This is a genomic window from Paenibacillus sp. FSL E2-0177 (assembly GCF_037992975.1).
Taxonomy (GTDB): Bacteria; Bacillota; Bacilli; order Paenibacillales; family Paenibacillaceae; genus Paenibacillus_AQ; species Paenibacillus_AQ odorifer.
In genome coordinates this window covers 1,441,789-1,499,459 of sequence record NZ_CP150307.1, presented here as the reverse complement: position 1 = coordinate 1,499,459, position 57,671 = coordinate 1,441,789, and the positions used below count along the sequence as shown (strand labels likewise).

At 45.1% G+C, this 57,671-nt stretch carries 59 protein-coding genes, 1 riboswitch and 1 other annotated feature (2 of these 61 only partly in view); of the genes, 21 read left to right on the top strand and 38 right to left on the bottom strand.

Features of this window, described 5'->3' with window-relative positions; all coding sequences use genetic code 11:
- Positions 1–825: the 5' portion of an ABC transporter ATP-binding protein gene (locus MHI25_RS06735; protein ID WP_076192998.1), read on the bottom strand. Its footprint begins 714 nt before the window's first position; the window shows 825 of its 1,539 coding nt (coding positions 1–825); the start codon lies at positions 823–825; its stop codon lies beyond the left edge, outside the window.
- A 179-nt stretch (positions 826–1,004) separates the two neighbouring features.
- Positions 1,005–2,054, bottom strand: a complete 1,050-nt coding sequence (locus tag MHI25_RS06730) for a BMP family ABC transporter substrate-binding protein (RefSeq protein ID WP_076107271.1) — start codon at positions 2,052–2,054, stop codon at positions 1,005–1,007.
- A gap of 309 nt (positions 2,055–2,363) precedes the next feature.
- Between MHI25_RS06730 and MHI25_RS06725 the strand changes: the two genes are divergently transcribed.
- Positions 2,364–2,906: an acyl-CoA thioesterase gene (locus MHI25_RS06725; RefSeq protein WP_051491073.1), complete on the top strand. Its 543-nt coding sequence runs from the start codon at positions 2,364–2,366 to the stop codon at positions 2,904–2,906.
- 129 nt (positions 2,907–3,035) lie between these two features.
- Here MHI25_RS06725 and rplT read toward each other — a convergent pair whose 3' ends face one another.
- The 4 genes from rplT to MHI25_RS06705 all read right to left on the bottom strand — a co-directional run bounded on the left by rplT (position 3,036) and on the right by MHI25_RS06705 (position 5,704).
- On the bottom strand, positions 3,036–3,395 hold the full coding sequence (gene rplT / locus MHI25_RS06720; RefSeq protein WP_036679505.1) for a 50S ribosomal protein L20: 360 nt from the start codon (positions 3,393–3,395) through the stop codon (positions 3,036–3,038).
- Between the two features lie 31 nt (positions 3,396–3,426).
- Positions 3,427–3,627, bottom strand: a complete 201-nt coding sequence (gene rpmI, locus MHI25_RS06715) for a 50S ribosomal protein L35 (protein ID WP_036679507.1) — start codon at positions 3,625–3,627, stop codon at positions 3,427–3,429.
- A 60-nt stretch (positions 3,628–3,687) separates the two neighbouring features.
- Entirely contained in the window at positions 3,688–4,185 is a 498-nt protein-coding gene (gene infC, locus MHI25_RS06710; protein WP_036679510.1) for a translation initiation factor IF-3, read from the bottom strand.
- 57 nt (positions 4,186–4,242) lie between these two features.
- Positions 4,243–4,387: a sequence feature (ribosomal protein L20 leader region), on the bottom strand.
- A 78-nt stretch (positions 4,388–4,465) separates the two neighbouring features.
- On the bottom strand, positions 4,466–5,704 hold the full coding sequence (locus MHI25_RS06705; RefSeq protein WP_036679513.1) for a glycosyltransferase family 2 protein: 1,239 nt from the start codon (positions 5,702–5,704) through the stop codon (positions 4,466–4,468).
- A 404-nt stretch (positions 5,705–6,108) separates the two neighbouring features.
- Here MHI25_RS06705 and MHI25_RS06700 point away from each other — a divergent pair, with 404 nt between their 5' ends.
- Together MHI25_RS06700 and MHI25_RS06695 are read left to right on the top strand one after the other, a co-directional pair.
- Positions 6,109–6,636 carry a phosphatase PAP2 family protein gene (locus MHI25_RS06700; protein ID WP_076128062.1) on the top strand — a complete coding sequence of 176 codons (528 nt, stop codon included), beginning with the start codon at positions 6,109–6,111 and terminating at the stop codon, positions 6,634–6,636.
- A 51-nt stretch (positions 6,637–6,687) separates the two neighbouring features.
- Positions 6,688–7,803: a glycosyltransferase gene (locus MHI25_RS06695; protein WP_076128064.1), complete on the top strand. Its 1,116-nt coding sequence runs from the start codon at positions 6,688–6,690 to the stop codon at positions 7,801–7,803.
- Between the two features lie 92 nt (positions 7,804–7,895).
- Here MHI25_RS06695 and trmB read toward each other — a convergent pair whose 3' ends face one another.
- Complete coding sequence (trmB, locus tag MHI25_RS06690; protein WP_036679523.1) at positions 7,896–8,612, bottom strand: tRNA (guanosine(46)-N7)-methyltransferase TrmB; 717 nt, start codon at positions 8,610–8,612, stop codon at positions 7,896–7,898.
- Positions 8,613–8,808: 196 nt separating this feature from the next.
- Positions 8,809–8,988 carry a hypothetical protein gene (locus MHI25_RS06685; RefSeq protein WP_036679526.1) on the bottom strand — a complete coding sequence of 60 codons (180 nt, stop codon included), beginning with the start codon at positions 8,986–8,988 and terminating at the stop codon, positions 8,809–8,811.
- Between the two features lie 320 nt (positions 8,989–9,308).
- Between MHI25_RS06685 and MHI25_RS06680 the strand changes: the two genes are divergently transcribed.
- Genes MHI25_RS06680 through MHI25_RS06665 form a run of 4 tightly spaced genes read left to right on the top strand, consistent with a single transcriptional unit; the run spans position 9,309 to position 12,862 of the window.
- A complete protein-coding gene (locus MHI25_RS06680) occupies positions 9,309–10,265 on the top strand; it encodes a TIGR01212 family radical SAM protein (protein ID WP_076107276.1) in 957 nt (318 codons plus the stop codon).
- Positions 10,265–10,867, top strand: coding sequence for a class I SAM-dependent methyltransferase (locus tag MHI25_RS06675; protein ID WP_076219068.1), 603 nt, complete (start codon positions 10,265–10,267; stop codon positions 10,865–10,867). The genes MHI25_RS06680 and MHI25_RS06675 overlap by 1 nt, the downstream gene beginning before the upstream one ends.
- A 48-nt stretch (positions 10,868–10,915) precedes the next feature.
- Positions 10,916–11,884, top strand: coding sequence for a type I phosphomannose isomerase catalytic subunit (locus MHI25_RS06670; RefSeq protein WP_340395146.1), 969 nt, complete (start codon positions 10,916–10,918; stop codon positions 11,882–11,884).
- 27 nt (positions 11,885–11,911) lie between these two features.
- Entirely contained in the window at positions 11,912–12,862 is a 951-nt protein-coding gene (locus MHI25_RS06665) for an alpha/beta hydrolase (RefSeq protein WP_076128072.1), read from the top strand.
- A gap of 1,172 nt (positions 12,863–14,034) precedes the next feature.
- On the opposite strand, the gene MHI25_RS06660 is transcribed toward MHI25_RS06665, so the two are convergent.
- Both MHI25_RS06660 and recQ read right to left on the bottom strand, forming a co-directional pair.
- The gene (locus MHI25_RS06660; RefSeq protein WP_340395145.1) at positions 14,035–15,942 is read right to left on the bottom strand and encodes a B12-binding domain-containing radical SAM protein; all 1,908 of its coding nucleotides are present in this window, start codon (positions 15,940–15,942) and stop codon (positions 14,035–14,037) included.
- A gap of 15 nt (positions 15,943–15,957) precedes the next feature.
- Positions 15,958–17,793 carry a DNA helicase RecQ gene (gene recQ / locus MHI25_RS06655; protein ID WP_076137470.1) on the bottom strand — a complete coding sequence of 612 codons (1,836 nt, stop codon included), beginning with the start codon at positions 17,791–17,793 and terminating at the stop codon, positions 15,958–15,960.
- A 170-nt stretch (positions 17,794–17,963) separates the two neighbouring features.
- Between recQ and MHI25_RS06650 the strand changes: the two genes are divergently transcribed.
- The 9 genes from MHI25_RS06650 (at position 17,964) to MHI25_RS06610 (ending at position 26,630) form a co-directional block, all read left to right on the top strand.
- Complete coding sequence (locus MHI25_RS06650) at positions 17,964–19,577, top strand: spore germination protein (RefSeq protein WP_340395144.1); 1,614 nt, start codon at positions 17,964–17,966, stop codon at positions 19,575–19,577.
- Positions 19,570–20,673: an endospore germination permease gene (locus MHI25_RS06645; RefSeq protein WP_340395143.1), complete on the top strand. Its 1,104-nt coding sequence runs from the start codon at positions 19,570–19,572 to the stop codon at positions 20,671–20,673. Before MHI25_RS06650 ends, MHI25_RS06645 begins: the two co-directional genes overlap by 8 nt.
- A complete protein-coding gene (locus MHI25_RS06640) occupies positions 20,666–21,889 on the top strand; it encodes a Ger(x)C family spore germination protein (protein WP_340395142.1) in 1,224 nt (407 codons plus the stop codon). The genes MHI25_RS06645 and MHI25_RS06640 overlap by 8 nt, the downstream gene beginning before the upstream one ends.
- Positions 21,890–21,913: 24 nt before the next feature.
- On the top strand, positions 21,914–22,102 hold the full coding sequence (locus MHI25_RS06635) for a CLC_0170 family protein (protein ID WP_076219379.1): 189 nt from the start codon (positions 21,914–21,916) through the stop codon (positions 22,100–22,102).
- Positions 22,103–22,203: 101 nt separating this feature from the next.
- Positions 22,204–23,184: an RluA family pseudouridine synthase gene (locus tag MHI25_RS06630; protein WP_076128083.1), complete on the top strand. Its 981-nt coding sequence runs from the start codon at positions 22,204–22,206 to the stop codon at positions 23,182–23,184.
- Positions 23,185–23,337: 153 nt separating this feature from the next.
- Positions 23,338–23,859 (top strand): hypothetical protein, encoded by a 522-nt coding sequence (locus MHI25_RS06625; protein WP_076128085.1) that lies wholly within the window; start codon positions 23,338–23,340, stop codon positions 23,857–23,859.
- A 47-nt stretch (positions 23,860–23,906) separates the two neighbouring features.
- Entirely contained in the window at positions 23,907–24,302 is a 396-nt protein-coding gene (locus MHI25_RS06620; protein ID WP_076128086.1) for a hypothetical protein, read from the top strand.
- Complete coding sequence (locus MHI25_RS06615; RefSeq protein ID WP_232061171.1) at positions 24,299–24,892, top strand: TetR/AcrR family transcriptional regulator; 594 nt, start codon at positions 24,299–24,301, stop codon at positions 24,890–24,892. Before MHI25_RS06620 ends, MHI25_RS06615 begins: the two co-directional genes overlap by 4 nt.
- Before the next feature lie 157 nt (positions 24,893–25,049).
- Complete coding sequence (locus MHI25_RS06610; RefSeq protein WP_076128088.1) at positions 25,050–26,630, top strand: oleate hydratase; 1,581 nt, start codon at positions 25,050–25,052, stop codon at positions 26,628–26,630.
- A gap of 139 nt (positions 26,631–26,769) precedes the next feature.
- Here MHI25_RS06610 and MHI25_RS06605 read toward each other — a convergent pair whose 3' ends face one another.
- On the bottom strand, positions 26,770–27,492 hold the full coding sequence (locus MHI25_RS06605) for a DsbA family oxidoreductase (protein WP_076142179.1): 723 nt from the start codon (positions 27,490–27,492) through the stop codon (positions 26,770–26,772).
- Positions 27,493–27,728: 236 nt separating this feature from the next.
- Between MHI25_RS06605 and MHI25_RS06600 the strand changes: the two genes are divergently transcribed.
- Both MHI25_RS06600 and MHI25_RS06595 read left to right on the top strand, forming a co-directional pair.
- Positions 27,729–28,661 carry a glycosyltransferase family 2 protein gene (locus tag MHI25_RS06600; RefSeq protein ID WP_340395141.1) on the top strand — a complete coding sequence of 311 codons (933 nt, stop codon included), beginning with the start codon at positions 27,729–27,731 and terminating at the stop codon, positions 28,659–28,661.
- Positions 28,662–28,834: 173 nt separating this feature from the next.
- Complete coding sequence (locus MHI25_RS06595; protein ID WP_339172054.1) at positions 28,835–29,941, top strand: FAD:protein FMN transferase; 1,107 nt, start codon at positions 28,835–28,837, stop codon at positions 29,939–29,941.
- A gap of 260 nt (positions 29,942–30,201) precedes the next feature.
- Here MHI25_RS06595 and MHI25_RS06590 read toward each other — a convergent pair whose 3' ends face one another.
- The 10 genes from MHI25_RS06590 to MHI25_RS06545 form a co-directional block, all read right to left on the bottom strand.
- Complete coding sequence (locus tag MHI25_RS06590) at positions 30,202–30,924, bottom strand: HAD family hydrolase (protein ID WP_340395140.1); 723 nt, start codon at positions 30,922–30,924, stop codon at positions 30,202–30,204.
- A 33-nt stretch (positions 30,925–30,957) separates the two neighbouring features.
- The gene (locus MHI25_RS06585; protein WP_076185717.1) at positions 30,958–31,419 is read right to left on the bottom strand and encodes a GNAT family N-acetyltransferase; all 462 of its coding nucleotides are present in this window, start codon (positions 31,417–31,419) and stop codon (positions 30,958–30,960) included.
- 102 nt (positions 31,420–31,521) lie between these two features.
- Entirely contained in the window at positions 31,522–32,028 is a 507-nt protein-coding gene (locus MHI25_RS06580) for a metallophosphoesterase (protein WP_036681852.1), read from the bottom strand.
- A 202-nt stretch (positions 32,029–32,230) separates the two neighbouring features.
- Positions 32,231–33,424: an anti-sigma factor gene (locus MHI25_RS06575; protein WP_076128099.1), complete on the bottom strand. Its 1,194-nt coding sequence runs from the start codon at positions 33,422–33,424 to the stop codon at positions 32,231–32,233.
- Complete coding sequence (locus MHI25_RS06570; protein WP_036681849.1) at positions 33,417–33,920, bottom strand: sigma-70 family RNA polymerase sigma factor; 504 nt, start codon at positions 33,918–33,920, stop codon at positions 33,417–33,419. Before MHI25_RS06570 ends, MHI25_RS06575 begins: the two co-directional genes overlap by 8 nt.
- A 166-nt stretch (positions 33,921–34,086) precedes the next feature.
- Positions 34,087–35,091: a siderophore ABC transporter substrate-binding protein gene (locus MHI25_RS06565; protein ID WP_340395139.1), complete on the bottom strand. Its 1,005-nt coding sequence runs from the start codon at positions 35,089–35,091 to the stop codon at positions 34,087–34,089.
- A 122-nt stretch (positions 35,092–35,213) separates the two neighbouring features.
- Positions 35,214–35,969, bottom strand: coding sequence for an ABC transporter ATP-binding protein (locus tag MHI25_RS06560; RefSeq protein WP_036681845.1), 756 nt, complete (start codon positions 35,967–35,969; stop codon positions 35,214–35,216).
- The gene (locus MHI25_RS06555) at positions 35,963–36,907 is read right to left on the bottom strand and encodes an iron chelate uptake ABC transporter family permease subunit (RefSeq protein ID WP_036681842.1); all 945 of its coding nucleotides are present in this window, start codon (positions 36,905–36,907) and stop codon (positions 35,963–35,965) included. The genes MHI25_RS06560 and MHI25_RS06555 overlap by 7 nt, the downstream gene beginning before the upstream one ends.
- Before the next feature lie 2 nt (positions 36,908–36,909).
- Complete coding sequence (locus tag MHI25_RS06550) at positions 36,910–37,857, bottom strand: ABC transporter permease (RefSeq protein WP_036681839.1); 948 nt, start codon at positions 37,855–37,857, stop codon at positions 36,910–36,912.
- A gap of 228 nt (positions 37,858–38,085) precedes the next feature.
- Positions 38,086–38,346: a YqkE family protein gene (locus MHI25_RS06545; protein WP_036681837.1), complete on the bottom strand. Its 261-nt coding sequence runs from the start codon at positions 38,344–38,346 to the stop codon at positions 38,086–38,088.
- A gap of 91 nt (positions 38,347–38,437) precedes the next feature.
- Here MHI25_RS06545 and MHI25_RS06540 point away from each other — a divergent pair, with 91 nt between their 5' ends.
- Positions 38,438–38,782: a helix-turn-helix domain-containing protein gene (locus MHI25_RS06540; RefSeq protein ID WP_076128100.1), complete on the top strand. Its 345-nt coding sequence runs from the start codon at positions 38,438–38,440 to the stop codon at positions 38,780–38,782.
- Between the two features lie 17 nt (positions 38,783–38,799).
- Here MHI25_RS06540 and MHI25_RS06535 read toward each other — a convergent pair whose 3' ends face one another.
- Positions 38,800–39,303, bottom strand: a complete 504-nt coding sequence (locus MHI25_RS06535) for a GNAT family N-acetyltransferase (protein ID WP_076128102.1) — start codon at positions 39,301–39,303, stop codon at positions 38,800–38,802.
- A gap of 25 nt (positions 39,304–39,328) precedes the next feature.
- Positions 39,329–40,171: an SDR family oxidoreductase gene (locus tag MHI25_RS06530; protein WP_340395138.1), complete on the bottom strand. Its 843-nt coding sequence runs from the start codon at positions 40,169–40,171 to the stop codon at positions 39,329–39,331.
- 225 nt (positions 40,172–40,396) lie between these two features.
- On the opposite strand from MHI25_RS06530, the gene MHI25_RS06525 reads away from it, so the two are divergent.
- The gene (locus MHI25_RS06525; protein ID WP_076128106.1) at positions 40,397–41,491 is read left to right on the top strand and encodes a Xaa-Pro peptidase family protein; all 1,095 of its coding nucleotides are present in this window, start codon (positions 40,397–40,399) and stop codon (positions 41,489–41,491) included.
- Between the two features lie 84 nt (positions 41,492–41,575).
- Here the strand turns inward: MHI25_RS06525 and MHI25_RS06520 are convergent, their stop codons facing one another.
- The 10 genes from MHI25_RS06520 to MHI25_RS06475 all read right to left on the bottom strand — a co-directional run bounded on the left by MHI25_RS06520 (position 41,576) and on the right by MHI25_RS06475 (position 50,139).
- Positions 41,576–42,541, bottom strand: coding sequence for a nitronate monooxygenase family protein (locus MHI25_RS06520; RefSeq protein WP_340395137.1), 966 nt, complete (start codon positions 42,539–42,541; stop codon positions 41,576–41,578).
- A gap of 6 nt (positions 42,542–42,547) precedes the next feature.
- A complete protein-coding gene (locus MHI25_RS06515; RefSeq protein WP_076282000.1) occupies positions 42,548–43,351 on the bottom strand; it encodes an energy-coupling factor transporter transmembrane component T in 804 nt (267 codons plus the stop codon).
- Positions 43,344–44,201, bottom strand: coding sequence for an ATP-binding cassette domain-containing protein (locus tag MHI25_RS06510; protein WP_076142166.1), 858 nt, complete (start codon positions 44,199–44,201; stop codon positions 43,344–43,346). The genes MHI25_RS06515 and MHI25_RS06510 overlap by 8 nt, the downstream gene beginning before the upstream one ends.
- On the bottom strand, positions 44,186–44,986 hold the full coding sequence (locus tag MHI25_RS06505; RefSeq protein ID WP_339247050.1) for an energy-coupling factor transporter ATPase: 801 nt from the start codon (positions 44,984–44,986) through the stop codon (positions 44,186–44,188). Before MHI25_RS06505 ends, MHI25_RS06510 begins: the two co-directional genes overlap by 16 nt.
- Positions 44,987–45,808, bottom strand: coding sequence for an SDR family NAD(P)-dependent oxidoreductase (locus MHI25_RS06500; RefSeq protein ID WP_081388245.1), 822 nt, complete (start codon positions 45,806–45,808; stop codon positions 44,987–44,989).
- Between the two features lie 2 nt (positions 45,809–45,810).
- Positions 45,811–46,152: a MaoC family dehydratase gene (locus tag MHI25_RS06495; RefSeq protein ID WP_076308066.1), complete on the bottom strand. Its 342-nt coding sequence runs from the start codon at positions 46,150–46,152 to the stop codon at positions 45,811–45,813.
- Entirely contained in the window at positions 46,127–46,528 is a 402-nt protein-coding gene (locus tag MHI25_RS06490) for a MaoC family dehydratase N-terminal domain-containing protein (RefSeq protein ID WP_076278027.1), read from the bottom strand. Before MHI25_RS06490 ends, MHI25_RS06495 begins: the two co-directional genes overlap by 26 nt.
- A complete protein-coding gene (locus MHI25_RS06485) occupies positions 46,525–47,676 on the bottom strand; it encodes a thiolase family protein (protein ID WP_340395136.1) in 1,152 nt (383 codons plus the stop codon). The genes MHI25_RS06490 and MHI25_RS06485 overlap by 4 nt, the downstream gene beginning before the upstream one ends.
- Complete coding sequence (locus MHI25_RS06480) at positions 47,673–49,154, bottom strand: AMP-binding protein (protein WP_340395135.1); 1,482 nt, start codon at positions 49,152–49,154, stop codon at positions 47,673–47,675. The genes MHI25_RS06485 and MHI25_RS06480 overlap by 4 nt, the downstream gene beginning before the upstream one ends.
- A gap of 271 nt (positions 49,155–49,425) precedes the next feature.
- The gene (locus MHI25_RS06475) at positions 49,426–50,139 is read right to left on the bottom strand and encodes a queuosine precursor transporter (RefSeq protein WP_076128125.1); all 714 of its coding nucleotides are present in this window, start codon (positions 50,137–50,139) and stop codon (positions 49,426–49,428) included.
- 10 nt (positions 50,140–50,149) lie between these two features.
- A riboswitch (PreQ1 riboswitch) is annotated at positions 50,150–50,195 on the bottom strand.
- Between the two features lie 261 nt (positions 50,196–50,456).
- Here MHI25_RS06475 and MHI25_RS06470 point away from each other — a divergent pair.
- Positions 50,457–52,250 carry a methyl-accepting chemotaxis protein gene (locus MHI25_RS06470; protein ID WP_256716050.1) on the top strand — a complete coding sequence of 598 codons (1,794 nt, stop codon included), beginning with the start codon at positions 50,457–50,459 and terminating at the stop codon, positions 52,248–52,250.
- Between the two features lie 1,172 nt (positions 52,251–53,422).
- On the opposite strand, the gene MHI25_RS06465 is transcribed toward MHI25_RS06470, so the two are convergent.
- The 5 genes from MHI25_RS06465 to MHI25_RS06445 all read right to left on the bottom strand — a co-directional run.
- Positions 53,423–53,749 (bottom strand): YnfA family protein, encoded by a 327-nt coding sequence (locus MHI25_RS06465; RefSeq protein WP_076128128.1) that lies wholly within the window; start codon positions 53,747–53,749, stop codon positions 53,423–53,425.
- 374 nt (positions 53,750–54,123) lie between these two features.
- Positions 54,124–54,939 carry an adenosylcobinamide-GDP ribazoletransferase gene (cobS, locus tag MHI25_RS06460; protein WP_340395134.1) on the bottom strand — a complete coding sequence of 272 codons (816 nt, stop codon included), beginning with the start codon at positions 54,937–54,939 and terminating at the stop codon, positions 54,124–54,126.
- Complete coding sequence (gene cobU, locus MHI25_RS06455) at positions 54,936–55,484, bottom strand: bifunctional adenosylcobinamide kinase/adenosylcobinamide-phosphate guanylyltransferase (protein WP_076137512.1); 549 nt, start codon at positions 55,482–55,484, stop codon at positions 54,936–54,938. Before cobU ends, cobS begins: the two co-directional genes overlap by 4 nt.
- On the bottom strand, positions 55,481–56,542 hold the full coding sequence (cobT, locus tag MHI25_RS06450) for a nicotinate-nucleotide--dimethylbenzimidazole phosphoribosyltransferase (protein WP_076137514.1): 1,062 nt from the start codon (positions 56,540–56,542) through the stop codon (positions 55,481–55,483). The genes cobU and cobT overlap by 4 nt, the downstream gene beginning before the upstream one ends.
- Positions 56,543–56,637: 95 nt before the next feature.
- A protein-coding gene (locus MHI25_RS06445; protein ID WP_076272034.1) for an aminotransferase class I/II-fold pyridoxal phosphate-dependent enzyme crosses the window boundary here: on the bottom strand, positions 56,638–57,671 show its 3' portion. The gene runs 130 nt beyond the window's last position; the window shows 1,034 of its 1,164 coding nt (coding positions 131–1,164); its start codon lies beyond the right edge, outside the window; the stop codon is at positions 56,638–56,640.

Here is a 57,671-nt window from a genome sequence, read left to right as displayed (position 1 = left end):
TACGGAGACCCCATCTTTACTCTTACTGCTGACATCCTTCAGTTTGAGTACAGATTGGCCAACCTCAGGAACCTTCTTGTCCACTTTGAAAGTTACGCCACGCCCAACCATTTTTTCAGCTAGCTCATTAGGATTGGTCTCCGCGGTATTCACAGTATCAATTACTTTCCCACGTCTAATAATGGTGACCCGATCAGATATTTGCATGATTTCTTTAAGCTTATGCGTGATCAAAATAATGGATTTTCCCTCTGCAACAAGCCGCTTCATAATCGCCATGAGTTCCGTAATTTCTTGAGGCGTAAGTACTGCGGTCGGCTCATCAAATATGAGAATATCCGCTCCACGGTACAGGGTCTTCATAATTTCTACCCTTTGCTGCATACCTACCGAAATGTCATGAATAACGGCATTTGGATTCACTTGCAGGCCATATTGCTCCGATAGCTTCCGAACCTGTTCCGCAGCGGATTTATAGTCAATTTTAAGACCTTTTTTCGGCTCCATCCCAAGAACAATATTCTCGGTCACCGTAAAAGGCTCCACAAGCTTGAAATGCTGATGAACCATACCAATACCAAGCTCAATAGCTTTATTGGGGTTATCAATAATAACCGGTTTCCCGTCGATTTCAATACTGCCTTCATCCGGTTGATACAATCCAAATACAATGTTCATTAAAGTGGACTTGCCTGCACCATTCTCACCAAGCAATGCAAGGATTTCACCCTTTTTAAGCGTCAAGCTAATGGAATCGTTAGCAACAATACCGGGAAAGCGTTTTGTGATTTGCTTCAACTCTACGACAGGAGCCGCAGCACTCATGGAATCACCCTCATCACAGAATATATAACTACCTTATAGACACGGATGTACCGCCCTTTGTAAGGCGGTATATCTATGTTCCTCTTATCATAACCAGTGCTTTAACAAGGAATAAGGCCAGCACAACACCGGCCTTATTCTTTGATCCTTATTGTAATGCAATAAATGGAGACTAACTATTACTCGGAAGGAACAGTGATTGTTCCATCAATGATTTGTTTTTTGTATTCTTCAACTTTAGCCAGGATCTCTTCAGAAACGTTGTCCTTAGTATCAGAAATACCTACACCATTATCTTTCAGACCAAGAACGGTTGTAGTACCACCCTTGAACGTACCGTCAATTACTTCTTTAGAAACTTTAAGAACAGCTTCGTCTACACGTTTGATCATGGAAGTCAAAGTAACGTCAGTACCAAACTCGATGGATTGGTCTTTATCTACACCAATAACCCATACTTTAGTACCGCCTGCTTTGTTACGAGCTTTAGCTTCGTTGAATACGCCATTTCCTGTTTGTCCAGCAGCAGGGAAGATAATGTCGTTTCCGTCGTTATACAATGTAGCCGCAAGAGATTTACCAACGTCTGGTTTGTCATAACCACCAGCATAAGTAGGTGTTACTTTAGCTGAAGGGTTAACTGCTGCTACACCAGCTTTAAAGCCAGCTTCAAAACGTTTGATTACAGGGCTTTCCAGACCACCGATGAATGCAACTTTGTTAGTTTTTGTAGTCAGACCAGCAACCACACCAACCAAGAAGGAACCTTCATTTTCGGAGAAAGTAACGGAAGCTACGTTAGGAGCTTCAACTACGCTATCAATGATAGCCAAGTTAGCATTTGGGTTCTCAGTAGCTACTTTTTTAATTGCGTCGCCAAGATCAAAACCAATACCCCAAGTCAAGTTGTATCCATCTTTAACGAAGGAGTTAAGGTTTGGCTCATAGTCAGCATTTGATTTACTTTGCAAGTACTTAACGCCACTACCTGTTTCTTTTTCAAGAGCTTGCAATGCTTCCCATGCGGATTGGTTAAACGATTTATCGTTTACGCCACCAATGTCAGTAACCATACCAAATTTGAAATCGGATTTAGGTGCGTTTGTTCCTGCATTGGTTCCTGCATTAGTTTCACCTTTAGCGGCGTTGTTATTGTTGTTTCCACAGCCTGTCAAAACGACTGTAAGAGACAGCAACATTGCAAGAGATAGCTTTAAACCTTTTTTCATTGAATGTAATCCCCCTTAAAATATTGGATGTCTTCTGTGTTCTGCTTGGACATTCCATTAGTTCAAATTATAACTGCAATAAAATCTAAAATCCAGTGCATAAATGACCTCAGGTCAATAATAATTTGCACTTTTTAGCAAGTAACCGCTTTCCATGACATAGCATGTTACAGTTATGTCTGGTTAATGTCAGAAACCCTGATTTTACTCTGTATAGTATTCCAACACATTACAAATATTATTGCACACTTAAGTGTTTTCTATTATTATGATTCCTTAGTAATTGCACTGAAAGGAAGTTATCAGATCATGACCGAAGAAATAAATCCACAAACAACACCGGCCTTCAAATATTGCCGTGAATCCCGTGTCTTCAAAACCGGACGCGTTTTCCCTAATGATGTCAATAATCACAAAACATTATTCGGTGGCAAGCTTATGAGCGGCATTGATGAAGTAGCCTCCATTTCAGCTATGCGCCATTGTCGAACTAACGTCGTCACAGCCTCTACAGACTCTGTAGACTTCTTGAGACCCATTCGCCCTACGGACTCCGTATGCTTTGAATCCTTCGTCTCCTGGACCGGACGGACAAGCATAGAGGTGTTTGTGAAGATCATTTCAGAAAATCTATATACTGGAGAGCGCGCTGTCGCTGCTACTTCATTCCTAACCTTTGTCGCAGTCGAAGAGGATGGCACACCTACTCCGGTCCCAGCTATCATCCCAGAGACAGACGAAGAGAAGCTGATCAACGAATCTGCTAATGAACGTTCCGAGCTACGAAAAGTTCGCCGCAATATCAGCAAAAAACTCGCCGCTCAATTAAACACCATAAAGTACTGGGAATAGCTCTGCAGATGCAGAGCTTTTTCTTTTATGTAGGGAATGTCAATGCTGCTTCATCCCTATCTTACCGCACAAAAAAGCACCGCTGCATGGGCAACCCGCAGGCGGTGCTTTTCGGTTATATTACAACACTTACGCGTTGATTTTCTCTTTAGCAATACCAGCCAAGGAGTTGAATGCGTTAAGATCATTCACAGCCAGATCAGCCAGCATTTTACGGTTAACTTCTACACCAGCCAATTTCAGGCCGTATACAAGCTTGCTGTAAGAAAGACCGTTCAAACGAGCTGCTGCATTAATACGAACGATCCACAGTCTGCGGAAGTTACGTTTAGTTTGACGACGGTCGCGGTAAGCGTAAACCATCGATTTCATTACTTGTTCTTTAGCTGTTTTAAAAATACGGTGTTTAGAACCGAAATAACCTTTTGCCAATTTCAACACTTTTTTATGTTTACGACGAACTACAAATCCGCCCTTAACTCTTGCCATATTAATAAACCTCCCAAAAATGTGTAATAAACTATTTCAAGTTAGCCAATCCTTGTTTCAAACGTCTTACATCCCCAGGGGCCATTACTGGATTTCCGTTCAGAACGCGCTTAGCGCGTTTAGATTTGTGGGACAGCAAGTGGTTTTTGTGAGCTTTGTAACGTGTTACTTTACCAGTTCCGGTAATTTTGAAGCGGCCTTTCAGGCTGCTGTGTGTTTTCATCTTAGGCATGGTGTTTCCTCCTTGAATATTATGCGGCGCCAAATTGCAGATAAGCAAGTGACTCCAGATTTATTGAGCTTTAGGAGCCAAAATCATAATCATGCTGCGGCCTTCCAGCTTTGGCTGGCGCTCAACAACAGATATATCAGCCACTTCGTTCTTCACTCGTTCGAGGATTTTTTGGCCGATATTCGCGTGTGTAATCTCACGTCCGCGGAAACGTACGGAGCACTTCACTTTATCGCCCTCACCCAAGAACTTGATCACATTGCGGAACTTAGTTTGATAATCATGTTCCTCAATGTTAGCACGGAACCAGACTTCCTTGATATCAACGACCTTCTGGTTTTTACGCGCTTCCTTCTCTTTCTTCTGCGTTTCATAACGGAACTTGCCGTAATCCATGATGCGGCATACCGGCGGCTTAGCCTGTGGTGCTACATTGACTAGATCCAGATTAAGATCGATCGCCATTTGCAGCGCTTCGCGGATCGGTTTAATTCCGATTTGCTCACCTTCCGCACCAACCAACCGTACCTCTTTGGCCCGAATTTCATCATTGATCATATGTTCCTTACTGATAACTCTCCACCTCCGGATCTTTTTAACAACTATTCTCACGTAACTCCATAAAAAAGGGGTGCCGGTAACACCCGACACCCCGTGTTTGATCAACGTTCATGAACATTAACATTCATAAAGCATTGAGATCAAAACCAGCCGGCGAATATGCCAGTCAGGTGAGAAGCAGGTGCTTCTTCTTGCAATCCCTATGATTTGCGTACTTGAATACTATACACCACACTATTTGGGGTGTCAATCCTTTTATGCAGAAATTTCGTGAATTTTATACCTGCTTACTTTGTACTTCTTCAAGTCGTACTACGCGAGTATGCTTGGTATGGCTCCATTGCTTATTGTTCTGCGTGAAGAACGCATAGAACGTAATCGGATACCACGAGATCAAGTAGATCGGGAAGAATACAAGATAAGCATATACTTTCTTGAACGTAACCTTCTCTAATGCCATCGCAATACCAAAAGTCACCAGATTGGCGCCAATAGCCAGGAAGCTGAGCCAGATCGGCAAGCTGCCGTAAATGTTAGCGATATTCGGTCCGTTAAAGAACGCCATATCCACCCACATTACCGCCGTCATTAAAAAAGTGAGCAATACAATATATACATTCGCTCCATAAAGCGCGAGGTCAAACTTCGTTAAGCTGCGTTCTTTAATACTTTGCCAAAGCAATGGGAAAAAATAACGGCGAGCAACAGTGAAGTGCCCCTGCATCCAACGCAGACGCTGTCTTGAGGAGGCCTTGAAGGTTAACGGCTTCTCATCAAATACCTTTGCATCATAATTGAACTTAGGATATACACCATGTGCTGCACTACGCATCGTAAACTCCAAGTCCTCGACCAAACTTGTAGCTCCCCAGCCCATTTCTTTAAGAAGTGTGGTCTCAAAACACATTCCGGTTCCGCCAAGGAAGTTAGCCATATTTAAATTATGGCGTGAAAGTTGCCACAAACGGTTAATATACCAGTACGAAATACCATAAGCAGCTGTAATCCAGGAATCCTCTGGATTCTTGGTGTCGATATAACCTTGGATTACCCGTGCACCTGAACAAAGATCATTATTCATCTCCATCAGGAACTCAGTATGCGCCAAGTTATCAGCATCGAACATGACAACAGCATCATATTGCCGCGGCATAGCCCACAGCTCTTTAAGCATCCATTCTATTGCGTAGCCTTTACCTCTCAGATTTGCATTGGTGCGGACACAAGCGTTCATGCCGTGTTCTCTAACGATGCGAGCTGTACCGTCTGTACAATTGTCACAAATTACAAATACATCGTACAGTTCTGATGGATAATTAAGCTGCTTCAGATTCTCCATTAATGCGCCGACAACTTCTTCCTCGTTATGTGCGGCAACAAGTACGGCAAAAGATTTTTCCGGCTTATACTGCGTTTTTTTCTTTTTCCTGTGCAGTCCGAATAATGAAAACGTAAACTGATAGACTGCGATTGCTGCCAAGATCACTTGGAGCGTAACAAACAGTGCGTCTGTCATGACCTTTTGATGCCCCCTTTTTTCACTCTTGGTGTTCTTTTTTTCTCTCTAGCTTGCTTGACGTTCTTTCTGACCCTTTTGTTGCATCCCTTAACAATAGACCAAGAGTATTCTTATTCTCGGCAGACTTCACAATTTTTATATATGCTGTTTAAAAGAATTCTATGGATTCCTTTTTTTGAATCCTTATTTATCTCTTACCCTTTTAAACAGGTTTAGTCTGCTTGAATCATTGTAAAGCGTAATAGTGCTCTAAGTCAAAACTGGCAAATTTCGTGTAAACCTGAGCTTTTCCTTGAAATGAACTACCTTTAAAAAGTATGATTAAGACAGATCTAAGCTATAGAACGGATTACTGCATTAACATCTGTTAACGGTAGCCGGACTAGCGGAGGGAATTAGATATGAGACATTTATTCATGAAACTACATCTCTGGGAGCGGCATCTTTTTAAGTGGATCAACGGACGAATGCATAATCGTTTTTTGAACTTTTGGCTCTTTTACCTTACTCATTTGGGTGGAGCTACTAGCACGATTGTTATCAATATACTGGTATGGGTATTAGCTCCTGAGCCTTGGAGAACTACAGGTTTACAAGCCTTAACAGCACTAGCTGTCAGCCATATACCCGTAGCTATCGCCAAAAAACTGTACCCGCGTATGCGTCCTTATCTGGCGTTACCGGAAACCAATACTTTTCGTAATCCATTAAAGGATCATTCTTTTCCATCTGGTCATACTACAGCTATCTTTGCTTCTACGGTCCCTTATATGCTGGCGTTTCCTGCTTTGACCGTTATTCTGCTGCCGCTAGCTTGTATTGTCGGATTTTCTCGTATTTATCTTGGATTGCATTATCCATCAGATGTTATAGCTGGCGCAGTGATCGGTTCCTGCGTAGCAGCTGGTACTATAGCCTTATGGATGTAAAGCATTTATTGTTAATAACCGGGAAAACCCTTGAGAATAGGTGAATCAACATTGCGTAAAAAAAGAATCTTAATACTCTCGGAAGGTTTTGGCGCCGGACATACACAAGCAGCTTATGCGTTGTCGAGCAGTCTGCGCCAATTATCGCCTAATTTACAAACGAAGGTGCTAGAACTTGGAAATTTTTTAAACCCCAAGATGGCACCTATTATTCTGTCTGCTTACCGAAAGACGGTAACGACACAGCCAAAATTGATGGGTTATGTCTACCGTCACCAGAAATCATTCAATCGTCTTACCACGCTTGCCTTGCATCGTATATTTTATACGCATGCCAAAAATATTGTGAGACAACTGAAACCCGACGTAATTGTCTGCACACATTTTATTCCAGGTGCTGTAGTGTCCCGCCTAAAGAGATTGGATCCTACCCTAAATGTGCCGCTCGTCACCGTCATAACGGATTATGATGCGCATGCAACCTGGATTAGCCCAGAGGTAGACCTTTACCTGGTTTCAACACCTGAGGTTAAATCCAAATTGCGCAGCCGAAATATTCCTGCCACGAAAATTCAGGTAACAGGTATACCGATACACCCTAATTTTTGGAAGCATCCCGGAAAGCAGGAGATTCGAGAGCAATTCAATCTGCGGGAGATGCCAACCGTTCTTGTCATGGGCGGCGGCTGGGGAATCATGAACGACCAAGTCGTAAACGCTTGTCTGGCGGAATGGCGTGACAAGATTCAGATTGTTTTCTGTCTCGGCAATAACGAACAGCTGCTAAAGGAAATGAAAGAAGACCCGCATTATAATCATCCTAATATTTCCTTACTCGGCTTTACGCGTGAAATCCACAAGCTGATGGAGGTGTCCGATCTGCTGGTTACAAAACCGGGAGGAATGACCTGCAGTGAAGGGCTTGCAAAAGGTATTCCGATGCTCTTCCATCACCCTCTTCCCGGGCAGGAGGAGGAGAATTGCCGCTACTTTACTGCAGCCGGCTTCGGAGAACCCATCGAATCTTTAGAGGTTGTCGAAATGTGGATGGAGCGCCTCTTAAACAACTATGAGGATGTGCAAAACAAGCGCAAACTTCATCTTGAAGAAATTGCGCGCTACCATCCTTTACAATGTGCTCAGAGTATCATTGAATTATTGGAATAATTAATTTAAAAAAGCGGCAGCCTCCAAACTACTTTACTTGGAGAGTTGCCGCTTTATTATTGAAGCATGCCATTTGAAGCAGTGCTTTGTAACTACAGCCGATATTTATCCAATCGGGTAGCCTGATACTGTTTGAGTGCTTCTGCACCTACAATTGCCTCGCAACGATGGATATTCACGCCACGTCCGACAAATTTCGTCTCATATTCTGTCATGATATGATCCTCGTTGATGATGCCATCTGCATGTAGGTCCAAAGAAATATTTTTCATCTGCAAGCCAAAGTCCGCAAAGGCATTTAATGAGAACTCAAAAAGACTGCGGGAATCTGTTTTTAGATGAATTTCACCTAGATCGCTAAGCAAACCGCGATATTTGTCAAGAAAACGTGGATGTGTCAAACGACGCCGGGCATGCTTGCTTTTAGGCCACGGATCGCTGAAATTAAGATAAATCCGCTCAAGCTCTCCCGGAGCAAATACTTCCTCAGCATAATCGATATTTGCAAGTGCCAATTTCAGGTTAGGCGGTGTTTCATGTCCTGCCGGCTCCCATACTGCTCTAGCCTTATCTCCAGCACGGCGGATCAGCTCATCATACATATCCACTCCGATAAAGTTAATATCAGGATATTTAAAGCTCATTTGGCTGATAAACTGTCCTTTGCCCATTCCGAACTCCACATGGATCGGATGATCGTTACCGAACAGCTTGGACCACTCACCTTTATAACTCCGAGGATCTAGAATGACTAAATCCGTCTGTTCTTCCAAACTTTCACGTATTCCTTTTCTTCCGCGTAAACGCATAGGTATTCCTCCGATTATCTCTTATACGATAACTGTCACTTGCAATATTGTGCCGAAATTGTCCCAAAAAGTAAAGGGATTGCGGTAAAAAAAGAAAAAGGAATTCTCTGGTTCAGCTCTTAAATGAGCTGTTCAGAGGAATTCCTTCGTTGTTGTATATTGGAATAGATTTCGTTCTTGTCTGGCAAATCAGGATTTACTTTGTGTTTGTGGCAAATGTCTTTTTTTCGAATGCGCTACGAATTTTGCGCTGCGCATCTGTCTTGATCTTAGGGTTGCCGTTAAATTCCACGCCCGTTAGTGCAAGGGCTTCATCTGGTGTTAAGTGGACTTCAATCGAATCTTTACCCTCAGCATATACCGTTTGAGAATTCATTGCTATCACCTCACGGTTATTATTATGGATCGGACGACACGAAATTATGAACTCTTGGATGAATTTCTTTATGCCACAGCAGCTTTTCACACTCTGAATATAACATACTATGTAAGCATTTTCAAGCTGAAAGCGCCTTATTTCCTGCCTATTTTTCATGCCGTTATGAGGAGTCAATGTTACGCCGAGCTCGGTTTTTTGATACAATGTATTGGATTATAAGAAACGGCTGTGCGTTCTCTGGGATAAGGACGCCATCTGTCTCAGAAAAATATAAGGATAAGGAATCTTATCCTTATATTTTCAGAAAGGGGCTTCTCGTGTCTAATCTTCAATACACTTCTCCTCCGCAACTTTGGGGAGATAAACGTTTTCATACTTGGAATTACGAAATGCGTGAACACATGAACACCAAGGTATTCAAAGTTATGCTTGATGCAGGCTTTACCTGTCCCAATCGTGACGGCTCCATTGCTAAGGGAGGCTGCACATTTTGCAGTGCCAGAGGTTCTGGTGATTTTGCCGGAAGCCGCCGAGATGACCTAGTCACACAATTCAATAACGTCCGTGACAGACAGCATCTGAAATGGCCAAATGCTAAATATATCGGTTACTTCCAAGCCTATACTAATACGTACGCTCCGGTCGAAGAGCTGAGAGAATATTTCGAAGTTATTTTGCAGCAGCCTGGTGTCGTTGGATTGTCTATTGCTACTCGCCCTGACTGTCTGCCGGATGATGTGGTCGAATATTTAGCAGAGCTGAACAAGCGTACGTATCTTTGGGTAGAGATGGGTCTTCAGACTATACATGACTCCACTTCTGAGCTTATTAACCGGGCGCATGATACGCAGTGTTATGTGGAGGCTGTGGAGAAGCTGCGCCGTCACAATATTCGGATCTGTACCCATATCATTCACGGTCTCCCACAGGAGACGCACGAAATGATGCTTGAAACGGTATCTGCTGTAGCTCGCATGGATGTGCAGGGAATTAAGATTCACCTTCTGCATCTCATGCGCAAAACACCAATGGTGAAGCAGTATGAAGCAGGATTGCTCCGATTCATGGAACAGGACGAGTATGTGAAGCTGATTGCTGATTCACTTGAAATTCTGCCCCCTGAGATGATTGTTCATCGCTTGACTGGAGATGCCCCACGGGATCTCTTAGTTGGACCGATGTGGAGTCTCAAGAAATGGGAAGTGCTAAATGCCATTGACGATGAGCTTGTTGCTCGTGATACTTGGCAGGGTAAGTATTGGAGGAAGGGCTAATGGGCTTTATGTCCGTTCTAAGCTTTGCTCATAAATTAATCTCTGAGCGGCTAACTTTAGGTGACCGTGCGATTGATGCAACTGTAGGTACTGGTGCTGACACGCTTTTTCTAGCCAAAACAACCGGAGCTCGTGGCGAAGTCTACGGCTTTGACATTCAAGCTGCGGCGCTGAAGCTGGCAGAAGAACGTCTCCGGCTTGCGCGGGAGGACACTTCTTCACTCTCTGCCGTTACCTTACTGGAACGCAGCCATGCCGAAATGGCAGAAGCCGTCCCCGCTAACTGGCCAGGCACCGTTGGTGCTGTAATGTTCAATCTTGGCTATCTGCCTTCAGGCGATGCCGACAAGAATATCATTACTGAGCCAGATAGCTCTATTGCAGCCTTGGAAGCTTCACTCCAGCTGCTGCGTCCGGGGGGAATTATTACGGCTGTACTGTATCCTGGCCATGCAGGCGGAGATCTCGAAGCCGCCGCTGTTGAAGCTTGGGCTGCGACTGTTTCCCCTAAGGTAGCGCAGAGCATTGTATACCGCCAGTTGCAGCGCACGGACGCACCTTATGTAATTGCCCTCGAGAAGAAAAAAGGTTCCCCATCTTAAGCTTTGTAAACAATCAAACAATCTTGTAATTGGGAAGGAAGATTACGAATGACACAACCATATCCTTTAAAATTTCAACCGGAGTTTAAAGAACGTGTCTGGGGTGGCCGCGCGCTGGAGAAATTCGGCCTGAATCTACCAGAAGGTCATATTGGTGAAGGCTGGATGATTGCCGATCATGCGAATGGAACATCTTCGGTGGTTAATGGAGAATTAGCTGGACAAGGTCTGGATCAAATTCGTGAGCAATTTGGTCATGAGTGGTTCGGAAGCAAGGGAATATCAGAAGCTGGCGGAAGATTTCCACTCTTGATCAAATTGTTGGATTGCAACGATAACCTTTCCGTTCAAGTCCACCCTACGGATAATTATGTAGGATTGCCTAAAGGTGAACTGGGTAAAACAGAGATGTGGTACGTATTAGACGCTAAGCCAGATGCAAAAATCATCTACGGCCTTAAAGAAGGTGTAGACCGTGAAACATTACGCGAAGCACTGGAAAATGGCACGGTTATGGATAGCCTTCAAGAGGTATCTGTCTCCGCTGGCGATTCCTTCTACATCCCTGCCGGAACGGTACATGCTCTATGCGCTGGTGTCGTTGTAGCGGAAATTCAACAGAATTCCGACACTACATACCGTATTTATGACTACGACCGTCCAGGTCTAGATGGAAAACCACGCGAGCTTCATATCGAGGATTCTCTGAATGTTACAGCTTATGAAGGCGCCGGCGCTACTTCGATGAAGACCGATCATGCAGTGCCTGGAGAGTGGCTGCAGCTTGCCGCTTCACCTTATTTTATTGTCGAAAAAGGGATCGTAAATGGTTCATGGGATCTCACCACTTCAGAAGACAGCTTCACTATTCTGGTTATCTGCGAAGGCAGCGGACATCTGACTTGGGAAGGTGGCTCCCAGCCTTATGCCGCAGGGGAATGTTATCTGATTCCTTCCAACCTAGGCCGTTATACTATCGAGGGTCATTCTACTGTGCTTCGCTCTTATTTACCATAAGTCGAGAACCTTTAGGAGGAATGGACCATGAAGGAAAACAGCTTTACTCTAACGGATCCCATAGGTGTAACCATCCATGTCTATGAATGGTTACCTGAGTCCGATGTTCCAGTTAGAGGAATCGTGCAAATTTCACACGGGATGTGTGAAACTGCTGCCCGTTACGCTCGTTTTGCGGAAGCTTTAACCGGGGTTGGTTATGCAGTATATGCCAATGACCACCGGGGACATGGTAGAACCGCTGGTCAAGTCAATCTGCTTGGTGATGTTGGGGAGGACGGATTTTATTGGATGCGGCGCAATCTTCTGCAGGTAGGTGCCGCAGCACTCTCCAAGCATGAAGGAAAGCCCATCATTTTATTCGCACACAGCATGGGTTCCTTTCTGGGTCAAAAACTCATGTGCGAAGAAGGCAACGAAATCTATTCAGGGTTTATCCTAAGCGGGACAAATGGTCCACGCAGTATGCTGCGTATTGGAGAATCTCTGGCTAGCGCGCAGCTTAAGCTAAAGGGTGAGCATCATCGCAGTGTACTGCTGAACAGTCTGGTATTTGGCAGCTATAACCGCGCCTTTTCCCCGGTCAGAACAACATTTGACTGGCTGAGCAGCGATACTGCGGAAGTAGATAAGTACATTTCCGATCCATTCTGCGGAGCTATTTGTACAACACGCTTTTTCCGTGGTTTCTTCCACCTCCTAAGAGAGATCCATACTGAGGAATCACTTAGCACATTATGTACAGGTAAGCCCATTTATATATTCGGTGGGGATAAGGACCCTGTCGGGATGAACGGTCAAGGCATTCCCCGTCTTGCGGAGTTGTATAAGAAACGAGGAGTGTCAGACGTTGAGTTCCGACTCTATCCAGAAGGCAGACACGAAATGCTAAATGAAGTGAATCGAGATCAAGTCACAGCCGATGTGCTCAACTGGTTAGAGCGCCACCTTCCTTCAGAGGTTGCTAAGATAAGTTAAGAAAAAAGCGCAGTTGTTAGTGAATTTATGAGACGAGAAATGAGACAACAAATGTGGCAACATAGAAGCGATGCTCCCGGTATTTGGGAGATCGCTTCTTTGCGTTTTGCGTAACTTATCTCAGCAGACTTCTCAATCTAACAATCTCCAGTTCCTCCGCGCATCTGAACTTAGTAAATAAACATCCCCCACCGCTAATGGACTCAGTTGACGCTGTTTTCAGCTCATCGTTCTCCCCCTCCACTTTCGGACTCGGTTAACACTAACTACACATCGTCACTCTCCCCTCCACTTTCGGACTCAGTTGACACTAACTACACATCATTACTCTCCCCGCTACTTTCGGACTCAGATGACACTATTTGCTAATTTATAGCCTTTCGAGCTGGGTTTCGGACTCCAGTGCAGCTATTCATGTGAAACAGGTTCATATTGGGTGTGTTTCGTGCCAATAGCGACTATGCGGTCCGTTAGCATCCAAAAAACAGGATAATTCCACGTTTAAGGTCCGCTGGGTCCGCCTGCGTCGGGTTACTCACCGCTTACGGACTCCGTTGTCGCTAGCTACACATCATCACTTTCCCCCTCTACTTTCGGGCTCAGTTGTCACTAGCTACATATCATCACCTTCCCCCGCCGCTTTCGGACCCATATGACGCTATTTGCTAATTTATAGCCTTTCGAGCTAGATATCGGACTCCAGTGCAGCTATTCATGTGAAACAGGTTCATATTGGGTGTGTTTCGTGCCAATAGCGACTATGCGGTCCGTTAGCATCCAAAAAACAGGATAATTCCACGTATAAGGTCCGCTGGGTCCGCCTGCGTCGGGTGACTCACCGCTTCCGGACTCAGTTGACACTAACTACACATCATTACTCTCCCCGCTACTTCCGGACTCAGTTGACGCTATTTTCTAATTTATAGCCTTTCGAGCTAGGTTTCGGACTCCAGTGCAGCTATTCATGCGAAACAGGTTCATATTAGGTGTTTTTCGTGCCAATAGCGACTATGCGGTCCGTTAGCACCAATAAACAGGATATTTCCACGTATAAGGTCCGCTGGGTCCGCCTGCGTCGGGTTACTCACCACTTCCGAACTCCGTTGTCGCTATCGCCCAAGGCAAAAAATAGACCGTCCCATAAAGGAACGGTCTATCCTTCCACCCGCCTATTACAAAGGCAGTGTGTAGTATTGAGCGCGTTGGCTCTCGTTCTGCTGATACATTACGATTAGTAGCGTGCGCCCTTCCCTAATGGAAGCGGGCTCCGCTACAGCTACAGCCGAGTTTGCTGCTTGCGCAGTCTCTTCTAAACTACTATCCGTTGCTCCCTGTAATGGCGAGTCTGCCGAAGGCAACGCCTCCAGATTAGCCATATCAGCTTCACTATCCTCCAAGCCTTCATCGGCACGCATGCCGCTGATGGAATCCAGCACCGCTTCCAGCGAGAATGGCAATACTTCCAGCACAGTATACTTTTGCAGTTCTCTTTCGTTAAGTCCTGCTTCTGCTAACTGGGCAGAAATTTGACCCGGATTAGCCGCGATATCTTTTAAATAGCTCGACCAATCCGACTTATCCAGCACGAAATCCCACCAGATTTTGCGCGGCTTGTACTTGTGTCCAAGAAAATAGTCCAGCTTCATCAAGCCAGTTATAACATCCATAGACGGCGTCCCGCGATCTATCAGGAAGGACTGCAGGCGGGTGAAGAGATCTTCCAGCTGATGACCAATCTTTTGCCAGCCTCTCTCCTCCCAGTAGTCACCGAACTCCTGAAAGAAATCGAATGGCGAATCAAATACATGTCGGATCAAGTACTTGGCCGTATGGTCCATCCGGTGGCTGTTCCAGTATTTCTCCAGCACATCCTCAAGCCGCTTCAAACGGATAATGTCTGAGAAAGGCATCATATGACTGCTAAGAATTTCGTAGGGTGCGTGTTCCATATACGTGTACTCATATTTAGACGCCTGCGCCCGCAGCCCCGTTCCCCGCAGCATTTTGAGGAATCCTAGCTGTAGCTCTTCCGGCTCCATAACGAATACATCATTAAACGTTTTACGGAAGGTACTGTAATCCTCCATAGGTAGTCCGGCAATCAAATCCAGATGCTGATCGATATTGCCGCTTGCCTTAATCTTCATTACGGTACGGGACAGCTTTTTGAAATTCTGGCGGCGTTTAACAAGCTCATTCGTCTCATCGTTGGTAGATTGCACCCCAATCTCAAATCTAAAAATACCCGGAGGCGCATTCTTAGATAGGAAATCCAGAACTTCAGGCCGCATGATATCTGCGGTAATTTCGAACTGAAACACACAGCCTTGATGATTATCGATCAGGAATTGAAACATTTCCATCGCATAGTTGCGGTTGATATTAAAGGTACGATCCAGAAATTTAATGATTTTGGCGCCATTCTGTATTAAATAGAGCAGATCAGATTTCACTCGTTCAATATCATAATAACGTACGCCTACCTCAATACTGGATAAACAGAACTGGCAGTTAAATGGGCACCCGCGGCTTGTCTCAAAATAAACAATACGTTTACTCAAATCTGGAATATCCTCAGGAAAACGATGCGGCGTAGGCAGGGTATTCAGATCGCTTTTGGGACGTGGTGGATTGACAATGATCTCTTCTCCCTTGCGATAAGCGGCTCCATACACAAAGTGAAACTTACGATCATCCCTTAGCTCCTGCAGCAAATGGTGGAACGTCTCTTCCCCATCTCCATTAACTATAAAATCAATGCCAGCTTCTCTTTTCATCCAATGAAGCGGCTCATACGAAACTTCCGGTCCTCCGAGAACAATCGTAACTTCAGGCATCACTTGCTTAAGAATACCAATCAGCTTCAGCGTCTCTTCGATGTTCCAGATATAACAGGAGAAACCAATCACATCTGGCCGTTTCTGAAACAAGTCGGACACAATATTCATCACGGGATCTTTGATGGTGTACTCTGCCAAATGAATATCCTTAAATTCATGCTCACTGTATGCTTTTAGCAAGCGGATTGCGAGCGAGGTATGAATATATTTGGCGTTTAACGTGGTCAGGACGATTTTCATGCTACACGACCTTTTCTACATTTCATTTTGAAAAAACTCTAAGAATGCCTTACCGTACTTCCGGTATTTCACTTCCCCAACACCCTTTACCCTCAGCATTTCCGCTTCGGTCTGCGGGCAAACCACACTCATCTCACGCAGCGTGGCATCATTAAAAATAATGTACGACGGCACATGCTCGCGTCCTGCCAATTCACGCCGGATAAGACGCAGCTGCTCAAAGACAGTCTCATTGACGGCTGATGGCGACAGGTCATGCCCCCGGCTACGAACTCTCGTACCGGATGTTGTACCTGTCCGCGAAGGCCGTGCCACACGCTGCATCACCTCACGCTGTCCGCGCAGGACCTCAGCAGCCAGAGGCTGAAGCCGTACTACAGGGTACTGACCTTCCGACAAGGCAAGATACCCTTCTGAGATGAGCACATTGATACTCTCTGAGATTTCCTTCTCCGTCCGGCTCGACATCGCCCCATGTGTGGGCAGCTTATCGAAGCCGTACTGCATCACCTTTTGATTGCGAGAGCCTTTCAGCACAGATGCCACCAACGCTACACCATAACGCTCCCGCATGCGGTGGATGCAGGAGAAGATCTTTTGCGCATCGACGGTCATATCCACTAGCTCTCGTTCATCCGTACATGAGCTGCAGATACCACATGGCTTGTCCCCATGCTCTTCCCCGAAATAATCCAGCTGGGCACTGCGCAAGCAGCGGGTAGTATAGCAATAATCAATCATTTGCTGAAGCTTGCGATATTCGTTAGCTTTACGGTCAGTATCCTGTGGATTCTGCTCGATCAGGAACTTTTGCGTCATAATATCCTGCGCACTAAACAGCAATATACATTCACTCGGCTCCCCGTCACGTCCAGCACGACCTGCTTCCTGAACATAGGCTTCCATATTTTTGGGCATATTGTAGTGAATTACGTACCGGACATTGGATTTATCAATCCCCATCCCAAAGGCATTCGTAGCCACCATGACCCGGATATCGTCATAGAGGAACCCTTCCTGGCTATCTGCCCGCTCCTGGTCGTTCATACCCGCATGATAGCGACCTGCCGCTATGCCCGAAGCTTGCAGCCTCTGATACAGATCATCTACTTCTTTGCGGGTTGCCGCATATACAATCCCCGGCTGGTGAGAATGCGTAGCCGCATAATCCATAACGAACTCCCGCTTGTTCTCTCCCCGCAGCACGGACATTGCCAGATTATCTCTTCCTAGCCCCGTCATGAAAATACCCGGCTCGCGCAAGCGCAGCAGCCGGACCATATCCTCCATAACCTCCGGCGTCGCCGTGGCGGTAAATGCTGCCAGGATCGGACGTTCAGGCAGCTCATCTACAAATGGAGATACCGACAGATAACTTGTCCGAAAATCATGTCCCCACTGGGATACACAGTGCGCTTCATCAACAGCCACGCAGGAAATAGACAGCTCAGCCATTTCCAGACGGAACCAGTCCAGCTCAAGTCTTTCGGGCGCAACATAGAGCAGCTTCAAATCGCCCCGCCGGGCAGCCCGAATCCGCTCATTCACTTCTTTTCCGCTTAACGTGCTATTAATAAAGGCTGCCGGAATACCCGCAGTAGTTAACGCATCCACCTGGTCCTTCATTAGCGAGATCAGTGGTGATATCACCAGTGTCAGCCCTGGCAGGAGCAGTGCAGGAACCTGATAACAGATCGATTTCCCGCCACCCGTAGGGAGGATTCCCAGTGTGTCGCGTCCTTCCAGCAAGTTCTGAACAATCTTTTTCTGGCCATCCCGAAAGTCTGGATAACCGTAATATTTTTGCAGCTCAGCCTGCGCCTGTTCAATAGTAGGTGCTTGCATCTTCATATCTCTCATAACTCCTTAGGCGTTTCTATCTTTAGTTTAGCGGTCAATGGTGTAATGAGCAACACTTCTTAACTATCATCACCCTGTTCTTCTTTTGAAAAATTTACATAAAAGGTCTTCTTTTAAGCCAAGCTTTAATAAGCGTGATTTCATAGAAAGGTGGAGCGACCGTGCAAAATTGGAAACAAAAATATACCTCCTTTAAACAAAAGCCTGCACGTAACGAGTTCTCTGCCCAGGACAATCGTCCAGTAAAGCCATTGGATTCCAGCCTGAAGAGCAATATAAGCTTCATTCGACAAGTCTTTGGAGAAGACAGCGACCTTATTGTCCGTAACTTCAAGGTATACGGTAGATATGATGCGGCTATTATCTTTTTTTCTTCTGTGGTGGACCAGAATCAAATTCAGAACTATGTTTTAAAGCCATTAATGAATGTTTCCTCCGACCACTCAGAAATTCCAAAAGATCTAAAGGATTTACCTGATTACATCTGGAGTATGACGGTACAAGTCACACAAGGTAACCGCACTAAGGACCTAAATACTCTAGTCTCCGTCTTGTTGGATGGAAATGTAGTTCTAATCATAGATGGAATGGATCAGGCACTTTACTTCAATCTGCGTAAAATTGAGCATCGTAGCATTGAGCAACCTCAAACTGAACAAGTTATACGCGGTTCGCGTGATGGGTTTATAGAGAATTTAGAATCCAACATCTCTTTGCTTCGCTATCGACTACAAACGCCGGATTTTCGTGTAGTAACTGCCCCTCTTGGCGTACGGACGCGCTCAAAAGTAGCTGTTTGTTATATCGAAGGAATAGCCGATCCAGGGCTAGTTCAAAAGGTGATGAAGAGATTATCAGCAATAAATGTAGACGGCATCCTTGATGCGGGGTATATCGAGCAATTTATAGAGGATCATCCCCTTTCCCCGTTTCCACAGGTTCAGCCAACCGAACGTCCGGATAAATCTATAGCCTCTTTATTAGAAGGACGAGTCATCATCCTTGTAGATGGCTCACCTTTCTGCCTCATCGTCCCGGCACTTTTCAACCAATTCTTTCAGACGATGGATGACTATACGGAACGTTTTATCGTAGGAAGCCTCCTAAGAATGATCCGCCTGATCGCATTATTATTTTCCCTTTTCTTCCCTGCCTTATATGTATCCATTATCTCTTTCAATCCTGAGCTACTGCCGACAGAGTTCGCCGTAGCAATAACAGGTGCAAGAGCTGGCGTACCCTTTCCAGCCGTATTGGAAGTTCTGATTATGGAAGTCTTCATGGAGGTGCTGCGCGAAGCAACCATTCGCCTACCGCAAATGATTGGCGGGGCTCTTTCTATTGTAGGTGTGCTTGTCATTGGTCAGGCAGCCGTAGCAGCAGGTCTGGCGAGTCCAACTACCGTAGTTGTTGTCGCTATAACGACCATAGGGTCTTTTGCCACACCCGCTTACAATGCCGCAATCTCTTCAAGAATGCTTAGATTTCCATTGATCATATTGGCAGGCTGCTTTGGCCTGTACGGAGTAATGCTGGGCACTATTGTTATTATCAACCACTTATTATTCCTGGAATCTTTTGGCGTTCCCTACATGACCCCCTTTGTCCCTACGATATGGAAGGACCTTAAGGATAGTATCGTTCGGGTACCTTTATGGTGGATGCGAAGCCGCCCAAGCTTTCTTAATACACCTGATCCTGATCTTCTTGCTAAGGATATTCCGAAAATGCATACCGATCTGATTTTTAAGGAGAAAAGTGAAGCTGATGAATAGTAACCGCCCCATAACAACGATCCAAGTCATGGCTGTAATCGTCAGTACGATTATAGGAATAGGAATCTTAAGTATTCCTCGTTATATGGCTGAAGCCGGAGACAGTGGTGCACCGCTCGTGACTGCTTCTGGTGTACCTGTTGCTTTTTTGGGTTGCTGGTTTACAGCAGCTGTCTGCCGAAAATTCCCGAACGAAACGTTGTTCGTATTCAGCCGCCGCCTTCTCGGAACTGGGCTAGCGGATATTTTCTCCATTTTTATTTCTTTGTTTTTTGCTTTCTCTGCCGGGATCACCATGCGCCAATTCGGAGAAGTATGTGTTGCGGTTGTCTTTAAAAAGACACCCATCGAAGCAGTAATTCTCTTAATGCTCCTACTGGTTGCCTTATCAATCCGAAGAAATATTGTGAAATTCACTTATGTTCATGTTTTCTATTTACCTTTTATTCTATTATCTGTTATAGCAATTGCCTTGGTAGCTATGAAAAATGTTGACGTTCTAAACTTGCTACCCCTCACCGGAAATCACACCACCTTTTCAAGCTTTTCCAAAGGAACGATTACGTCCGCTGGCCTTTATCAGGGCACATTTGTCATCATCCTGCTGGTTCCTTTAATGAAAAAACCTCAACAGATCCTTAAAGCAGGCACTGTTGCGCTTTGTATCATTGGATTCATTTATGTAATGATCGTTTGGGTCACTTTAGGCATGTTTGGAGCTCAAGAAACCAAAGTACTTTCCTATCCAACCTTAGAAGCAGCTCGCTCCATATCCATCGGCGCAGGACTTTTAGAACGGTTTGATGCTCTTTTTATAATAATTTGGGTGGTTTCTATATTCACTTCCATCTTTACGAACTACTACTTAGCTGCATACTCTCTGCAACAAGTGCTGCGGCACAAAGATCACCGCCTAATATCCAGCTTCTTACTTCCACTTATCATCACTTTTTCACTTTTGCCGAGAAATATATTTCAGGTCTATTCATTTGCTAGCATTACAGCGATAATCGGTTTGATTTTTTTGACCTTCTATCCTCTTTTATTATGGTTAGTCTCTCTAATCCGAAATAAAGGAGCCATTTCTCATGAATAAAAAAATTTACAAGCGTGTAGTTCTTATATTTATTCTCTCACTCATGTCTGGCTTACTCTCAGGGTGCTGGGACCAGCTTGAAATAGAAGACCGTGCATTGGTACTAGGGTTATCCATTGATTCCGTCCCTCCAGACAGCAAAATAAATGATGATCAAACCACTCATCTTAAAAGCGCAAATATTAACCTTCCCAAAATCCGTGTGACCGCCCAAATTGCGGTTCCGGGAAGAGTTCCACTCGGACCAGGCAGTGGGGGGGAAGGCGGAGGCGTGAATCAAAATCCAGTATGGGTCGTAGAAGTGTACGGGTACACCTTAGATGACGCCATGAACAATTTACAGCAGCAAATTTCTGATCCACGTTATCTAATTCATTTACGAGTGATTATTATTAGTGAGGACATAGCAAAAAAAAGCATGAATGACTTAAATGATTATTTGCGGCGAAATCCAGAAGTTCGTCGCCGGACCTGGCTGCTAGTATCCGAAGGGGAGGCTGCTAAATTTATGAATATTAATCCTCCGCTGCAGCGAGTGCCGACCCTTTACATCCTCTCCACCATGGAAAAAGCAGTAACATCAGGAAAATTCCCCGCTGATTATATAGGTGTATTCTGGTCAGCAGAATCCAAATGGGGCGAAAGTGGTTATCTGCCTTACGTCTCATTACATCAGGAAGACAATATCATGATTAAAGGCCTAGCTTACTTTAGTGGTGGAGTGATGGTCGGATCGACGATTCCGATTGAGATTGGCGCATATATGTCCATGAAGGGCATTAATCCCGGGGGATACTCCGATCTTTTTTATGCTGATGAATTCGGTCCGGTGATGCTCAAGGTCAACGACCGGTTCACGAGGGTGAAGGTCCATTTCAAAGAGGGCAAACCTCACATCACTTATAACCTCACTTTAGAGGCGGCTCTAGATGAGCATTTACGTAGTGATATCCCTATCGATTCCAGCCGTTCTTTAGAAAAGATTGAAGATATTTTTCAAAAGAGAGTGATCGGTATTTTCAACCACCTTATCGAAGAAACTCAAAAAGCGCATTCCGATGTCTTTGGCATGGGTGAATATATTCGTGCATATGCTCCCTCCTACTGGAAAGCCAATATTCGTGACAAACATGACTGGGAGCAGCAGTATTCCAATCTCAGTATTGAAGTTAAGTTGAAAACTCACATCGACAGAGTAGGTCTTAAACAAAATTAAATGACGTTTATGGGAGGCTCTACTATGCTCTATCACCAGCTAACCTACGTAATTGTTGCGCTGCTGATCTCCAGTGTTCTGTTGCTTACTGTGGATACTAAAATATATGCAGTCAATGCCATGCACCGGGAAAAGAAATATGCCCGCATATTAGGCTGGGTATATCTCGGTTTATTCCTGCTTCTTGGATTAGCCCAGCTGTTCTATTTATGAGCATTTACAAACCAAACCAGCAAGCCTGCCCTCTCCATAGTATTTCTTCACAGCCCATGGTATATTGAGGAGTACAATATTAAAGGACGGAGAATGCATCCATGAACTCAAGAAGAAATCCTAAAGAAACAGCCAAAAGAGGTACTCGTTCTCACAGCAAGCCTACTGGCAAGCTTAACCATAAAACTAAAACAACCGCAGCACCCAAGTCTTTTACTGTAAACGAACCTTCTGAACTGTTGCCCTTCTTACTCACCCACGTCACGGGTCGCGGACGAAATGCGATTAAATCCATCCTATCGCGTGGACAAGTGTCGGTGAATGATAAGGTAGTTACACAGCATAATTTCCAACTGCATCCGGGTCAAAACGTTACTATTGATCAAGAGAAGCCTGTACAAACAGCAGAGATGATCGGACTTAAAATCGTTCATGAGGATGAAGATCTGATTATTGTTCAAAAGGATGCTGGACTGCTATCTATCGCCACTGCGGAAGAAAATGAATTGACGGCTTACCGCCAGCTTATGGAGCATGTCCGTGTTAGCAATCCAAAAAATCGGATTTTTGTCGTACACCGTTTGGACAGAGATACTTCAGGCGTAATGATGTTTGCCAAAAGCGAACGGATTCAGCAGGCATTACAAACTACGTGGAAAGATACTGTGAAGGAACGTTCTTACGTAGCGCTCGTCGAAGGCGCAGTTAAAAGACCTGAAGGCAAGATAAGCTCTTGGCTCAAAGAAACCTCAACCCTTAAAATGTATTCCAGTCCTCATGAAGGCGATGGACTACATGCAATTACACATTATAAGCTTATTCAGGCTAACCGCCATTTTTCCTTGCTAGAGGTCAAGCTCGAAACCGGACGAAAAAATCAGATTCGGGTGCACATGGCAGATATCGGCCACCCTATCGCAGGTGACAAGAAATATGGGGCAGAGACCAAAACGGTAGGAAGACTTGGCCTACATGCTCGAGTGCTCTCTTTTATTCATCCAACCACTGGAGAACTGATGACCTTTGAGAGCCCGATTCCGAAGACGTTCCTGAAATATACTGCGCCTGCGCCTACAAACTAAGAATTGAACGTATACCCACGACTGACGAGCCTTCCCGCTTATGGGAAGCCGTAACTTCTACACAAGATGCCCGGTCCATTTGGTCCTGGGCGTCTTTTTTTAACTTCCTATCACATCATGTTACAATATAAATAAACAAAGAAGGTGCCCTTATTGTTCCATCCTACTGTTTTCGATAATATTAAGATCGCCTTTGAGAACCAGATTTATGACTACGATAATTTAGACGGAATACTGGTGGTTACGGATCGCTCCGACCTTCTGAATATGGCGCTGATGTCCAGAGAGTTCAGTCTCTCCTTCCAATTAACTGCAGGCAGGAAAGTAACCGCCGAAATCCTGCTCACTTCGACCACGAAAGATCTCAGCGATGAAATCATGGAGGTTCCTAATACGGATCCCGGCTGTAATCTTTCACTTCGTTTTTATATGGAAGTCGAAGATATTCCTAACGAATGTCAGGCGATAGACAGTATTCTAAAAGCGATCTGGGGACCTGATTTCCAGCCTGTGCAATCTTTAAGCTTCATATATGGCCAGGAAAGTGAAACTTACAATAACTGCATCGAGCTGCAATTCAAAAGACAACTTACAGAAGAACAAATGGAGGACATTCCAAACCTGCTAAGCCACCTGCTGCAAAGTGCGGAAGAACTGGAATCCTTCACGGTATAATTCCTACTTTTTAACGTTCGAACTATGGGAAAAGAGGTGTGCATGAAATGAAATTCCTGCCTGCTACCAAAAGTAAAAGTTGGTTTCTCTGGATGACCGTTTATGCCATTCTGCTATGGCTTCTTTTCCCTCTGCACCGATTTGTGATGCTGGCCCAAGAAATGGATACCACACTCTTACTGCGCTTTGCTCTTTTTTCCGTAGTAGTGGCAGGCATCGTCAACACTTTAGGCTGGCTCGGAGCACGTCTGCTCTGGGTATTTAGTACGGCGGGAATAATCATAGGCGCTGCATTTATGCTGGGCTACACCTACAAAGAGATGTCCGGTTGGGAGGATCTCGCAGGCTTCCTCGCATTTTCCCTATTTTCATGTGCCGGATTTGCACTGGGTTTATTAGCGGAAGGTATTCGTCTGCTGTATACGCGAGCATCGAAGTCTTGAATGGAAGAGGTGAAACGCTGTTGTCCAATTCTTTTCTAACCAAAAATGCATTGTCCCATTCTTTAAAAGAACTAATGGAGCATACACCGCTCAATAAAATTACTGTTAAACAACTAGTGGACCATTGCGGACTAAACAGACAAACCTTCTATTATCATTTTCAGGATATATTTGATTTGCTAGGTTGGATCTATAAGACTGAGGCTGTCGAAAGCCTCGCCCAGTATCGCAGCTACAGCACTTGGACGGACGGTTTTTATAGAATCTTCTGCTATATTGAGCGGAATAAATCCTTTTGCTGTAACACGCTAAATTCACTAGGCAGAAATCACCTGGATGCATATCTTTACGAGGTAACAAACGATCTCATCATGGGGGTTATAAACGAGCTGTCCTCCGGGATGGAGGTTTGCGAAGAAGACAAGCATTTTATAGCCAATTTCTATACGCTCGCCTTCACAGGCCTAATCATTCAGTGGATGAGAGAAGGCATGAAGGAACAACCGCACCATATGATTGAGAAGCTAAGTGATCTAATTGAAGGAAATTTTCTGAAAGCTTTACACAAATATGAGAACCATCCGTTGTAACCTTTGGTTGCAGCGGTTTTTTTTGTCTAAAAACTAGACAGATCACCCATAATGACAAAAATCCAGACACTCTAAAGAGTTTGATTATACCTTCAAAATAGGAGTTGGTTTACATTAAGAGTGTGATTATTTAAACAACTACTTGGAGGCGACCATTGTGAAAAAAGAGTACGGTAATAGACAGGTTTATTTTGTCGGTGGCGGAATTGCATCCCTAGCGGGCGCTGCTTACCTGGTCAGAGACTGTGATTTTCCGGGACAAAACATTCACATTATTGAAGAGATGAAGATTCTTGGTGGTAGCAATGACGGCGCAGGTGACGCTGAACATGGTTACGTTGTCCGCGGCGGCCGTATGCTCAACGATGAAGCTTATGAAAATCTCTGGGAACTATTAACAACGATTCCTTCTGTCGACCGTCCGGGGTTGTCTGTGCGGGATGAAATTATTGCTTTTGATACCGCTAATCCAACACACTCAAACGCCAGACTAGTAAATAAAGACGGCAAAGTAGAAGATGTATTGTCCATGGGTTTTGATATGGCTGATCGTCTCGCTATGGGCAAGCTGATTATTACACCAGAAGATAAAATGGGGAAAGCGCGTATCAACGACTGGTTCGCCCCTCACTTTTTCACAACAAACTTCTGGTATATGTGGGCTACTACTTTTGCATTCCAACCTTGGCACAGCGCTGTAGAGTTTAAAAGATATATGCTCCGTTTCTTCCATGAATTCCCAAGAATTCAAACGCTGGAAGGTGTAACCCGCACTCCTTATAACCAATATGATTCCATCATTCTGCCTTTGCACAAATATCTTGAACCATTTGGTGTCGATTTTACACTGAAATGTACAGTGACTGATCTGCAGTTCAAAAAAGGTGACGGAATTACCGTAACCCAAATGAATGTAGTGCGCGAAGGTGTCAAAGATGTGATTGATGTAAAAGAAGATGATCTCGTGATTATCACAAACGGTTCTATGACCGAAGGCTCCAGCCTTGGTTCTATGACTTCTGCTCCACGCCTTAACGGCAAGGGAAGCTCGTGGAAATTATGGGAAAACATCGCTTCCAAGAAACCAAGTCTTGGCAATCCTTCTTCGTTCGATGATCATGTAGACGGTTCGAAATGGGAGTCCTTTACTGTAACTTTCCATGACTCCAAATTCTTCGATCTGATGGAAAATTTCACACGTAACCGTGCCGGCACAGGCGCTTTGGTCACATTCAAGGATTCGAGCTGGTTTATGTCCGTTGTACTGGCCTACCAACCGCATTTCCGCAATCAACCTGAGCATGTTAAAGTGTTCTGGGGTTACGGACTGTATCCAGACAAAGTTGGGGATTTCGTGAAAAAGAGAATGTGTGATTGTACCGGCGAAGAAATCATGCAAGAATTGATCGGTCATCTTCACTTTGAAGAACATAAGGACGAGATCATGGCTACCGCCAACTGTATTCCTTGCATGATGCCTTATATCACTTCACAGTTCATGCCTAGACTCAATAGTGACAGACCAAAAGTTGTCCCTGAGGGTTCCACGAACCTGGCCTTTATTGGACAATTCTGTGAAATTCCAGATGACGTTGTATTCACTGAAGAATACTCCGTGAGAGCAGCGAGAATTGCGGTATATACTCTACTTGGTATCGAACGGCCTATCGAACCAATCAACCAATATCAATATGATGTACGTACACTATTCTCAAGCTTTGTTACATCTTTCAGATAAAACAACAATCAGCAGCGAGCGCTTCCGGATATCGGGAGCGCTTGTTTTTGAGTGTGGGAAGCAACAAAAGAACAGTTTTATCGAAACAAAAAAGAGCTGAGGGCTCCCTCAGCTCTTTTGTTTTACTCGAATCTAAACTTTAAATATTGCAAGATCCATCTGCGCAGCCATCATCGGTGGATACTTCAGAATTCCCCTTACCAACCACTTGTAATGTTGGCCCTGCTTGTTCCTCCGCCCACACAGTATCCAGTACCTCTGTAAATACAGGACCTGGTTGTGCACCAGATAAAGCATATTTATTGTTGAATACAAAGAAAGGTACACCGGTAATATTAAGACGGCTTCCTTCTTCAATATCGCCATTAACCTCATTCGCAAAAGCATCCGTTTCCAGCATTGCCGCAGCTTCCGCTTGATCCAGACCTACTTCAGCAGCGAGTGAAGCCAGTACACTGCGATCTCCAAGATTTAATGAATCCGTAAAGTAGGCGCGCAGCAGACGTTCGGACATTTCTGCGCCTTTTCCCTTTGTGCTTGCAAAATGACTCAGTCGGTGACTGTCAAAAGTGTTGGTATGCTTCACTGTATCAAAATTAAATTCCAAACCCACATCTTTAGCTTGCTCCGCTAGTTGTGCGTTCATTGCTTTTGCTTTTTCGACGGTCATCCCGTATTTGGTAGCCAACAGCTCATGAATACTCTTGTCTGTACTTACCTCTGCATGTGGATCCAATTGAAAGCTACGGAATACTACCTCCACTTGATCACGGTTCGGGAATTGGCTGAGCGCATTCTCCAACCGTCTTTTGCCAATATAACAAAAAGGACATGCATAATCGGACCAGATATCTATTCTCACGAAAAAACCTCCTAATATTATTGATAATTTGTAGCTGTTATATAAGAGCAATAACTAAATATACGTCGCTTACTATTATATAGTTAAAAACTCAAAATTACAAACTTAACTTTTATTAAAATAACATTTATAGACGTGAATGCTAAAGCAAAAAGTAAACGAAAGTGGTATATACGCTCCCCTTCAGGGCAGATAGAATGAAGTTAACACCAGACATTCCGAAGGGAGATCCCCATATGCATGATGTATCTATAGTGATACCTACCCGTAACCGTATAAACGACCTTACAGTGTGCATAGAATCTATAAGCAAGCAGACACAGCTAGAGAATGTCTCCATCGAGCTCTGGATTGTAGATGACGGTGAGATTCCTGTAGAAAGATTAACCTATTATCGTAACATACTGAACAAATTGCCACAGGCTGAGTTTCGATATCATCGTAAGACTAATCCGGGTCTCTGGCTCTCCCGTTATGAGTCACTTGGACTAGTAAATGCTGAAATTGTGCTTCATTTAGACGATGATGCAGAATTAGATGATTCCTTATATATTCGACGATTACTTGATACTTATGCAGCGGACGATTCAATTGTCGGTGTAGGCGGGGTTGCTAAAGGCATGCGCAGCAGCAAACCAGGCCGGCTGTTTGGCATGCTGACCGGACAAATGTCCGGATCCCCGGGCAGATTATCCCCAAGCATGTTTGCAGGCTCCCTATTCCTGTGGGGAGAGAAGGAGCAGGTTTTTGAGACAGATTTTTTTCACGGCTGTAATATGTCATTCCGGCGCTCAGCATTACAAGATATGAAACCCTATCCCTGGATGACAAGTTACTCCATTGCCGAAGATATTTACTTGTCCCATTTGGCTAGCCGTTATGGCAAGCTTGTCATTAACCCGGCTATGAAAATCATTCATCATGAGTCGCCGGGTTCTCGGGATAAGGCGGGCGTTGTTGCAAGAGCTACTGCCATCAATCATTATTATCTGCTCAACTTACGTAAAGCACCCCCTATGAATTATGCCGCATTGATCTGGACGTTAACCTGTCTGACAGGCAAAGAAACTCTCAAACGAAATTTCAAAGCCGTTAGCGGTTATGCCAAGGGAATCCTTTTCGTAATGAATCCTCGTAAAAACAAATACCGTGAATACATGCTAGATTAGCTTAATAGTTACCTCTATATCCACAGCGTTGCTCCGAATCAGATTGCGGGGCTTTTTTTTCGTGCAGACGGAGTTGTACCTAAATATGCCATGAAATTAATTTCCATCAACTTCTGATCTAGGGTATGATAGTAATAATGTGTTTTAGAAACTAACTTTATGGATGGTGGAATATGTTCAAGAACAAAAAAACGACGTTGATCCTCGTTGTTATCCTCATCGTCGTCATAGCTGTCGGCGCTTGGCTAATTACTAAAAATAAGGATGACAAAGCGACGGAAACACCGGGTGGCGCAACAGCTTCAGGAAAAGGCGAAGCCAAGTCACTCTCACAGACCTTTTATATCTATGACACGGTCGTGAATATCAAAGTGTTCGGAGAAAATGTAGCCCAAAAAAATATGGATGATATCCAGCAAATGCTGGAGCGAATGGATATGGAGCTTAGCCGTACAAAAGAAGGCGGCGAGGTTTACGCAGTCAATCAAGCAGCAGGAAAAGAAGCGGTTGTCGTTTCGGACGAGACCTTAGATGTTGTAAAACAATCGGTGCAATATGCAAAAGAAATGGACGGGCTATTCGATCCCACGATTGGTCCGCTGATCGACCTCTGGAACATCGGTAGTGGCGGGGATAAAGTCCCTGATCCAGTAGCTATCGATGCAGCCAAGAGCCTAACCAATTACAGGGACGTTGAAATTGACGAAGCTGCTAAGACCGTGAAGCTATTGAAGGAAAATATGGTACTGGATCTTGGAGGTATCGGCAAAGGGTATGCTGCTGACCGTATCGCTGATTATTTAAAAGAGCAAGGCCTTAACAGTGCAATGATCAACCTCGGTGGCAGCAGTATTATTGCGTTAGGTACGAAACCAAACGGAACGGATTGGAATATTGGTCTGCAAGACCCTGACCAAAGCCGCGGCACACAGCTAGGAACGATTAAAATCGCGGATGAGGTCATCGATGCTTCTGGTGTTTATGAACGTTATTTTATGCAAGACAATGTTCGTTACCACCATATTCTTGATCCACGCACAGGTTATCCTTCTCAGAACGGTCTCAAAAGCTTGACCATTATGAGCCCTAATGCAACAGATGCGGACGCTTTGTCCACTGGGGTGTTCTTGATGGGGATCGAAGAAGGTATGAAATATCTGGAGTCGTTACCTGAAGATGTAGAAGCTTTCTTTATTACCGATGACAACAAAATCTACGCCACACCAGGCATTAAAGAAAGAATGAATCTGACTGACCCTACGTACAGCTTCGCTGATTAAATGAAATAGAGCTTGCCCCCATAAAGCCATTATTGGCTTTGGGAGGCAAGCTCTTTTGTTGTGGATAAAGGTTCTTTGGCGTGGCTGAGGGATATTCATCGCCCAGCAGCCTGATAATCAGGGAATTCCTCCCTAAAAATCACCCGAATATGGCTATAACCGTGCTTATTTAGGTTTTATTAGGGAGGAATTCCCCAATAACCTCAATTTCGCGCTTTAATCGATTAATTTCAGGGAGGTTTTCCCTAATTAATTCCCGATCAAGATTTTTGCAGCACCAAAGGCAACTCGCTAAATTCCTTATAATTCGTGAAAATATAACTAGGCTTATGATCCGTAGCCGGCTGTCTGCCTCTCGGATTATACCAGCAGACCTTCCAGCCAGCCGCAAGCGCTCCTACTACATCGTTAGCCCAGGTATCACCTATATAAAGTGAATGGTCTGGTGAAGTGCCAGACTTCTGATTCACATGCAAAAAGAGTTGCGGATCTGGTTTGGCCAGACCTACAGCGTCAGAAATAAAAATCATCTCCTCGGGGATCATCTGATCCAGACCTAATCCGCGAATCTTTTTCATTTGATGATCTTTGGGTCCATTCGTAATGATGCCTACTTTATGACCAGCAGCAATGAACCTTTCCAATTGCTCCCGGACTCCATCTATCATTTGAATGGTGTACTGACGGCCAATGTAAGCCGCTTGTACCGCCGTGGCTTGATCACGATCGAGCTGTAAACCATACTCTGCAAAAGCAAGCTCCAATCGGCGTACCCTAGTCTCCTCCAACGGAATTTCTCCACGTAAATACATAGGCCATAATACATCACTATGATGTCTTACTTTATAAAATAATTCCGCAAAGTCCAGACTGCTCTCATCCGGTTTAAGTACTTGACGCACCGCTTCTTTAAAAGGAATCAAATGATCATATAAGGTATCATCAAGGTCAAAAAAGATTGCCAGCTTATTACTTGTATCCACTTTAACGCCCCTTACTCGTCTTTCTCTCTAGCTTTAGAAAAAAAGGTTATAGGTATAAAAATCATCATCCCGAATGTAGCCATGCGCTTCATATAAACGCTGTGCCCCCACATTCGCCGTCATTGTTGTCAGGGACAAGCCCTTCGTATTCGTTGCGAGCGCATGAGCTCTGGCACTTTCCAGCAGCTTGGAGCCGAGCCCATGACCTCGCAGTTCCGTAGTTACATATAGATCATTCAATATCCAGAGACGCTCCATAGAGACCGATGAAAAAGAGGGATAGAGCTGGGTGAAGCCCCACGCTCGTTTCTCCTCGCCTTCTCCCTCCACCGCAATAAAGATTACCGAATCGTTCAGCTTCAATCGATCTGATAAAAAAGCACGTGCACCATCCAGATCAGAGACTGCCCCATAAAATACCCGATACTCATCAAACAATGGGATAAGCCGTTCCAAATCATCATAGATCACACGTTCAATACGATAGTTGTTCATCCTCAACGCTCACTTTCCGGCTTGGGCCGTTTTAACGTTATTGTATATTTCAGCCGTACCGTGCACCATGGAGAGAACGCCAGATCATTTGGACAATTATTCTTATTCTTTGGAATCGTAGAACACATGGCGGGCACTTACTTTACCCTCTTCGATATCCAAAATTCCGAAGGAATACAGTTTCTCACGTCGTTTATCTGTTGGCGATCCTGGATTAAAGAGCAGAATCCCATTCTCTTCCCGCAATAAAGGCTGATGCGAATGTCCAAAAAGAATACAATCCACCTTATCGTTCGCAAAAGCAAGCAGCGCATTCCCGTCCGTTCCTTTGCGGGAGTGTGGCGTATGACCATGGACCATTCCGATCCGGACTCCCTCAAGCGTTAGCAGCTTACGCTCCCCGAAACGCTCGATGATCTCTATTCCATCGTTATTCCCAGCAATCCCTTCCACTGGAGCCAATTCAGCCAACAAATCGTAGATTCCCATACTCACCCAATCTCCAAGATGCAGAATCAAGTCTACATTCCGGAATTCAGCAACAAGTGCTTTGGGCAGAGACTTAGCCATTCTTGTCATATGTGTATCTGATACCACGCCTACTTTCATATAACTCAGCTCCTAATCTATCATACTCATCTCATATTCAAATAATTGTACGATTTGCTTAAACGAGAAGCAAGTTCTGTGACTTCTCCCACACAGAAAAGCCGGGTACACCCCACTAACACAGGGCATATCCGGCTGCCATAAAGTAATTCCAAAGAAATCATTTATGCTTACTACCTTCTACAGTATTTAGCATCCCAACTCAGTTCTCTCTATCCTGCCAATTCCATAATCTTACTTCTTCAACATGAATATTACTGACCCATTTTTCTTCCTTTAACTTGAGCAGTTCTTTAACCGGACCGGTTACGACAGCTCCATACAGCCTAACTCCGTTCTTCTCCAGATAACTAATGGAGTCATCCAGATCAATAAACGGAATTACCTTGTTGGCGATCGATTTATGCTCCTGCATTAAGTGCAGTGTCTTAAGGAAGTTCGCATTACGAAGTTCACCATCCCCATATGAGTCAACAGATGGAGAAACACTCGTGCGGCTAGTCACCCCTCCAAACCAACCCCACTTTTTCTTTGACTCTTGTGTCACCTTCATATCATCGGCATGCCAGATGGGCGTACTTGGAAATCCTAAGGGATCATTTATTACTGGCTCTTGTGTCCTTGGACCTGTATCTGCTGCGAACCATAAAAGCTCAAGATTTTTATGCTGAAACTTCTTCAATAGCTCATCTGTCGTAAAAAATTGTTCAAAAGACAAATAGGCTTCTCCTACCGTACCTTCAGGGAGCTTTTCTAGTTTTTCCCACTCACTGCTGTCATCCATCCTATTTTCTGCAGACTGGTTCTCAGTGGGATAGATAAAGTAATTACCTGTCCCACTGCGTTCATATGTCCATGAATAACTATATATTCTGGGCCAGCCTAATAGAAACTTCATCGAATAATCTCCAACATTAATCCGCGCATCACCAATTTGTTTTATTATTTCACCCTGCAGATTCATACTAAAAAACGGTCCGGAATCGCTACTCAAATGGACGATTGTATTCGGCTGTGAAACAGCAATTGCGGAAGAAACGACATCACGGTAAGTCTCTCCTCTTTCTCCAGTGCCATAAAATACCGCTGTGATGATACTGCTGACGATCAAAAAAATCAAAAATGCAGAAATCACCGTCAAAGTATTTGATATACGTGCTTTCCACTTGCCCCGGCGGATGATCTTTTTTTCTTTGCCGGGTCTGTTTCTTTTACCCTTTCCGAATTTTATGCTCTTCTCCTCTTCTGAAGCCGGCTTTTCTTCGCCCATCAGTTCATCCAGATAGGCCTGGTAAGCTTCCATCTTCTCTAGCTCACGTTCAACCTCATCCCTATCCTCATCAGCAAGAGTGCCTTCGCCATACCTTCTTAACTTCTCCTTAAACTCTTCACTCATGTTCATTTCTCCTCCGCTCTGCCTCACGCAGCTTCTGTCTGGCCCGAAAGATCAATATCTTATATTGGGACAAGCCCACATCCATAATGTCCGATGCTTCCCGATAACTCAGCCCATGAAAATCATGCAGCAGCAGTGCATTTCTCTGATTGTCCGGTAGCTCACCTACTGCTATCCTCATCTCTTCCCAACGTTCCTGATGAAGCAGTGTGCTTTCTGTGGTATCTGGATGAGCAAGCTTTTTGAAATAATCCTCACTCTGAACTGTACTGCGGCCTTCCTTTCGCTTGTAATCTACGAAGGCGTTATAAGCGACACGGAACAACCATGGCTTAATCTTCTCTTCTTTACAATCCTCCAAATGTAGATAAGCGCGATAAAAGGTTTCTTGCATCAAATCTTCAGCCGCATAATGATCACCACAAAGGGAGCGCAAATAGCGGTAAATATCCATCACATACATCTGATATATTTCATCCAATGACTTTCGCTTCATGCACTCCCCCCTTAACCTAACCACGTATCCCAGCCTGAAAAGTTACAGATAAATTTAGCAACTAGTATGAATATACCAGTAATTCCATGGAAAAAAGCGAAAAAAGCCTGCTGGCAAGGAGTATTACTCCTGCCAACAGGCTTTTTAATTCACCAAGTTACTCAGCTTACAGAACAACTTCAACTTCTTTGAGCATTTCGCTAACGGATATTAAACCGCCACCGGACAAATACCAGTAGTTAGGATCCAAGTAGATGATTTTACCATTTTTAAAGGCATTTGTGTTCTTCACTAGATCGTTTTCAACTGCTTTTTTAGCTGAGCCGGCTTCGCCGCCATCACTCTTCACAGCCGCATCTCTGTCCACTACAAACAGATAATCCGGATTCTTATCCGCTACATATTCGTAGGATACGCTTTGTCCGTGAGTGGATACTTCAATTTTATCATCAGCCTGTGCAAATCCGAACACATCATGGATAATCCCAAAACGGGAACCTGCACCGTAAGCACTGATTTTTCCTTCATTCGCAAGAATAACAAGTGCTTTTTTGCCATCAGCTGTTGCCTTCGTATTCAAAGCTTTGATGGAATCATTGATAGTCGCAAGCTCAGTTTCTACTTCTGCTTCTTTTCCAAAAATTTGACCCAGCATTTTCACGTTATTCGTAAAAGATTCCATGTAGTTTGCATTATCTACAGCCACATACAGAGTAGGTGCAATTTTGCTGAATTCTTCATAAGAATCCTGTTGTCTGCCGGAAATGATGATCAGGTCCGGAGAAAGACTGTTTATTTTTTCGAAGTCAGGCTCTTTCAAACCCCCAACATTCTCATATTTAGAATCGTTATATTTAGAGAGATAAGCCGGTACATTACTTTGAGGCACTCCAGTCACCTCTACACCCAGTTTATCCAGCGTATCCAGTGTACCGAAGTCAAAAACAACCACTTTTTGCGGATTGCTTTTGATAGTTGTTTCGCCAAGCGCATGCTTGAAAGTAAGCTCTATCGGTGCTGTAGTTGCTTCCGTTGTTGGTGCAGTAGTAGCCTCCGAATTGCCTGCCGCTGCTGTGTTGTTATTTGAAGTTGCTGCATTATTGGAGCCACAAGCCGCCAAGATTACCGCAAGAAATACTGTCATAATCAGTAAAGATAAGTTCTTCTTCAATGTATTCACCCCTAATTTTTATAGTGAAGCTATTTGAATTATTCGCGTATGCGTTAAGAAGCTGGCGCCTTTCACTTCTTACGTTACGTCATAATAATATCCGCATAGTAATAGTTACCTTTTTAGAAATAGACACCGATTTTTCGGCCTCCTATAGTTTCAATAGGAATGTCCATGTCATATACCTCTTTAAGAACTGCAGAATCTATAATTTCATCCGCTGTACCCGAGGAAGCTACTCTTCCATTTTTAAGCGCAACAATGTAGTCAGAGTAACAAGATGCAAAGTTAATATCGTGGATAACGAGCACAATCGTCTTCCCCTTCTCGTCCACCAAACGGCGAAGCACCTTCATAATTTGGACGGAATGCTTCATATCAAGGTTGTTGAGCGGTTCATCGAGCAGAATGTACTCTGTATCCTGAGCCATAACCATGGCAATATATGCCCGCTGGCGTTGTCCTCCACTGAGCTGATCAATATATTTATCCTGCATCTCTTGGAGATCCATGTAAGCAATCGCTTCGTCAACGAACGCCCGATCCTCCGGACTCAGCTTCCCCTGTGAATACGGGAATCTCCCAAAAGAAACGAGCTCCTTCACAGTGAGACGTACGCTAATATGATTGGACTGCTTTAACACCGATATTTTACGAGCAAGCTCATTACTTTTGCAGGTACCGATTTCCTTACCTTCGATCAGCACCTCTCCCGCGTCTTTGGAGATAAGTCTGCTGATCATGGAGAGCAGTGTACTTTTACCCGCACCATTTGGTCCGATAAACGAGGTGATTGCGCCTTTTTTGATGGACAAGGACACATCATCAACGACGGTTACTCCGCCATAACGTTTGGTTAAATTTTTAACTTCTACCACGACTTATTCTCCTTTAACAGCAGATAGACGAAGTAGACGCCGCCTGCAAAATTGATAATCACACTAACCGTAGTATTGAATCCAAAAACACGTTCGACCAGGAACTGCCCGCCGACAAGCGCAACAATGCTCAGCAGAATCGTTCCAGGAATCAGATAGGCATGCTTATAGGTACGGAACAGCTGGTGTCCCACATTAGCTACCAACAAACCTAAGAAAGTAATTGGTCCGACTAGAGCCGTCGAGATCGAAACGTAGATAGATACAATAACTAGCAGCCTTTTGACCACATAGTCATAATTGATGCCCAGATTAATGGCTTCATCTTTTCCAAGCGAAATAACATCCAAATACTTAACAAATCGCAAGAAATACAACGTAGTTAGCGTCAGAACAATGGTGGAAAGAATCAATAGGTCACTGCTGACATTGTTGAAGCTGGCAAACATTTTCCCCTGTAGAATCAGGAATTCGTTCGGATCAATAAGCACTTCCATAAAAGAAGACGCGCTCTGGAACATCGTCCCCATGATTAGCCCTACCAGCAGCAGGAAATAAATATTTTGTCCTTCCCTACGGAACATTAGCTTATACAATACGCCTGAAAACAGGACCATGAGACACGCAGAGAACAAGAAGTTGATGTTTTTATTCATAAAGGTCATATTCGATGAACCTAAGGCATATACACCGAACGTCTGGATTAACATGTACAGGGAATCGAGCCCGAGAATACTTGGTGTCAAAATACGATTGTTCGTGATGCTCTGAAAAACTACGGTAGAGACAGCTATCACAGCTCCGGTAATCAGAATAGCCGCCAGCTTTCTTCCCCGGCTGGGCAGAACGTAGTCCCAATTTCCCAAAGCATGATACGTCATAAACAAGACGATGAGGGCGACAGCACTTATAGATAATATAGTTAGTTTTGTCTTCATCTCTAGTTCGCCTTTCTTCTCATCAGCAAGTAGATAAACAGACCACTACCGATGACGCCTACCGTGAGACTGATTGATATTTCATATGGATAGATAATGAGCCTGCCCAGAATATCGCAGAACAGGAGGAACACCGCTCCGAGAATGGCTGTATGCGCCAGACTTTTTTTGAGGTTATCTCCTATGTACAACGTTACAATGTTAGGTACTACCAGACCCAGAAATGGAATCGTACCTACGGTTAAAATGACAACAGAAGAGATTAACGCTACAATTACCAATCCCACGTTGACAACCGCTTTGTAATTCATGCCAAGATTAACGGAGAAATCCTCGCCCATACCGGCTACCGTAAATTTATTAGCGAAGAGATACGCCAGGATGACAAGTGGAATGCTGATATAAATTAATTCGTATTGGCCTTTGATAATCGTTGAGAAATCTCCAAGCATCCAAGACGAGATATTCTGAATCAAATCATTTTTATACGCAAAAAATGTTGTAATCGAACCTACAATGTTTCCGAACATGAGTCCGACCAGCGGGATAAAAATACTATCCTTGAACTTGATCCGATCCAGGATTCTCATAAAAATAAAGGTGCCCAATAGTGCAAAAACAAAAGCAACCAGCAATTTCTGCATTGGCGTTGCGCCTGTGAATAACATGAGGGATACGAGAATACCAAATTTTGCGGAATCCATCGTTCCGGCCGTAGTCGGGGAGACGAATTTATTGCGTGACAGCTGTTGCATAATTAATCCGGCAATACTCATGCTGACTCCAGCGATAATCAATGCGGCTAACCGGGGAATCCGGCTTACCAGCAAGGTCTGTGCTTGAGATTCCGTAAGATGAAAGAGATCTAATGGGGATATATCTTTAACGCCTATAAACAAAGATATAAATGAAAATACTATTAGAAGTAGGGACAAATATTTTAGTTTCATGAGTTGTTCCTTATCTGTTTAATAGTTTACAAATGCGCTTTTATGATAATGATTTTCATTCGCAATGTTTTAAATTATACCTAAGCCCACTTTGAGGGTCAACCCTTTCATATACTTAAATTTAAAATAATTAAGACTTAGGCTTATCTGCTTAAGTTACCTAAAAAAAGACACCCTAACGGGTGCCTCTTTAATCTCTGCCATATTTTTAGCGCTAAACTATAGGATTTATTTATATTTCTTCCAATCCTGATTACTGTTCTCCAGCAGATGTGCAAAATCATTATCCAACCGCTTCTGCTCAGCCTTCCGCTGATCTTCCACTGCCTTACGGGCAGCTTCTTTACGGTCATTTTCCTCCGCTTTCAACGCATCAGATTGCGCCTTCAGCTTTCCTAGAACATCACTGCTTAGCAGATCTTTTAACGTAGCAGGGCCATCATTCGTAGCGGCTCTTGGTGTGGTAGGCATTTTCTTTTTTTTAGCCACTGTCCATCATCCTTTCTAGTACTGAATTAAATTGGAATTTGTTTAAGTTATTGGTCTTTTCGTTTATAATGTTTACTAAGAGGTGAGCCCTATGAAGTCCAATGATTTATGTCCCCGGCTACAAAAAAGTATGGATATTATCGGCAGGCGTTGGACTGGTTTAATTATCTACCAGCTCCTTCAAGGACCCCAACGTTTCAATGTAATTGAAGCGGCATTACCCATCAGTGGAAGACTGCTCTCCGAACGGCTCAAAGAGCTGGAACAGGAAGGGATCGTTCTTCGAGAAGTGTTCCCAGAGACCCCCGTGCGGATCCAATATTCTTTGACGGATAAAGGTCTTGCTCTGGAATCAGTCATCCGAGACTTACAGAGTTGGTCCAAAGAATGGGTCGATTGTGACACCGATAATCTAAATTCAACTCTCAAAATGTAAGCGTTTTATCTGAGGCATTAGATTTTAAGGCCGACAATGACTAAATCACGCTCTATACCGTCAAGTTCAGCCACACCAGGCAGCATTCCCCATTCTTCAAAACCAAACTTTTTCAGTAAACCAAGGCTTGGATCATTATGTCCAAACACAAAGCCGACTAGATTCTTAATTCCGAGACTAGGGGCTTTCTCAATGGCCTCTGTCAGAAGAATTCTGCCCGCACCACCACCACGGAACTTTTCATTCACGTATACACTGATTTCTGCTGTTGCATTATACGCTGGACGACCATAGAAGGATTGAAAACTGAACCATGCAGCAATTTCATCTCCTTGCTTCAGTACCCATAAGGGACGGTGATGGCTATTATGCTCAAGAAACCATTTCTCCCGATCTGCAACAGTAACGGGTTCCAGATCTGCAGTTACCATCCTCCCAGCAATCGTTGAGTTATAAATATCTACAATAGCTGCTAAGTCTGCAGATGTTGCATCTTCAATTCTGCTGTTCTCCCAATTCATCCCTTAATTCCTCCAAATGTGTTAATTAACTCAGGCCGACCTGCTCCTGGCTCCATTGCCACAGCCGTTCGGCCTCTATTGTATTCTGCGCTCTGGGAGACAGTTGTTTAATCTTTCTTCGATAATAATATTGACCGGTTACCTCTCCAAGATCGGGATCTGTAGCCAAATAAATCGCTGTATCGGCACCTTGTTCAGGTGTTAAGAAAAAGTATGAGAGTAACTTAAGTACCGACTTGCCAAAACCAGTCTCCCGGTTTACACCTATATTCGTCCCCACTGCTCCTGGATGCAGGCAATTCACCGTCACCCTTGTTCCGTGAAGACGCGAAGCCAGCTCCCGCGTGAACAGAATATTGGCTAGCTTGGATCGGGCATAGGCTTTTGCAGGATTAAAACGGCGAGCGAGGGTTGGATCTTCATAATGGAGCGCACCTATCTTGTAAGCACCGGAGGCAACCACAATGATACGGCCTTGCTCTGCTGCCTGCAACGACTCAAGTAACAGATTGGTAAGTAGAAAATGCCCCAAATGATTTACGCCAAGATCCATCTCAAAGCCGTCCTTCGTAAGCTGACGCTTAATCGTGACTACCCCGGCGTTATTGATAAGTATGTCTAGCATAGGATATTTCGAAGTGAATTCCTCAGCAAAGCTGCGAATGCTCTCAAGTGAAGCCAGATCACACAACATGAGCTCGATATCCTCGGAGTGGCTCTTTTGTTTGGCGGCAGCAAGTGCTTCTTCTCCCCGCTGGCGATTACGGCAAACCATAATAACTTTAGCTCCCTTGCGAGCCAGTTCAACTGTTGTGGCTAGCCCCATACCGGAATTCGCTCCGGTAACAAGTGCGATTGTTCCTCTCATTGCAAGAATCACTCCTCTCTCAACAACCGTACCCGAATAAGCTTCAGCCTAACCTTAGGAGAAGTATATTTAAAGATATGTTACACCAACTAGTAGGGTTAAGAAAAGCTTCATGTCATGATTAGCCAACGATAGTTATAGTTCGTCAGGTGCGTCTGGTCTATTTTTGATCTATAATAGGAATATTGCAGTTCTAATCGTGAAGTTGAAAGGGGAACACCAACTATGAATAATGCTCTGACAAGCCTAGAGCAGCAAATGGCGGGCGAAGGTCTGGATGCCCTGCTCGTAACAGATCCTAAGCATGTCTACTACTTAACCGGCTTCGCCAGCGATCCGCATGAACGTTTTCTGGGTCTGCTGCTGATACGCGGAGAAGAGCCTATGCTCATTCTGCCTGCATTGGATGCAGAAGCAGCTCAAGCAGCCTCTTCGGTCACCAAAATCCTAACTCACACTGACACTGATAATCCCTATAACCTGCTAAAAGATTGTTTCGGCAGCAGTAAGCTAGGTACTCTCGGCATAGAAAAAGAACATTTCTCAGTAGCCCGTTTTGAGCACCTAACCGCTGCTGTTCCAGCTGAAAGGTTTAGTGATATTGGTCCATTGCTGCGCAGCATGCGCTCCAAAAAGACCCCGGATGAAGTTAAGCGCATGAAACATGCCGCTGAGCTAGTTGAGGAAGCCTTGCGCCGCGTTCTTACCCACGTAAAAACAGGCGTTACAGAAAACGATCTAGTAGCGGAGCTAGAATATCTAATGAAAAAGGTTGGCGCTTCCGGCCCTTCCTTCGACACTATGGTGCTTTCTGGTCCGAAAACTGCCCTGCCTCACGGTGTTCCGGGCAACCGGGTCATTCAACCCGGCGACTTCCTGATGTTTGATATCGGGGTGTATGCCGATGGTTATGCTTCTGATATTACACGTACCTTTGCTATTGAATCCGTGGACGACAAGCTAGTCACTATCTATAACACTGTGCTGGCTGCCAACGAAGCTGGGATCGCTGCCTCCAATCCTGGAGCACCTTTCGGCTCAGTCGACAAAGCTGCACGTGATGTGATTGAAGAAGCTGGATTCGGAGAATATTTCTTACACCGTGTCGGACACGGACTGGGCATGGATGTTCATGAATATCCATCACTTCACGGACAGAACGACGACATTATCGAAATCGGCAATGTGTTCACCGTTGAGCCAGGAATTTATGTGCCTGGACTAGCGGGTGTACGTATCGAAGATGATCTGATTATTACAGCTGAAGGTGCAGAGACCTTAACAAGCTTCCCTAAGGAACTGACTATTCTTCATTTGTAGAAAAGAATTACAAGCCATAGCCAAAAACACAGAGCAGCGATTCCTCCAATAAAGAGAGAATCGCCGCTCTGTGTTTTTTTAAATTCAAACCTGTGTTCCCCACATCCCGCGAACCAACTTAGCCTCTTTCACCATCCTGCCGATCAGCTCCGCGACTGTAGGAATATCTTGGATCATTCCTGTCACTTGACCTGCCCAGCCGATGCCCTCTTCTTTGATATCACCATAGATCCAGCGCTTGTTGGCTGCACCACTGATATACTCTTTTAATGCTTCATAGGTCGGTGTCACGCGCTCGATTTCAAGAATTTGATCAATGTAGTCACTACGTAACACTCGTGCGGGTGCTCCAATAGAACGTTTGATTACAACCGTATCCGACTCTGAGCTTTCTACTAAAGCTTTTTTATAAGAAGCGGCCGCATGAACACATTCCACTGTAGCAACGAAACGAGTGCCCATTTCGATTCCTTCAGCCCCAAGTGCATGAGCAGCCATCCATCCACGGCCATCTCCGATCCCTCCGGAAGCAATCACAGGAATATTAACCGCATCAACCACTTGGGGAACGAGCACCATGGTTCCAACATCGTCACGCCCTAAGTGGCCCCCTCCCTCATGCCCAACAACAATAACCGCAGAAGCCCCTAATTGTTCAGCTTTTTGGGCTTGTCTGCGTGAGGAGACGAGCACGAGTGTTTTAATATCGGTGGGCTGTAACATTTCCAGTATAGGGGCTGGATTCCCTCCAGTGAGGCTCACCACGGGAACCTGCTCTTCGATGGCGACCTGCACCCGATCTTCATAACCAATCCCATGCATGCCGATAGCAAAATTAACACCAAATGGTTTGTCCGTTAGTGTTCGTACCCGACGTATTTCTGCACGTAAGGCCTCCGCATCCGGAAGACTCATTGCTGTGACCTGACCCAGTCCACCGATATTTGAAACCGCAGCCGCAAGGTCTGCATAACCTAAATAAGCAAGTCCTCCTTGAATAATAGGATATTCTATGTGCAATAACTCCGTAATACGGGTGTTCCATTTCATCTTCATCTACACCTTTCCTATCTTTAAGCAAAGCAGAATCACGGCAATTAAAAGGGCAGCTCCCCCTACCAGATAATCTATTTGCTGAAATTGCAGTCTTTTAAAAGAAGTCCTTCCTTTACCATTCCCATAAGCACGCGCATCAATTGCATAGCTCAGCTGTTCAGCACGTTGAATCGTTGTGAAGAGCAGAGGAATAATGATCGGAATGTACGCATATATCCGTTTAGGCAGTGATAATACTGTGAGATCATAACCTCTAGCCTTTTGTGCGAGAAGGATACGATCAAGCTCCTCCTTGATGGTAGGGATAAAACGGATCGCAATCACTATCATTAAAGAGAACTGCTCTACGGGTACCCCCAATTTGGACAGAGGGGCAAGCAGCTTCTCCAGACCATAAGCTAAGTCTAGCGGTTTAGTAGTTAATGTCAGAATTGAGGCTAACAAGATGAGCAATATAATCCGCCATACAAAACGTAATCCTATCCGCAATCCCTCTTCAGTCACCTCGATAAAAAACCATGACCAGAGAATCGTCCCCTTGGTGAACACGGCATTGTAAACAAAAGTAAATAATAAAATAAATAATACCGGCCGTAGCCCTCGCCAAAAAAAATGCACAGGAACTTTAGACAGTAGTAACAATCCCAATACAAAAAAGGTTGCAACAACATAACTAAGCCCCGTACCAAGCATCATAAAGCTAAGCATGAGCATCACGATACTTACAAGCTTTGTACGAGGATCTAAACGATGAAAAATCGAATGCGTCTCCACATATTGACCGACTAATACGGAATCAGCCATGCCCTTGCCCCCTCGAATGCCAAATCGGCAAAATCGCTTCGAAGATATCCTGCTCTTTACAACTGGCAACTTCAATCTTCTGACCAGATAATTCCTCCACTAGCTTCAAGAGCTGTACGGGTTCAGGCAAGGATAGTCCAAGTTCCAGCAGTAATTCTTCCTTTTCCAGAAACAATGTTCTGGTATCATGATGCCCTTTTAACTGACCTTCATGAAAAACCATGACCTCATCTGAGAATTCGGCAACATCACCCATCTGATGCGAAACGAAGAGGATGGTGCGATTGTCTTGTTGCTGCCATTCCTTTAGTAGCCTCAGCAAAGACACTTGGCTAGCTGGATCGAGACCCGCTGTCGGTTCATCCAATATCAGCAGCTTCGGATTTGTCATCAGTACAGAGGCAATAGCTACACGGCGCTTTTCACCACCACTTAGCTGGAATGGATTTAAGGGGAGAATCCCCTCTGGCAAACCCACTTGCGGCAAGATCATTTCAATCGCCTCTGTAATTTGCTGACGTGAAGCACCCTGCTGATTCAGAGCAAAAGCAAGCTCCTTATGCACCGTTGTTTCGAATAGCTGATGCTCCGGATATTGAAAAACGAAACCCAACTCGGGGACAACCTTTAAGCGTCCTTTAGCATCTCTGCTGGCAGGCTGCTGGTTAATCCAATAGTCTCCTTTTACGGTGGGAATCAAGCCCTTCAGCACTTTGACAAAGGTAGACTTTCCTGCGCCTGTTGGACCGATAATAGAAATCCATTTGCCTTCAGGAATAGTGCAGTTTATATTGCGCAAAGCCACATGATCGGCATAGTTCACACTTAGATTTTTTAATTGGTAGACCATTGTGATCGAATTATCCCCTTCCAATCGGCTGTTAGCGGTGCTGCTGAATGGAGCAATGTATGTACACGCACTGCGAAGGGCAGTTGTAATTGATAGTCCGCAACAGGCATGGTTTCAAAAAAAGTCAGTGGATCGCCGTCAAACTCAAGTCGTCCTTGGTGCAGGAGCAATACGCGTTCTGCTGCAAGCACTTCCTCCATATGGTGGGTGATATGAATAAGCGTCAGGCCTTGACGATGCAGCTCTTGCATAATAGAAAGAACCTGCTGTCTTCCCTGAGGATCAAGCATTGAGGTAGCCTCGTCAAAAATAATGACTTGCGGGCGCATCGCCAATATAGCTGCGATAGCGACACGTTGCTTTTGACCTCCAGATAGCTGATGTGGCATAGCTTCCAGATAATCCTCCATATGAACGGCCTGTAAGGCATGATCCAATCGGCTGCGCATTTCCTCCCTCGGCACACGGATATTCTCCAAACCAAAAAGCACCTCATCCATAACGGTTGTGGTGATAAATTGATCCTCTGGATTCTGAAAAACAAAACCGATTTGCTGATGAATCTCCGCAAGATCCGTTGGTTTTGCTGTGTCCAAGCTCTTAAATTGTACAGTCCCTTTTCGCGGCAGCAGCAGTCCGTCCATGAGCTTTGCAATAGTGGATTTGCCAGAACCATTCGCCCCGACTATCGCCACAAACTCCCCTGCGTCTATCGTAAAGCTAATATCCTCCAGAAGAGGTTGTCCTTTTTTATAATAAAAACAAACTTGATCGAAGGTAAGCATTTATTCAGTCCCCTTTTGACGGTGCCAAGCAGCAAAAAATGCCTCAATGCTATTCTCGGAAAATGCAGGTGCAGGCTTCTCCCATTTTGTCACTTTTGATCCATTCACAGCAAAGATTTCACCGGTTAAATCCGCGTCGGACTCCCTCAACAATGCAGTCACGAAGGAAGCAATAGCCTCCGCGTCACCTATTCTCCAAAAATCAGGCAAAGGTTCATTACGACTGGCATGTTTCTCCTTCAAATGGTCAATTATTGGTCTGGTCATATCCGTTAATGCCGCTGGAGAAATCGCATTGACCCTAATCTGGTCACGTTTCAGCTCTGCTGCGAGCGTCCACATCATGCCCAGTATTCCAGCCTTGGCTGCACTATAATTCACCTGACCTACGGAACCTGCTAGTCCAGCAGCAGAGGTCATCAACAGGATATCCCCACCTGTTTCACGCATATGTGGTAATACTCGTTGAATGCAATAATAAGTGCCATTTAAATGCACATCCAGAACATTCTTCCACTGTTCATCCGTCATACGTTGACATTTCTGATCCTGCACAATTCCCGCGTTAGCTATCAACACCTCGATACGACCGTATCGGGCAATGACCTCACCTACCATGGCAGTGACTGCGGCGGAATCGGCTACATTAGCAGCGTACCCTAGTGCCTCTCCGCCTGCCTGGCGGATCTCGCGCACAACCTCATCAATTAAGACTTGTTTCGTACCATTTACAACCACTATATAACCTGACTTGCCAAGCTGCATGGCGATACTACGTCCGATCCCTCTTGTTGCTCCAGTAATTAAGGCCACTTTATTCATCACTACACCTCTTTCACTGCAAAAGCTCCCGCAGCAATAACATCGCCAGCTTCTGTTGTAAGGATCACTTTCACAAAGCAATCGTCCGCTGCAAAATCAAAAATCACGACACTATCGACCTCTATTGGCTTATGAAATTTCATATCATATTGAGTGATCCACTGTGTAGGGTACTCAGCAATATACAAAGATTGGGCTAATCCCATAAGATACATCCCATGTGCGATGGGTCGCTCCAAACCAGCCTTGGCTGCGGCCTCTGCATCTAGATGTATAGGCGCCAAATCTTGGGAAGCAGTTGCATATTGCCGGATAGCCTCAGCTGTTATGCACTTTTTTATCATGATCATCACCTACCCGAATTAACACCGTTTCTGCGTTGACTATTAGCTTACCCTCACACCTACAAACCAGCGTATGTGTGTAAAAAGTCAGTTTACCCTGTCTGCCTTCTTTTTGCACCTCGCCCGTTAACGCTAATTCACAATCCAAAATCATCCCCGCCGTAATCGGAGCCTGATATGAAAATTTCTGAGTGCCGTGAAGCAAGGATTCACCGATGATTAACCAAGGAATATCGAAGTCTTGCCAGAAAATAATAGGCATCGTCGCAGGAGCGATCAGCTTTCCATTTATCGTCTGCACGGGTGCTTCAATACTCTGTGCATAGTCCGAAATCCATTCAGCAGTCATATGGATCTGATGTCGGACACTGTTCATTCTATAACCTCCACGAGTGTTGCCAGACCTATCCCACCGCCGATTCCCAGAGTAGCAAGCCCTCGTTGGTAAGGGACATGTTGCATTTCAGCACATAAGCGAGTCATTAACATAGCCCCGGAAGCTCCGTATGGATGGCCTATTGCTAATGCCCCCCCGCCAAGATTGACCTTTTCCTGTGGAATTTGAAGCTCGTTCAGTGATGCCAATACTTGTGAAGCAAAAGCTTCGTTAAACTCTATGATATCTAAATCGGCAACGGTAAGCTTTTGGCGTTTTAACACCTTTTGCACAGCTGGTACAGGCCCCATACCCAAATAGTTCGGATCTACACCCGCAGCTTGCGCATCCAAGACCCGCAAAATAGGGGTAAGCTTAAGCTGCTGGCATTTCTCACGAGACATCATTAATAGAAGCGCTGCGCCATCATTAATAGGACAGGCATTTCCAGCAGTGACGGTACCCTTTTCTTCAAAAATTGGCGGCAGCTTTTGCAGCTTGTCCAGACTCGTATTTGCCCGAGGACATTCGTCGGTGTTCACCCACTGCCCCTCTACCTGAAGAGGTACTATCTCCTGCTGAAACCGGTCACTTTGCTGAGCATGAACCGCCTTTTGATGGCTTTTTAAGGCATATTGATCCTGCTCTTCTCGAGAAATCCCGTATTTCCTAGCTACATTCTCTGCAGCAATTCCCATATCCGGATCACCGTAAGAGCTAGGCGTAAAATGTGCACGGGTATACAGCTGTGGAACCCCCATTAACGTCTGTGGTTTAGCCATTTTCCATGGAGCACGGCTCGTACTTTCGACACCACCCGCTAAATAAATCTCACCAGCGCCGCTTTGAATCAGTCTTGCTGCTATATTAATTGCCTCTAGCCCAGATCCGCACTGACGATCCACGGTGACACCCGGAACCGAAACAGGCAGCCCCGCTTCAAGCGCAGCTACCCGGGCAATATTACCTCCTGGGCCCACAACATTCCCAATAATGACATCATCGATCAGTTCTTTAGGCAAGTTCGTTTCGGCTACAATATGCTGAATAAGCGGCGCCAGTAATGCCTCCGGCTCAAGTGTACTTAATAAGCCACCCATTCTGCCAACCGGTGTACGTTTTGCCATGACAATTACTGCTTCTATCATATCATCGCTCTTTTCACATAGTCTTTCATCGCTTGCCGGGCAATTTTCCCGCTACTTGTATAGATAAATTCATCCACGGTTAGCTGCTGCTTCGGCGCTTTGTAGCTCGCTAAATACTGGCGGCAATAATTCTTAATTTCTTCGACAGATAAATGCTGTTCTCCGCTCCACTTCACGAGGGCTATCAGCTGTTCTCCCCAGTAATCGTCAGGCACGCCAAGCACCATCACTTCATCTATTTCCGGAAGAAACTCCAGCACCCTCTCTATTTCTTCCGGATAAACGTTCAGCCCTCCGGATATGATTTTATTCTTCAAACGTCCCGCCATATATAAATAACCAGCTTCATCCTGATAAACATAGTCTTCTAAAACAAGCCATCCCTCTCTAAAAGCTGCTGCTGTCTCATTCGGCAATTGATGGTAGCCTAAAAATATCATATCACTACGCACATATAGCTGCCCAATCTCCCCAGGAGGGACTTCCCGGAACTGGTCATCACGAATGGAAATTTGCACCCCGGGATAAGGTTTGCCTACAGAGGTCGGATTATGCTCGGTCAGAACATCCAAATAACTAATATAGCTCGCTTCTGAAGAACCGTAGGATTCATAAAGCCGCGCTCCACCAAACACTTCCATGCCCCTTTTCTTGGACAACTCCGACCACTTTGCACCTGAGCTAATAATCGCATCAATCTGTATCTGCCCAGGTACAGCCTGCTGCATCATGGATTCGATCATTGTTGGTACGACGAACAGCACCACGCCCGGAATTTGCTGGCACAGCTCTAACACCTGCGTGGCACTAAATTTTTGTGTGATATGAAAGGTTGCTCCACCATATAGACTCTGCATTACGGCGAATAAGGATAGGGAATGCACAAATGGACCTGGTGCCAAAACATCCTTCATAGCGTCCAATTCAAAAGCAATATTCGAAACCTCAAAGCTTTTTAACCATGATAAATGGGTACGCATATAACCTTTGGGTAATCCGGTTGTGCCTGAAGTAAAGCCAATAAATAATAATTCATTCGTCTCATCCAACTCAGCCTCCGGCTTCAGGGCAGCCAGCCACTGATCATAGGAACCTGTTCGTTCATTTGAGAAGGTCAATGTTTGGATTACTTGATCCTTGAAAACCAGATTCTTTGCGGCTTCCGGCTCGGCAAAAATCATTGTCGGCTGGCACTGCTCTATAATAACCTGCAGTTCATTAGCACTCCATTTGGGATCTAAGGGAATGGGAACACAGCCCGCATAAATCGCCCCCAAAAAAACCTCAACAAATTCAATACGATTCGTAGATAAAATCGCGATTTTGTCATGCCTCAGACCCTTTTGCTGTAAGCCATTCGCGATTCTCCGCATCGTTTTTACTAATGTGGCATAGGTATGACTTGCTTGGTCATGGGTTAAGGCAATGCTGTCGGGCTGCTGTGCTGCATGACGCAGTATAGGAACTACTAGATTCATCCTGATCACACCTGTTCGTAATTTCTGTGACTACCGATTATATACATTCTCTTCAATCGGACTGCCCCGCAAGTCCAGCCCAAACTAAAGGATATGTGATAAGCGCCGGCGCTCCTGTTAAACTAACCCGCTAGAATTGCTACGATAGCTTATTTTAGCTTTATATTATTTTTATGTACACATCTTTCATGTAACGATTAAGTCCATCTTACAACGAAAAAACAGCCAGCACGCATCGATTATGATCGGTACGCGCTGGCTGTATTGTTGTTTAGTCCTTCTTTTGAACGGATGATGGTGAACCCTCTTCAGCAAAAGTAAAGGTTCGGGCGATATATAAGATAGGTGTGCTTACTGCGGTTAGTAAGAACTTCGCTAGATAAGTCGTAAGCAAAATTTCAAGCCATACATTCCAGTCATACAAGCCCGCAAACGCAATGGTACAGAAAATAAGTGTATCCACAAAGGAGCTAATCATCGTACTACCGTTGGAACGAATCCACAGCTGACTTGAGGTGCTGTAATATTTACGAATCCAAGAGTACAACCGAACATCTAGGAACTGACTAATGAAGTAAGCAGTAAGACTACCCAAAGCTAGTCGAGGCATCAGCCCAAAAATCGTCTCCAAAGAAGACTGAGCGATATCGGTCTCCTGCGGCTTAAATACTAATACCATCTGCATAATGACTGTAGTCATAAGCAAGGTGAAGAAACCAAACCAGACCGCTTTACGTGCTTCCGCTCTTCCGTACTTCTCATTAAGTAAATCGCTGGTCATATATAAAGTGACATACATCGTATTTCCGAGTGTCATCACAATATCAAATGGCATAGCAATCGTCTTAGCTACCTGAATGTTAGCAATTACAGTAGCAATACCTACCCAGGCATACATTCCACTTTTCCCGAACAAGCGGTAACAGAGTAGAAAAAAAGCAAAATTGACAATAACAAATAAAACTCCCCACAGCAAATTAAACATATTACTGAAATTCCTCCTAGTTTTGTTTACGCGGGATGGTTACGAACCGCGGCTTACAATATTAAATTTTCGGAACAAAACATTAATACTCTATCACAATAGCGCTTAACAATCCATAAAAATAATATTTTTATATGAAATTGGTAGTTCCATTTCTTTTTTTTCGCCAATTATCTAAAATAGTCAGCAATAATTCATTTTTTTCAGAAAAAAATGCTCTATAGGACAAAACTTTCACTATTCATCCAGAGGTTAATTCTATAGAATAGTATCAAACACCTTATTCCCGATCCATTTAGTAGAAATATGACATAACTATGGAATATATCTCGGGTCGCCAATTTCCAGCAGTTGGCATGGAGTATCTAGTGAAGACTAAAAAAGAAATGACCTCACCGTCCATAAAAAAAGGAGAGAACGATATGTTTCGTATCAAGCATTCGATCAGTCGCAAATTTACGCGTTTATTATTTGTTGTTCTGTTGCTCACGTCTCTTTTGTTAAGCACCAGCTTCTATTTTATCTCTATCAGTATCTTCAACAGCTATGTTATGCCGCAGATTAACAAAATCCTTACTGCCGCTGCTCAGGACGTATATAAGAATCTCAACGTAATGCACGCCCAGCAAACCCTAAATAAGAACGATCAGTCTGCCACCAATCTCGAGTTCTATTTTCAGGAAAAGAGGAAACAACATGGAGTGGAAACCATTTTTCTGGTCAATCTGAAAGGGAAAGAAGCTGAGATTCTATCCGCAGATCACGATGCAAAATTGCAACGGGCAGAAAGTGTCACCGTATCCTCTGCAATGCAACAAGCCTCTAAAGGAAAAACTGGACTAAGCGATACATATAGCGACGCACATGGTATACATAAAACAGCTTATATCGGTATTCCCGGAAGTACGATGGTTATCGGTGTAAGCAGTGACGTAAGCTTCATTCAAGAAAAAACAGACAGTATTCTATGGACAAGTGCCGGAATCACACTTCTGACGTTGATCATCGGCCTAACTGGTGCATGGTTCATGAGTGTGCGTATAACACGTCCAATCTCAAAACTGGCAGCTTATAGTGCCCGGCTCGCAGAGGGAGATTTCACCGAAGAATTATCAGTTAAAGGAAATGACGAAGTTGCACAGTTGTCCGTAAGCTTCCAAGCGATGACCCAACGCCTGAAAGAAATGATTGGACATGTACTGGTAACCTCTAATACTGTCGTTGCGGATTCCAACTCTTTAAAAGAACGTGTTGAGGTTCTCAATGATATGGCGGAACACTCCAGCTCATCGGTAATAGAAATCGGCAAAGGTAGTACGACTATCGCTAGCAGTGCATCAGATAACTCGAGAGCAATGGAAGAAATCAATTTAGGCATTCAAAGTATTGCCTCAGCAGCGAATGAAGTCACGGAGCAAATCAGTGAGGCTTCCGCTGAAGCAAGTGGCGGTAATGAAATTGCTCAAAGCGCTGTGCTGCAAATGCGCCAGGTTGAACGTGCTTCCCTACAGTCCCTGGATCAATTACAAATCATGAATGAGCGTTCAGTAATGATCGGAGAAGTCGTTCACAGTATTACTGAAATTACAAAACAGATCCAAATGCTGTCGCTGAATGCTTCAATTGAAGCTGCACGCGCAGGAGAGCATGGACGCGGCTTTGCTGTTGTTGCGGGAGAAGTACGCAAGCTGTCTGAACAATCCCGTAACGCAAACGAACAGATCCGTGACTTCCTACTTGGGCTTCAAGAAGATATGAGTCGCTCCGTTACCGAGATGAACCACGTGAATTCTGAGGTTGCCTCTGGAGTCGGCAAAGTAGCAGAAGCAGGTGATGCCTTTAATCACCTCCTGATTCTTATCCAAAGCATCAATCACAGCATCCAATCCGTATCTGCGGCTACACAGCAAATCTCAGCAAGTACAGAAGAAGTCAGTGCTTCCGTCGAAGAAACTGCACAAATTACATCAAGATCGCAAGAAAGTGCGGACACACTCGCTGCTAACTCAGAGCGGCAGCGCGTCGAACTGGAAGGCCATGCAGAAACCGTTAAACATCTGTATGAGCAAGCCAAGAAACTCCAAGAAGCTGTGCAGCAATTTAAGATTTAACGCTTGTAAATTAAAACCCCCGTTCACACGAAAGTGTTGAACGGGGGTTTTTAGTTTGCGATGGCTCGCTTAGACTTGGGGGCATACGCTAGGCTTGCGCGATACTCTCGTTTAGACTCGGCACGCCATTTGCCGCTGGCTTGCGCAATACTCTCGTTTAGACTCGGCGCGTCATTTGCTACTGGCTTGCGCGATAATCTCGCTTAGACTCGGCGCGTCATTTGCTGCTGGCTTGCGCGATACTCTCGCTTAGACTCGGCGCGTCATTTGCTGCTGGCTTGCGCGATAATCTCGCTTAGACTCGGCGCGCCATTTGCCGTTGGCTTGCGCAATCCTCTCGTTTAGACTCAGCACGCCATTTGCCGTTGGCTTGCGCAATCCTCTCGTTTAGACTCAGCACGCCATTTGCTGCTGGCTTGCGGACTCAGATGCCGCTATTACTCGAAAAACTGCCATTTGGAGACTTTTTCGGACTCGAGAGACGCTATTGCCTCATAATCAACCCAGACTCAGCCTATTTCGCTCAAATAGCGCCTCTGGTGTCCGAAAACGCTCCAAATTAACCCTTTTATCGCAAATAAGATCTCCTGAGTCCGGAGCCAAGTTACCTACAGCAAATTACTCAAAGTTCATCCGTGGCGCTACCAACAGCAAATTACTCAAAGTTCCTACGTGGATGCTACTTACTGCAAATTACTCAAAGTTCCTCCGTCGATGCTACCTACAGCAAATTACTCAAAGTTCCTCCGTCGATGCTACCTACTGCAAATTACTCAAAGTTCATCCGTCGATGCTACCTACAGCAAACTACTCAAAGTCCCTCCGTGGATGCTACCTACAGCAATAGACTCGGCTACATGCGCTAGCTTGCGCGAAGCTCTCACTTAGACTCAGCACGCCATTTGCTGCTGGCTTGCGGACTCAGATGCCGCTATTACTCGAAAAACTGCCATTTGGAAGCTTTTTCGGACTCGAGAGACGCTATTGCCTCATAATCAACCCAGACTCAGCCTATTTTGTTCAAATAGCGTCTATGGTGTCCGAAAACGCTCCAAATTACCCCTTTTATCACAAATAAGGTCTCCTGAGTCCGGAGCCAAGTTACTCACTTAGTAAAAACTGGGTTACTCAGCTTTCATTCCGCTTTTATGGCTAAGCAAACCTCACTCAACCTAGTGCCGCGGTGCCCAGAGGATAACCGATACACCGATCACACAAATAACAGCTCCGACCCAGTCGTATACGTCTGGTGTCTTCTTGTCTACAAGCCATCCCCATAAGACCGCGAGTACGATAAACACCCCGCCGTAAGCCGCATACACTCTACCGAAGGAAGGGAATTTCTGCAACGTAGGGATAATCCCATACGCTATCAGAATCAAAGACCCCACTAAACCGTACCAAAGTGGCCGTGATTCTCTCAACCATAACCATACTAAATATCCGCCACCGATCTCAGCAAGCCCAGCAATTATAAACAGCAGAATGGCAAATAACATGTCATCCCTCTTCCCTATCTATCTCATAAAAACGCAAAGGTTGCTCACAACAAATTGTACTCAAGGTTCACCCGTAGAGCTCCTACAACAAACCACTCAAGGTTCCCCCATGGAGCTACCTACAGCAAATTACTCAAGATCCACCCTTAGAGCTACCTATAGCAAACTACTCAATGTTCACCCAGGGAGCTACCTACAGCAAATTACTCAAGGTTCATCTGCGGAGCTACCTACAGCAAATTACTCAAGATCCACCCTTAGAGCTACTTACAGCAAACTACTAATGTTCACCCATGGAGCTACCTACAGCAAATTACTCAAGGTTCATCCGTAGTACCACCTACACCAAATTACTCAAGATTCCCCCGTGGAGCTTACATTAAATTGTGCTGGAGCAGCAATAACACTAGCAGCAGCACAACCTCCAGCAGCTCGTTCAGCGCGCCGTACACGTCGCCGGTAAGCCCGCCGAGCCGGCTGCTGATCCGCCGCGCAGCCGCGGTGCCGCAGGCCAAGGCCGCGACCGGCAGCAGCAGAGCTGCCGCCAGATGCAGCGGCCACGCGGCTAAGCCAGCGCCGAGCGCCAGTGGCGCAGCGGCGGCGGCCAGCGAGAGCAGCGCGGCGACTGCCAGCGCGCGCCGCTCATGCGAGGAAGCTAGGCCGGCGAAGTTCGCGGCCAGCCCCTCGTCTCCACGGGCAATGGGATAACGCACCATTGCCCGTACCATATACCAGCGGCTCCAGACCGCTGGTACCAAGAGCAGCGGCAGCTCGTAGTAGGCGAAGCCTTCGATTAGAGCTGCCAGTAAAGATGCTTTAAACAGCAGGAGCAGCACGCAGGCGAGTACGCCCATCGCACCCACACGGCTGTCCTTCATAATCTCCAGGGCTCGCTCCCGTGGCCGATAGCTGAGCAGACCATCCGCGCTGTCCATCCAGCCATCAAGATGCAACCCGCCAGTGAGACCTACCCACAGCATCAGAGTGAGCACAGCTGCTGGCCAAGCAGGTAAAAGCAATCCCGTCAGGGCTGCTCCAGCAGCTACACACAGCCCAATTGCTGCGCCTACCATGGGATAGAAGATTACACTCCGTCGCAGCAGTTCAGGAGAGAATCCCGGATCACCTTTTACAGGAAATCGGGATAAGAACTGAAAGGCAGCTACCGCCGCATCCCTACGCTCCCTCATAAACGATACTCCCTGCTCTTCAGCTCAATCGGAATTCCAACAGTTACTAGAAAGACCTGTTCGCATTGCCGAGCGATCAGGGCGTTCATTCGTCCCGCCAGATCACGATACAATCGGCCAAGCGCATACTCCGGAACAATCCCGTCGCCAACCTCATTAGTGACCAGAATAAGCGTCCCTTGAAAAGAACGCACACTGTCTTCAAGTCTTGTTATTTCACTCTCAACAAGCTCTTGTCTATTTTCAAAACCTTCCACGGCCAATAATGCATTGGATAACCATAAGGTCAAACAATCTACGAGCACCGCTTTTTCACCCGATAATCGCTTTAGCAGATCTGGTAAATCATACGGTTCCTCAAGCGTCTCCCAAGCGTAACCACTTTCCATTCGTTGATGCTGATGCAGAGCAATCCGTTCCTTCATTTCGTCGTCAAAGGCCTGTCCGGTTGCTACATAGAAGGCCTGATCTGCCAGTGACTGTATCAGTTTTTCTGCAAAACCACTTTTCCCGCTACGTGCGCCTCCCGTTACAAGAATGCTCATCGTTGACCAGCTCCAGAGATGCCTGCACTTTCAAAGGTTGCCATTTCGCTCAAAATGCGGCAGATCGCCTCGATTAAATGAAGGCATAATACGCCCCCTGTTCCCTCACCCAATCGCAGACCGAGGTTAAGCAGCGGTTCAAGCCCAAGCTGCTCCAGCATTAACTTGTGTCCCCGTTCTCCTGATACATGAGACGCTATCATATAAGCGATGGATTCAGGTGCAAGGGCTTTTGCCACAAGCGCTGCCGCCCCCGAAATAAAACCATCCAAAATGATAGGTGTCCGATTAGCAGCGGCACCAAGAATCAGTCCCGCCAAGCCAGCGATTTCCAGTCCGCCAACTTTAGATAATACATCCAACGGATCTGCTGAATTCGGCTGATTTACCTTTAAGGCGCGTTCCACCACTGCAATTTTATGTAGTAAACGTTCATCATCAATTCCCGTTCCTCGTCCCACAGCTACTTCAGGGGCTATTCCTTTGAGAGCACATAGAATGGCAGCACTAGCCGTAGTATTTCCAATGCCCATTTCGCCTGTTATAAAAATCTCCGTTCCGTTCTTAACCGCTTCCTGCGCAACGCTTATCCCAACAAGAAGAGCATTCATGGCATCCTCACGACTCATCGCAGGTCCCACAGCCATATTATCCGTTCCCCGGCGCACTTTACGATCAATCAGATCGACATGACTAAGATCGCCATTTATGCCGACATCAACAAACTGTACCTCTGCCCCAGCTTGACGTGCCAATACATTCACAGCCGCTCCACCGCTGAGAAAGTTATGGGCCATCTGTAGCGTGACTTCCTGTGGAAATGCGCTAACCCCTTCGCAGCACACCCCATGATCAGCAGCCATCACAACAACTGTTCGTTTGGTGAAACTAGGCTGCTCCGTACCCGAAATTCCAGCGAGCTTAACGGCCAGAGGTTCCAATTGTCCCAAACTGCCCGGAGGTTTGGTCAGAATGTTCAGCCGATGCTCCGCCTTGAGGATGGACTGATCATCAGCCGGAATGATTTGTTTAATTACGTCTTGAATATCTGAAAGCATATAATTACGACCTCCTATTAAATGTATCCGTATAACCTATTCTATCTCATATTCGCAGAAAAGCCCCCATCTATGATAGAGGGGGACTTCTAGAATTACAACTTCACTTTCATAAAATCTTCGATTCTCTCCAGCGCCTCCGTCAATTTTTGTAAGGAAGCGGCATAGGAGCAGCGAATATAACCCTCTCCGCCTGCTCCAAACACATGACCCGGAACCGCAGCGACACCGACCTCCCTGAGCAGCTGCAAAGCGAAGTCTTCTGATTTCATTCCGGTATGAGCGATGGAAGGAAAGGCATAAAATGCACCCGCAGGTTCATGGCAAGGTAGTCCAATGGATCGAAATCCACTAACCAGCAGCTTTCTCCGCTCATCGAAGCATTGCTTCATATGTTCCTTATGCTGCATTCCGTTGCGCAATGATTCAATCGCAGCAATTTGACCGAGCACGGGGGCACACATTGCAGTGTATTGATGGATTTTTAGCATCGCAGCAATTAATTCTCGATCGCCACAAGCATAACCCACTCTCCAGCCAGTCATTGCAAAAGCTTTGGAGAAGCCGCTAATCACAATCGTCCTTTCCAGCATCCCGGGAAGAGAGGCGATGCTGACATGCTGACTGTCATACGTAAGCTCGGCATAAATTTCATCTGAAATGACCAGTAGGTTATTCTCTTTTACAATCTGTGCAATAGGCAGCCAATCTTCATAAGTCATTACTGCACCTGTAGGATTAGTCGGAAAATTCACCATAAGAAGCTTCGAACGCGGAGTAATCACCTTCCGTAATGCTTCAGCAGTAAGCTTAAACCCCTGCTCGGCCGATGATTCTACCTCCACCGTAACCCCCCCGTTCAAATGGGTAATCGGCGAATATGCGATATAGCTGGGAGAAGGGACGATAATCTCATCCCCGGGTGTAATGAAAGCTCGTAATGCCAAGTCCACAGCCTCGCTGCTGCCCACCGTAACCATAATCTCATCGTTTGGCTCATAACGAAGCTTGAAACTTGTGTGCAGATAAGTAGCGATCTCCTCTCTAAGCTCCAGTAACCCGGAATTTGGCGTATACATCGTTTCCCCATTATTCAAGGCATGAATACAGGCAGCTCTTACATGCTCCG

Bases quoted from the DNA above. Each gene is read 5' to 3' on its own strand.
- MHI25_RS06595 (WP_339172054.1), top strand. From the start codon at position 28,835: ATGTTCAAGAACAAAAAAACGACGTTGATCCTCGTTGTTATCCTCATC.
- MHI25_RS06585 (WP_076185717.1), bottom strand. From the start codon at position 31,419: ATGAACAACTATCGTATTGAACGTGTGATCTATGATGATTTGGAACGG.
- MHI25_RS06510 (WP_076142166.1), bottom strand. From the start codon at position 44,201: ATGGTCTACCAATTAAAAAATCTAAGTGTGAACTATGCCGATCATGTG.
- trmB (WP_036679523.1), bottom strand. From the start codon at position 8,612: ATGCGTTTACGCGGAAGAAAAGGAATACGTGAAAGTTTGGAAGAACAG.
- MHI25_RS06485 (WP_340395136.1), bottom strand. From the start codon at position 47,676: ATGATAGAAGCAGTAATTGTCATGGCAAAACGTACACCGGTTGGCAGA.
- MHI25_RS06635 (WP_076219379.1), top strand. From the start codon at position 21,914: ATGCTCTATCACCAGCTAACCTACGTAATTGTTGCGCTGCTGATCTCC.
- MHI25_RS06725 (WP_051491073.1), top strand. From the start codon at position 2,364: ATGACCGAAGAAATAAATCCACAAACAACACCGGCCTTCAAATATTGC.
- MHI25_RS06640 (WP_340395142.1), top strand. From the start codon at position 20,666: ATGAATAAAAAAATTTACAAGCGTGTAGTTCTTATATTTATTCTCTCA.
- MHI25_RS06730 (WP_076107271.1), bottom strand. From the start codon at position 2,054: ATGAAAAAAGGTTTAAAGCTATCTCTTGCAATGTTGCTGTCTCTTACA.
- MHI25_RS06555 (WP_036681842.1), bottom strand. From the start codon at position 36,907: ATGAAGACAAAACTAACTATATTATCTATAAGTGCTGTCGCCCTCATC.
- cobS (WP_340395134.1), bottom strand. From the start codon at position 54,939: ATGAGGGAGCGTAGGGATGCGGCGGTAGCTGCCTTTCAGTTCTTATCC.
- MHI25_RS06665 (WP_076128072.1), top strand. From the start codon at position 11,912: ATGAAGGAAAACAGCTTTACTCTAACGGATCCCATAGGTGTAACCATC.
- MHI25_RS06495 (WP_076308066.1), bottom strand. From the start codon at position 46,152: ATGATAAAAAAGTGCATAACAGCTGAGGCTATCCGGCAATATGCAACT.
- cobU (WP_076137512.1), bottom strand. From the start codon at position 55,484: ATGAGCATTCTTGTAACGGGAGGCGCACGTAGCGGGAAAAGTGGTTTT.
- MHI25_RS06675 (WP_076219068.1), top strand. From the start codon at position 10,265: ATGGGCTTTATGTCCGTTCTAAGCTTTGCTCATAAATTAATCTCTGAG.
- MHI25_RS06705 (WP_036679513.1), bottom strand. From the start codon at position 5,704: ATGACAGACGCACTGTTTGTTACGCTCCAAGTGATCTTGGCAGCAATC.
- MHI25_RS06580 (WP_036681852.1), bottom strand. From the start codon at position 32,028: ATGAAAGTAGGCGTGGTATCAGATACACATATGACAAGAATGGCTAAG.
- MHI25_RS06465 (WP_076128128.1), bottom strand. From the start codon at position 53,749: ATGTTATTTGCCATTCTGCTGTTTATAATTGCTGGGCTTGCTGAGATC.
- MHI25_RS06535 (WP_076128102.1), bottom strand. From the start codon at position 39,303: ATGAATTGGGAGAACAGCAGAATTGAAGATGCAACATCTGCAGACTTA.
- MHI25_RS06520 (WP_340395137.1), bottom strand. From the start codon at position 42,541: ATGAAATGGAACACCCGTATTACGGAGTTATTGCACATAGAATATCCT.
- rplT (WP_036679505.1), bottom strand. From the start codon at position 3,395: ATGGCAAGAGTTAAGGGCGGATTTGTAGTTCGTCGTAAACATAAAAAA.
- MHI25_RS06500 (WP_081388245.1), bottom strand. From the start codon at position 45,808: ATGAATAAAGTGGCCTTAATTACTGGAGCAACAAGAGGGATCGGACGT.
- MHI25_RS06530 (WP_340395138.1), bottom strand. From the start codon at position 40,171: ATGAGAGGAACAATCGCACTTGTTACCGGAGCGAATTCCGGTATGGGG.
- MHI25_RS06505 (WP_339247050.1), bottom strand. From the start codon at position 44,986: ATGCTTACCTTCGATCAAGTTTGTTTTTATTATAAAAAAGGACAACCT.
- infC (WP_036679510.1), bottom strand. From the start codon at position 4,185: ATGATCAATGATGAAATTCGGGCCAAAGAGGTACGGTTGGTTGGTGCG.
- MHI25_RS06475 (WP_076128125.1), bottom strand. From the start codon at position 50,139: ATGTTTAATTTGCTGTGGGGAGTTTTATTTGTTATTGTCAATTTTGCT.
- MHI25_RS06480 (WP_340395135.1), bottom strand. From the start codon at position 49,154: ATGAATCTAGTAGTTCCTATACTGCGTCATGCAGCACAGCAGCCCGAC.
- MHI25_RS06550 (WP_036681839.1), bottom strand. From the start codon at position 37,857: ATGAAACTAAAATATTTGTCCCTACTTCTAATAGTATTTTCATTTATA.
- MHI25_RS06525 (WP_076128106.1), top strand. From the start codon at position 40,397: ATGAATAATGCTCTGACAAGCCTAGAGCAGCAAATGGCGGGCGAAGGT.
- recQ (WP_076137470.1), bottom strand. From the start codon at position 17,793: ATGAAGATGCAAGCACCTACTATTGAACAGGCGCAGGCTGAGCTGCAA.
- MHI25_RS06600 (WP_340395141.1), top strand. From the start codon at position 27,729: ATGCATGATGTATCTATAGTGATACCTACCCGTAACCGTATAAACGAC.
- MHI25_RS06470 (WP_256716050.1), top strand. From the start codon at position 50,457: ATGGAATATATCTCGGGTCGCCAATTTCCAGCAGTTGGCATGGAGTAT.
- rpmI (WP_036679507.1), bottom strand. From the start codon at position 3,627: ATGCCTAAGATGAAAACACACAGCAGCCTGAAAGGCCGCTTCAAAATT.
- MHI25_RS06630 (WP_076128083.1), top strand. From the start codon at position 22,204: ATGAACTCAAGAAGAAATCCTAAAGAAACAGCCAAAAGAGGTACTCGT.
- MHI25_RS06685 (WP_036679526.1), bottom strand. From the start codon at position 8,988: ATGAATTCTCAAACGGTATATGCTGAGGGTAAAGATTCGATTGAAGTC.
- MHI25_RS06660 (WP_340395145.1), bottom strand. From the start codon at position 15,942: ATGAAAATCGTCCTGACCACGTTAAACGCCAAATATATTCATACCTCG.
- MHI25_RS06490 (WP_076278027.1), bottom strand. From the start codon at position 46,528: ATGAACAGTGTCCGACATCAGATCCATATGACTGCTGAATGGATTTCG.
- MHI25_RS06645 (WP_340395143.1), top strand. From the start codon at position 19,570: ATGAATAGTAACCGCCCCATAACAACGATCCAAGTCATGGCTGTAATC.
- MHI25_RS06670 (WP_340395146.1), top strand. From the start codon at position 10,916: ATGACACAACCATATCCTTTAAAATTTCAACCGGAGTTTAAAGAACGT.
- MHI25_RS06620 (WP_076128086.1), top strand. From the start codon at position 23,907: ATGAAATTCCTGCCTGCTACCAAAAGTAAAAGTTGGTTTCTCTGGATG.
- MHI25_RS06540 (WP_076128100.1), top strand. From the start codon at position 38,438: ATGAAGTCCAATGATTTATGTCCCCGGCTACAAAAAAGTATGGATATT.
- MHI25_RS06700 (WP_076128062.1), top strand. From the start codon at position 6,109: ATGAGACATTTATTCATGAAACTACATCTCTGGGAGCGGCATCTTTTT.
- MHI25_RS06570 (WP_036681849.1), bottom strand. From the start codon at position 33,920: ATGAAGCGAAAGTCATTGGATGAAATATATCAGATGTATGTGATGGAT.
- MHI25_RS06515 (WP_076282000.1), bottom strand. From the start codon at position 43,351: ATGGCTGATTCCGTATTAGTCGGTCAATATGTGGAGACGCATTCGATT.
- MHI25_RS06575 (WP_076128099.1), bottom strand. From the start codon at position 33,424: ATGAGTGAAGAGTTTAAGGAGAAGTTAAGAAGGTATGGCGAAGGCACT.
- cobT (WP_076137514.1), bottom strand. From the start codon at position 56,542: ATGCTTTCAGATATTCAAGACGTAATTAAACAAATCATTCCGGCTGAT.